The organism is Selenomonas sp. AE3005 (genome assembly GCF_000686945.1).
Lineage (GTDB): Bacteria > Bacillota > Negativicutes > Selenomonadales > Selenomonadaceae > Selenomonas_A.
The window spans coordinates 1-57,671 of the sequence record NZ_JMME01000007.1; the positions used below are offsets into that span (position 1 = coordinate 1).

Below are 57,671 nucleotides of genomic sequence, written 5' to 3' on the forward strand. Positions count from 1 at the left end.
TGGCGTTTCAACGAGGCGGGAGATATGCTCGCCGCCTGTTTTGGTATTCGTGCCCCCACCTGCTGAGGTGGGGGACATTTTCTTGCCTCGTTATATTCTATGACTTTACCCTCGAAAAGGCAAGTTTTTCCCCGTCCAAGACCGTCTGGCCACTTCGTCCTTGGTGAACACAAATACTTTGACATCCATCATATATTAGGTTATAATTTAATCAAGAAGAGCCCTGTCGCTTTGAGGACAGACCTTTACTTTAAGTGCTTCACTACTTTGAGTGTGAACCTTTACTTTAAGTGCTTCGCCGCTTTGAGTGCGAACCTTTAATTGGGGGGATGAGGTCAACTCATCTCCCCAATTTCATTTCTAGGGAGTCGATTATGGATTTTTATATCGTAGATGAAACATATATTTCCTATTTGCAGGATTATGAAAGAAAGCATCGTAATGGAATAACCAGAGTTCCTAATGTAAGATATGCAGACCGCAACAAATTTTCTTTTGGAGCGGTACTTATCATAAATGATATTTCTTATTATGTTGCCGTGTCATCATTTAAGACAAAACAGGAAGCAAACATTCTGATATACATTCCAGAGGATAAGGAGAAAATCAAAGGTTCTTTGCGGTTTAACTTTATGATTCCTATTCCTCAAAAGTGTTTGAAAAGACTGGTTATCAAGGATATAAAAGATGCCAAGTATCGTTTGTTGGTAAATAAGGAATATAATTTCTGCATGGATAATAAAGAACGTATAGAAAAGAAAGCAAGAAAAATATACGATATGGTTATTGCGAATAAAAAGCAAAAATTAACAGATAACAGCTGTAATTTCAAGCTATTAGAAAAAGCATATATGGATTATTTACGGGATAATTAACACAATGCCCGTGGGGGCTGGTGATATTAAAAACATTACCAGCCCCCACGGGCTTTTTAATACTATGCTGTTAACCTTAACTTAGAACATAAACTTCACCGAAACACCGCCCTGCAGGCCTTGTTTCTTGCCGGCGTAGCCGGTCAGGTTCAGGTCGAGAGTCCAGGGGGATTTTTCGTTGGCCAAAAGTTTTGCGCCCAGTTCGAGGCGGACGCTGCCGCCGCTGGTGTCAGCACCGCGAATGGCCATGCCGTTAGCGCGGCCTGCGGCCTGACCGTCCAGCTCGTGTTCATAGGACAGGTCGCCGTAGTAGTTCCAGCGTTCGCGTTTCATGGTGTAACGGGCACCGACGCGGAGAATCTGGCTGGTTACGGCATCGAGGTTGTATTCGTCAAGTCCGGCGTTAAAGTTCATACCGTCCTTGCGATTGTAGAAATATTTGCCGTAAACTTCCACGGTGTTGCCATCGTTGATGGCAAATTCCTTGCCTACGCCGAGGTGGAAACCTTTGTAGGTGGTGCGTTCGTCATAGCCGTAGCCTCTTACCGTATCGCGGAGGAGGTTGTTGGCCTTTTCATGCATGCTGCCGATACGCAGGCTGCCTTCGACGTACAGGCCGTCGGCTTTCATCCATTTGCCCAAAAGGCCGCCGCCGGTATAATCCACGGAGCCGTCGCCGCGCTGGGCGTTATCGCTATGGGTGGAGAAATTGCCCCAGCCATGTTCGATGAATACGCCGTATTCCGTGGTGGATTCTTTTTGGACGTTCTTGCGGCCCACGGCCACAATGCCATTCCACATGTTGACGTTGACATGGCTGCCGGTTTCCTGACGCATAGCGCCGCCGCCAATCTTGGCAAATACAGCTACGCCGTCCTTGCCGATGTTTTCTTTGCGGGCCAGGCCTTCTCTTGCCGACAGGATAAAGTCATTGCCAGCGTTCAGGGCTACTGCTGCAGCCTCTGCGGCCATTACGGTGTTATGCGTCTGGCGGCTTGCGCCTGCGCTTTCCACCTGATAGACCACATTGCCATTAGCGTCAAGGACGAGCTTGCCCGTACCTTCCGTGGCCGTGCCGACGGTAAATTCAGAACCGGCATTCACATTAGTAGCTCTCTTATCTGCTGCGACATTGCTCTGGTCCAAAAGCGTCATGGTGGAGCCGGTGTTCAAGGTTTTGATGCCCGTAAAGGCTACCTGTTTTGCCGCAATGGTTGTACCGGACAAATCAGAGGAAGTACCATCGCTGATGGTAAGGGCCGGTGTGCCGGAGTTCCACGCAAAATTCGTGTAGTTCAGCGTTTCAATGCCGGAGATATTCTTGACGGACTGGCTGCCACCGGTCCAGGGTTCGTTACTGTTGCCGATGTTCAGCGTATTGCCGGCTGTGCCGTTATTGCCGCCGATGATGTTGCTATTCGATACATCTGCGCCGCCGTGGAGGGTAATGGTGTTGTTAATCGTGCTGCCACTGCCGCCGCTAAAGCCGCCGTAGATGTCACCATTTACCTTGCCATTGCCGATGTCGATGCCATTGCCGGAGGCGTCGCCAGTTGCGCTGTAGCCGCCGTAGACCTTGCCGTTGACGTTGACGCCGCCGGCAAGGTTGACTTTGTTGGTATTGGCATTGCCATTACCATCACTCTGGCCGCCGTAGACACTGCCGCCTACACTGCCGCCAGATACGGAAGTTTCATTCGCAGACGCATCGCCCGACTTGCTGTAGCCGCCGATTACATTACCGCTGACATTGCTGCCATCGACGTTAGTCTTGTTTTCGTTGGCGTTGCCCGTGCCGGTGGTCTTGCCGCCGAGGACGTCACCTGTTACGGTGCTGCCGCCGGTTACGCTAGTTTCATTCTTGTTGGCGTCGCCGTTTTCACTCTGGCCGCCAATGACACTACCGCCGACATTACTGCCGTCTACATTGGTCTTGTTTTCACTGGACGTACCATTGCCGGAAGTCTTACCACCGGTAACATCACCATTTACAGTGCTGCCGCCGCTGACCGTAGTTTCATTCTTGTTGGTGTTGCCGCCATTGCTCTGGCCACCGGTTACGTTACCGCCTACGGTGCTGCCATTCTTGACGTCAGTTTTGTTCTCGCTGGCATCGCCATTCTGGCTCTGGCCGCCAATGACACTACCGCCGACATTGCTGCCATCTACATTGGTCTTGTTTTCATTGGACGTGCCATCGCCGTTGGTCTTGCCGCCGATAACGTCCTTATTTACGGTGCTGCCGGAAACCGTAGTTTCATTCTTGTTGGTGTTGCCGCCATTGCTCTGGCCGCCAGTGACGCTGCCACCTACCTTGCTGCCGTTCTTCACGTCAGTCTTGTTTTCGTTGGCATCACCGTTGCCGTCGCTCTTGCCGCCGTTGACATCACCATCTACGGTACTGCCGTCTACATTGGCGTTGTTGCCGTTGGTATGACCGTTGCCACCGGAGTGGCCGCCGTTGACATCGCCGCCGACTTTACTGCCGTTCTTGACGTCGGCATTGTTGCCGTCAGCGTTGCCGTCACCATCGCTGTTACCACCGTTGACATCGCCGTCCACTGTGGTGTGGTCAACATCGACATCATTTTTGTTGGAATTGCCGTTGCCGCCGGAATGGCCGCCGTTGACGTCACCGCCTACCTTGCTGTCCTTGACTTCCGTCTTGTTTTCCTCGGTGTCACCGCCGCCGTTGGTATCGCCGCCGCTAACATCGCCGCCAATCGTACTGCCTCTGACAATGGCCTGATTCCTTCTGGACGGGCCGCTGTCACTTTCGCCGCCGATAACGTCACCTTCTACCTTGCTGTCCTTTACATCGGCTTTATTTTCCTGGGAAGGTCCGTCCTCGCTGGTGCCGCCTTTGACATCGCCGCCCGTGCCGTCGTCCTTCTTCTCAATTTCGGAGTTCTTGACATCCACTTCATTATTCGTGGATTCACCATCACCCTTCGCCTGACCGCCGATAACATCGCCCTGATGGCCGGGGTTGTCATCTACAGTTTCCGTAATGCCAATGGCATTCACCGTGGGCACTTCTGTGCCTGCGGCTCTGGTAATCTTATAGTAGAGCGAACCATTATCATAATAGGCATGGCCTTTACCGGTCTGTCCGTTCAGCGTGAAGATGCCACTGCGAATCTTATTGACAGCGCCGCCGTAGTTGGATACCAGTACCATCGTGTCGCCAACATTCAGCGCGGTATCGCTCGTAAAGGTAATATTATCCGCATTGACGAGTGCGCCCGTGTAGGCAATTTCACTGTCAGTACGAGCGTATGTGCTGTTCCAGCCCACTGTGCCAAAGGTCAAAGTCGTCGCATTGTTGCCGGTAACGGTATAAACTACGTTGTTATTCGTAGCTGCTACTGCGCCCGTTAACGCACCTTTGACGGCAAGGCCGGACGTAGCGTCATAGGTGTAGGTGCTCTTGCCGGTTTCCTTGGCTGCGATATCGCTTAAGGTAGTATTGGCCTTGACCAAGGTCATGGAATCACTAGCGGCGGCCACTTTCTTCTGGTCGTCGCTCATGATCATCCCCAAACCGCTGATATCGAGGCCGTTGCTGTTGACGCCGGAATAATCGTAGAGGAGGTCACTCCTATCTAAAACCGTGCCACCTTTATTATAGTTAACATTGCCGATTTTAATGGTATTTACCTTGACATTGCCTAAGGAATACTGGAGGGCCGTGCCGTTATCATTTACCTTTACACCTTTGGACTGTGTTCCTGAGAGGGTGATATCACTGTCGGTTTCGCTGTATTCGCCGCTCGCTATATAGGCAATGCTGTCCGCAATCTGTGCCCCCGTGAAATAGCCTGTTGGTGTCGCAGTCAGAATATTATAATCACCAACCGTCGTGGGCGCCGTAAAGCCACTGCCGGTTACAGCTATGCCGCTGGCGGCTTTGCTCCAAGTGTCATTTACTGCACCTGTGGTACTGCCATCCCAACCAGAAATATCCACGCTGTCCAAAGTCTTGCCTGTTACGGCATAATTGACCGTATTGGCATACGTTTTAACCTTACCTGTCAAAGTACCGCCAAGCGTTGCCCCATTGGCCAGACTGTAGCTTATATTCTGACTGACCGGTGTACCTTTGACTACGAGGTCTGCCGCAAGGCCATTAGCATTGGTAAGCAGATTCCAGTCATTACCGTTTGCAATAGTATTTGCGTCAGTTCCTGTAAAACTAAATTTCAGATTCGTGGCGTCTACGCCGTTAGCTGCTACTGAGAAAGTATAGCCGGTAGCAGGCATAGCCCGGCCAGTCCCCCACGTCATATTGCCCAGGGTGATATTGTTTACAGTCCTGACCTCGGCAATGAAGTTCAAATTCTTGCCGTCATCGCTTTTCTTCACGCCGCCGGATTTGGTGCCACTCAGGGTAACGCCATTTCCTTCATCGCCGCTATAGGCCGCGCCGGAGGTATAGGCCATAGCACCCGTTACGTCACCGAAAAAGTTTGTTATATCGGTGGTAAAGATGGTTTTATCCGTAGTGGGTGCGGTAAACGTTCCCGTGCTTACGGCAACATTGCTGCCCGTCCAATTATTCGGCAGGCCATTAACCGTAGTAGTCGTATCCCAGCCAGACAAATCCATAGAAGAAACTGTCTTGTCAGTTACCGTATATTTGACGGCATTTGTATCTGCCGCTACCGTACCATGCAGTGTACCCGACGCGGTGATACCGCCACCCATAGCCGCATTGGTAATGGCCTGACTATGGCTTGCCCCCGTCACGGGATTGCCCGTGGTGATTCCTGTGGCGTTAGCAAACAAGGTGCTGTCTGCTACATCCGCCGGCTTGTCAAAGGTCAAATTAGTGGCGTCAATACTGGTACTGCCATTAAAGGTATAGTTGCTTGTTGCCGTCCGCGGCGTTCCAAAGGTCATATTGCCCAGAGCAATATTGTTTACAGTCCTGACCTCAGCAATATATTCCAAGTCACTGCCGTCATTACTTTTCTTCACGCCACCGGATCTGGTGCCGGAAAGGGTAACGCCATTTACCTCGTCGCCGCTAAAAGCCGCACCTGGCGTATAGGCCATAGCTCCGGTTACGTCACCGAAAAAGTTTGCTATATCGGTGGTAAAGACGGTTTTATCCGCAGTGGGTGCGGTAAAAGTTCCCGTGCTTACGGCAACATTATTGCCCGTCCAATTATTATTTGGCAAGGTTCCCTCTGTGGTGGCATCCCAGCCTGACAAATCCATGGAGGAAATGGTCTTTTTGTTTACAGTATATTTTACTTCTCCAGTATCAGCAGAAACCGTGCCGGTGAGAGTACCGGACACCTTGATACCGCCACCTATAGCTGCATCGCTAATGGCCTGACTGTGGTCTGCCCCCGTCACGGAGTTGCTGGAGGTAATGCCCGTGGCATTGCTGACCAAGGTGCTGTTTTCTACCTCCGCCGGCTTGTCAAAGGTCAAGTTTGTGGCGTTAATCGTGGGACTGCCATCAAAGGTATAGTTGGCATCTACAGTACGCTGATTTACTAAACCGCCAGCCCCAACGGTCATATTACCAAGGGCAATATTCGATACCGCCATTTTGCCGACGGCATACACAAGATTCTGTCCATTATCCGAGGGCTTGACGCCCTTATCCTGAGTGACAGTGAAGGTAACACCTTTATCCGTATCCGAGGACGGAGTTGTGGACGCACCATATTTCTGTGCGCCGGTGATATATGCGTCACTAAAATAACTTGGCGTGCTGGTGGTGATAATATCCTGGGAACTCCCTGCCGTCAGCGTAGTTGGTGCTGTAAAGCCTGCCGCATTGATGGAGCCAGCGGTAAGGCCCTTCGTCCAGCCTGTCAGGGAATAAGCAGCTTTCGTGCTGTCCCAGCCTGCGAGGTCAATGCCGGTAATGCTCTTACCACTTACGGTATAATTCACCTGTCCGAGAGTGGTGGAAACCGTACCGTTGATGGTACCGTTAAACTTCACCCCGTTGTCAGCAGCTGCATTCGTGAAATTCTGCGTATGGGATGCACCAGTTATATTGGCAGAGTCTGCCGGCAAACCATCAGCATTGGTCAGCAAAGCCGTGCTAGTGCCTACTGTGCCTACTGCCATAGGATTGGTAAAGGAAAGATTGGCGGCGTTAATAGCGGTCTGATTGCCAAAGCTATAAGCTGAGCCTGCGTCCCTGGGCGTGCCCCAGGCCATACTGCCAAGCGTGATATTTTGCCCATCAAAGGCCTCGGCATAGTAAGTCAGCTTAGCGTTCGCTATGGTGCCGTTATTCGTAACCTTGACGCCGCCGGCTTTATTGCCGGAGATGGTAACGCCTTTATCCTCATTGGAAAAAGCCTCACCTGCGGCAGTATAGACATGAGTGCCTGTAACGCTACCAAAGAAATTTTCTGTGGTCGTCGTGAAGATATCAAAATTCGTGGTCGGCGTGACGGAAAAGTTTCCCGTAACGACGGCAACATTAGAGCCTGTCCAGCCGCTATTGGGAAGTGTGGAGGCTACGCCAGTCCAATTTGACAAGTCAATGTTGTTCAGCGTTACGCCTGATACCGTGTAGTTAAGGGCATTGGCCGCCGCCGTCACATTGCCGGTCGCCGTGGCCTCGTAGTTAATGCCTTTGTCGTCGTCGGTGTAATCAATAGCCACCGTCTTTCCTGTACCGCCCGTAACTACATTTGCTGTTGTCAAGCCCGTGGCATTTGACAGCAACGTCATGGAGGCGTCGGTTGCCAGTGCGGTATTTACCGTGCCAAAGGTCAACCCCGACGCATTGATGCCAGTGCCGGAAGAACCACCGATGAACTTATAGCCAGTAGGTGAGGCAGTAGTACCCCAGGTCATGTTGCCAAGATTAACCGTTTTTACTTCCTTTGTTTCGCCGTAGTAAGTCAGCTTCGCATTTGCCTTGGTGCCGTCAGCCTCCACCTTTACACCACTCATATTATCGCCAACAAGAGTCACGCCAGTGGTTCCTATAGCATCAGAAAAATCACCTTTATCACCATATGCGATTGTGGAGGCAATATTTGCACCAGCGAAAACGCCAGCATCTGCAGTTAGAATATCCTTGGAATTGCCGGCACCTACAGCAGTTTTTGCTGCATCACTAATAGTGCCGCTTACTGTTACAGCTGACGTACCTTTCGTCCAGCCCGTGGGCACGGCGAAAGCAGCCTTCGTGCTGTCCCAGTTCGCGAGATTGACGCCCGTGACGCTGTTCGCGATGGTGTAGTCGATTTGGTGTTGGTTCGAGTCCGTGAATTTGACGGTGTGGGTGTTGGTATAGATTAGTTTCGCACCGTTACCACCGGACGGTGTGTATTCCTGCCCCGTGTTCGTTGCAAACGCGGTGCTGCCGGTCAGCACCCCTTCATTTGCGCCATATTTCCATTTCGAAATACCGATGCTTGCGTACTGATCTTTCACCAGCGTCATGGTGCCAACGGTCGTGGCCTCGCCGGTTTTGCCGGTATTGGTAAGGCCGGTGGCGTCGGTAAGGTCCAGATAAGTGACGTCTTGAATATCGCTCACGTTATGTAAATTGCCTGTCATCTCAAGCACCGTCTTGCTTGTATCAAAGCCTACGCCGCTTGTGATGCCAATCGTCTGGGTTCCTCGAATGCCTTCAATGCCGACTTTTATGCCCGTGGCGCCGAGGTTCAGGGTGTTGCGGGTACCGGTGGTGCCGCCGTCGCCGCCCTTAATGCCCTTAACGGTCACTCCCGCGTTGATGTTGATTTTGTTGTCAGAGGCAACACTAGCGGCCCTTCCGCCAACAATTACAGCACTGCTCAATTCCGGACTGCCTTCGATGGTGACGATGTTTTCTGTGGCTGAACTGTTTTCAGAATAGCCGCCATAAACAAAGCCGGTCACCTCACCGCCGCTGATGATGACCTTGCCGTCAGATGCCTGTCCACCAACTCCTCCGCCCGTCTGATACTTGCCATAAGCGTTTAATATTGTGCCATTTTGAAGCGTGAACTGGCCGCCGCCTTGCCCCTTGTAAGCACCATAAGCAGTGTAATTCGCCCATGCATTACCGCTAGAATCATAATTGAGCGTCCACGTATCGATGGTGTACTGCGGGTAGGCCCTATGATTAGTAGTGTCTGCAGATATTGTGCCAGGAACCCCAGTGGGGGCCCCAGTGACCTCGATATCGACCGCCTCCGCCGTCGGCGCAAAAAGCAGCCCATTCCCCAGTATCAGTGCGCATACAATATATCGAGTAAGCTGTAAATTCCTTTTCCTTTCCTTCCCAGTCATACTATCGTCCCCTTCCATGATATAATCTGCTTAAGCAAACACAAAAAACCCTCCCACAGGGCACAGGCAAGCATAAAAACTTGCCCATCCCCTGCAGGAAGGCTTGCTAATTTCATTATTCAGCTGTGTATAACCATCTACAAGATAAAGACAGTTGCCCCCCCCGAAAGGACAGTTTTAGGCACAAAAAAACCGCCTGCGTTGTTTTCTTTCCACAATCCCTGCGCTTTCATGCCGGCCCTCTCCTTCCGCGGTGACAACATTCTGTATCCTTATTTTATTGTTATTCTATCCTCTTGGGGCGTTTTCCTGCCACACAAGAGAATTTGTTAATAATATATCGACGAACACCTCCAAACACTTAAATTTTCAGCCAATTTTTTTCGTAATCCGTTACCCCTCTGGCCAGGGCCCGGGCCATATCGTCCTGATGTTCCTTTAGCAGCTGCACGTCCGCGCTGTCAATGAACCCCAGCTCCACGAGCACGGCCGGCATGCAGGTTTCCCGCAGGACGCACAGGCTTTTATTCTCCTTCACGCCCCTGTCAGCATAGCCTTTATCAAAGGGTTGTAGAGATTGTACCAGCTGCGCCTGTATGCACCCTGCCAGCCGTCCTGCTGCACCATAGCGCCAGTAGCAGAAAGTTTCGGCGCCGCGTCCGCCGCCCGCGTTGACATGAATGGACAGGAACACGTCAGCCAGGCTGATGTTGGCCGTATCCGTGACATTGGGATACGCCGGCGACTCTCCCGCCAGATTATGACTCTGCAGGAGTTTGACCTTACAGCCGGCGTCCTCTAAGTATTTGCCCGTCAGACTGCCCACCGTCATGGCAATATCGCACTCCCTGAGATTTGCCTCCATATTCACCGCACCGGGATCCGGCATGCCGCCCTGTGCGTGTCCGGGATTGATAAAAATCAGCATTGCGCCGCCTCCTATTCCACCGTTATTCCGCCCTCTTCATTATCCCTGATAGTATAGGTGTCCTCGCCGTCAAACTCCGGGGCATAAATCGTATACTCTGCCTCGTCCACCAGCGACTGGCTCACGTCCACACAGCCGCCCAATCTGTCATTTACCTCCATCAGCCAGCTGTCAAAATCCGCAAAATCCCCCGTCACCCGCGGCATTATCGCCTCCTGTACATTCTGCGGGCGGACGGGCGGCATAAACGCGGCCTTAGCCTTGGGCGGTGGCTGTATCTGACTTGTCATTTTCGGACTGGAATGCACTTGACCTGTCACTTCGGGACACTTAGGCTGACCTGTCAAATCGGTCAGATTGTAGTAACAAGGCTCTACGAAAATATCCGTAGAGCCTTGTCGTGTAAGGGTTTATGAAATTTGTGTTTTTGTTTAAAAGTAAAGATTAAATCTGCCCAATCATTTTATGAGTCTGGGGGATTACCCTTACATCTTGCAGTTTGGTCAGCGCGTAGTTCTGACAGATAAGGATTTTTTCCGGGCTGGCAGCCTGGCAGCCACCATAAGGCGTAACCGGCTGAATAATGAACAATGTTTCCGGGGCTGTTTCTGCCACCAGGTCAATGGCCTGACGGAATTCTTCCTCTGTGGTTTCAGCAGCCACCACCAGTTTGATATACAAATCCTTGGCCTTGGCTATCTCAATGAATTTCCGATGTGCCTCCCACTGCGGCTGGCTGATGATGCTCGGAAGTTTTATATCCATGCTGATAATATCGGCAATGTCGATAATACCTGCCAACTGCTCGTACAGCGTACCGTTGGTTTCGAGGAATATCGGCGCCTCAATGTCCTGTGCCAGCTCGCGGATAAAGTCTGCATGCAGCAACGGCTCGCCGCCGGTAAAGCTCACTGCCTGATGGGGAACTTCCTTTAACAGGCGGTTTATTTCTATCGCCACCTGCTCGGCCGAACGCGGATTAGGCAGTTTGGCAAACTCCCGGCTGCCGGCGTAGGTTTCCACTTCGCAAAAATCATGACTGCCCGGCGTATTTTCCGTGTCGCAGAAACTGCAATCAAGATTACAGCCTTCAAAGCGCACAAAGACCTGCCGGCAGCCCACATATTTGCCTTCCCCCTGTATGGAAGAAAAAATTTCAATAAGATTCTTTTTCATGGGCTCAGTCCTTCGTGTAGGTAACGCTGGATTTCGGTGATTCAAAAACGGTAACAGCCGCCAGAACACTATCACGTTTAAAAATCTCATTACCGGCCAGTTCTTCAAAGATAATCCGGGAGAGATTTTCGGCCGTAGGATTTACGCCGTCCTTAAACGGAGCCAGCTCATTCAGATAGCGATGGTCAAAGCGTTCCAACGTATCCTTCAAGGTCTGTTTAATCACCTTAAAGTCCACAAGCATGCCGAGCTCGTCCAGTTCTCTGCCCTTGACCACAGCCTCCACCACCCAGTTATGACCATGCAAACGGGCACACTTGCCGGGATAACCATTGACATGATGGGCCGCCTCAAAAGCGCCCTCAACTTTTAAAGTATACATATTTATACTTCCTTTCTAACGTAAAACCTCCCTCATTGAGGGAGGTATTTTTACTTCATAATGTCTTTCGTATTTTTTACGTTGCCGACAATATCATTCATGCTCATAGCACGGGTATGTTTGGTATGGCTCCATTCGTGTTCGTTGCGGTGAATGAACCCTAAGAAAATGATGGGTATCCAGGAATAGATAAACACGGGATAGAGCAGCATGTAGAGCCAGGATTTCCACTTAGCCCTGATTTTAATCAGGATAATCATCGGCAGAATGTACTGGCCGAGCATGATGGCTGTCATCAGCTGCGAAGGCATGAAGTTGTAGATATTCGTATAGAACGGCGGGAATGCCAGCTGAACATAGCTGATGATAATGAAGATGGTGGAAATCATCAGGAAATGCGGCTGCATGAGGTAAATGCATTCGTCCCACATACGGATATCCTTGTGTTTCCAGCCAGCTTTCAGCATTTTCGGAATAAAGCGGTTGCCCACATCGAACTGCCCCTGTGCCCAGCGGCGGCGCTGATTCCAGGACTGTTTGAACGTCAGCGGCTTTTCATCGTAAATGATGGCGTCATGAGCCCAGCTGGTCTTGATGCCTTCGGCCATACACTTCATGGTAAATTCCATGTCCTCGGTCAGGCAGGTTGCCTGCCAGCCGTGACGTTTGAGGATTTCCATATCAAAGCACATGCCCGTACCGCCCAAGCAGGCCGACAGGCCGATGTTGGACTTGGCCAGATGGGAGATATGGCAGATAACCCAGAAAGCGATGGCAAAGGTGCCAGCCACCCAGGTATCATACGGGTTCTTGGCGTCCATGTAGCACTGAATAACCTTATCCCCCTTGCAGAGGCGGTTATTCATTTCCATCAGGAACTGCGGATGTACGAGATTGTCCGCGTCGAACACGCAGACAGCGTCGTATTCCTTGTCCATTTTAAACAGGCGGTCAAACATCCAGTCGAGGGCATAGCCCTTGCTCTTTTTCGTCGGATGAATGCGCTCGTGGACAATAGCCCCAGCCTGAGCCGCTACCTCAGCGGTGTTGTCCTCACAGTTATCCGCTACCACATGAATATCATACATATTCTTGGGATAGTTGAGCTGTCCGAGGTTTTCCACCAACTGGCCAATAACGGCCGATTCGTTATGCGCTGCGACCACCAAGGCAAAAGTCTTTTTCGGAACCTTGACCTTATTTTCCTTCCGCCGCCACATACCGCAGAAACCAATAATGAAGAAATACAGGGTAAAGAGGAAAATTAAAATCTGCATCGGCACCATGATGATGTCAAATGGATGTGTCAAAAATCATCAGCCTTCCTTTGCAAATAAAGCAATTATAGTATTGAGGATACCAGCTGCGCCGTAAGTGCAGAACACGGCCACCGCCAGTGCGGGGAGCAGTGCCTCATGTCCCAGCCACAGGATACCGGCAAACATTACAAACGCAAAAATCTTCGTGGGCAGGTAAATGGGTTCGGCCCCATCGCCCTTGAAATTCGGATAATGCACATGGCTGACCATCAGATAGCCGACAATCGCCATGATGACGGGATATGCCATGCCAAAGCTCAACGGGTTAATATCCAGACTGACAAAGAGCAGCGTGGTCATGGCTACGATATTGCCGCCGGCCGGAATAGCCAGGCCCATAAAATAGCCATGCACTACATCGGCATTGACGTTGAAACGTGCCAGACGCCACATGCCGCAGACAGCGAAGATAATCACCACAGCCACGCCCAGAAGGCCGTGGTGCTGCAGGACAAATGCCCAGGCTAAAAAGGCCGGGGCAATACCGAAGGAACCCAAATCACAGAGGGAATCCATCTCCTTGCCCATTTCGCTGGACACGCCAAAGAAACGCGCCGTACGCCCGTCAAGGCCATCAGCTACCAGAGCCAGCAGTATGAAAATGGAACCCCAGATTAACTCCCCGTGAAACGTTGAAAGTATGGAGCACATACCAAAAACCAGATTCATCGAGGTACATAAATTAGGTATAAACCGCCTGTAATCCATCAGTCCTTAATCCTCCCCAAAATAGTCTGACCGCCGGCAACCTTCTGCCCTTTGGTTACAGCGATTTCCACGTTTTTCGGCATAACTACTTCCAGGCAGGAACCGAATTTTATCATACCGTAAAGTTCGCCCTGTTTGAGTTCATCATCGAGGGTTACATAAGACACGATACGGCGTGCCAGAATCCCGGCAATCTGCTTGACGCTGATACGGATACGTTCATTTTCAATCCCCAGTACATGGTGTTCGTTCTCAAAACCCACCGTATCCTTGTAGGCAGGACGGAAACGGCCGCAAAAATACTTTTGCAGCTTGATTTTTCCGTTGATGGGGCTGCGGTTCACATGGACGTTGAACACAGACATAAAGATAACGACCTTGTTGCAAGGCTCTTTCACAAACTCATCCGTTTCCATAGGCACGATATCCGTCACCGTACCATCAGCCGGCGAGAGGATTACGTCCTCATCAACAGCAATCTCACGCCGCGGATTGCGGAAGAAATAACAGAAATAAAACATCAGCACGAGGGGAATCACAGCCACATAGGGGCTGATGGAAAAGCCCACCAGCAGTGCCAGGAAAAAGCAGGCACCTATAAAGGGGTAACCCTCGGAAATAATAGGAGTCAAGCTCCCACCTCCTGATAAAATCGATAATTAACGTATTTACGCACGACGGGATTTAGAACCATGTACCTTCAGCACGAACTTCGGCAGAGCCAGCAAACGACCTGCCCGTTTCGGCTGCAAAAGGCCGCGGAACAACCATTCCAGTTTGGCTTTCTGCATCCAATAAGGCGCACGTTTCATCACCCCGGCCATAACGTCCAGCGTACCACCTACACCGATGGATACGGGAACACCCAGTTCCTGCAGATGGGCATTGAGCCACTTTTCCTGCTTGGGCACGCCCAAAGCTGCGAGCAGCAGGTCCGGCTGCGCTGCTTTTATTTCAGCAATGATAGCCGGTTCGTCCTCAGGCTTAAAATAGCCATCTCTGGTACCGACGATTTCAATGCCGGGATAGAGTTCTTCTGCTTTAGCCTTGGCCTTTTCCGCTACCCCGGGAGCCGAACCAAAGAAGAATACTTTCTGTTTCTTACTCGGGGCTATGCGCATAAGCTCCTGTGCCAGGTCGTAGCCTGCCACCCGTTCCGGCATTTCATAACCCAGGTGATGGGCTGCCCATACTGTACCGGCTCCATCGGGTACCACCAGAGCAGCTGCATTTAAAATTTCCTTCAGCTCACTATCATGCGTAGCACGCATAATCATTTCAGCATTGGCCGTGGCAATAAGGACGTTTTTCTTCTCATCCATATAGCTTTCCACCTGCGCCACAGCCTGTGCCATGGTCACAGAATCAACCTGCACACCCAGTATATCAACTTTGTCGGACACGCTGTTCCCCCCCGTAATTTCACAATAACTCATTGAACTAGTTTACTACAAAACCCTTGTAGCGTCAACTGCTCCCCGGGTTATAATAATAGCGGCAACGTCTAGTAAAATGCAGGATTATCGGGATTTTTCCGCAGCAAAAAAGAGCAGCCAGCGACTGCTCTTTTTTATCTGAAAATATAGCTTACTTGTTGTCAGCTACAACCTTGCGCGTTACTTCGGCAACGTTTTCTACGGTGAAACCGAATTTCTTGAAGAGAATGCCTGCCGGAGCAGAGGCACCGAATCCCTTCATGGAAACAACAGCACCGTCAAGGCCTACATATTTGCCCCAGCCAAAGTCGCTGAGAGCCTCAACTGCTACACGAGCGCGTACTTTCTTCGGCAGAACGCTTTCCTTGTATTCAGCACTCTGAGTTTCAAAGAGGTCCATGCAGGGCATGGAAACAACGCGTACGTCAACGCCTTCACCGGCCAGTTTAGCCTGAGCCTCAACAGCCAGGGAAACTTCGGAACCGGTAGCGATGATGATACCGTCCATGTTAGCAGCGTCCTTAGCCTCGGACACAACATAAGCGCCTTTGAGGGCGTCCTTGGAGGAACCAGCCAGCTGCGGCAGATTCTGACGAGTCAGAACCAGAGCCGTCGGCGTCTTTTCGCTGGTTACAGCCAGGTACCAGCCAGCAGCCGTTTCCGTAGCATCTGCCGGACGGAAAACGTTCACGTTGGGCTGGGAACGGAGCATAGCGAGCTGTTCAATAGGTTCATGCGTCGGGCCATCTTCACCAACACCGATGGAGTCATGCGTGAATACATAGGTCACAGGCAGGTTCATGAGAGCTGCCAGACGAATCATCGGTTTCGTGTAATCGCTGAATACGAAGAAGGTAGCAACGTAGTTGCGCAGACCGCCGTGGAGCGTGATACCATTGGCCATAGCAGCCATAGCCAGTTCACGTACACCGAAGTGCAGGTTGCGGCCAGCATAGTCGTCCTTGGAGAAGTCGCCAGCACCCTTCATGTCCGTCTTGTTGGACGGAGCCAGGTCAGCGCTGCCGCCGAACAGGTTCGGGAGCATATCCTTCAGGCGGTTAATCATCGTGCCGGAGAGAGCACGGGTAGCCTGCGGTTTATCTTCATAAGCCCAGAAGTTTTCATCATTCAGGAGAGCGTCTGCGTCAACCGGAGCATGGAATTTATCCCATTTAGCTTTGAGTTCCGGGAACTTAGCGCAGTAGTCAGCAAAGAGCTTGTTCCAAGCCTCTTCAGCCTGCGCACCCTTGCCAGCCAGTTCCTGATAGTGGTCATAAACTTCCTGCGGAATGTTGAAGGTCTTTTCCGGTTCCGGCCAGCCCAGATTTTCCTTAAGAGCCTTAACGTTGTCCTCACCCAGGGGTTCACCATGAGCGCTGGCCTTGCCCTGTTTTGCCGGGCAGCCGTAGCCAATCTGCGTCTTAACCGTGATGAATGACGGATGTTCCTTATCAGCCTTAGCAGCCTCAATGGCCTTGCCGATAGCAGCCAGGTCATTGCCATCTTCAACCGTCAGCGTCTGGAAACCGAAGGCCTGCATACGTTTTTCCACGTTTTCCGTGAAAGCTATATCCGTGCTGCCTTCGATGGAAATCTTATTGGAATCGTAGAGAACGATGAGTTTGGAGAGACCGAGCGTACCTGCCAGGGAGAAGGCCTCCGAGGAAATACCTTCCATCATGCAGCCGTCGCCGCCCAGGGCGAAGGTATAATGGTCAACCACATCATAGCCGGGTTTGTTGAACTCAGCAGCCAGATGTGCCTCTGCCATAGCCATACCTACAGCCATACCCATGCCGGCACCCAGCGGGCCGGTAGTAGCCTCGACACCTACAGTGTGGCCATACTCAGGATGGCCCGGAGTCAGCGAACCGTCCTGACGGAAGTTCTTCAGGTCATCCAAAGTAAGTCCATAGCCGAAATAATGGAGCAAAGAATACAGCAGGGTAGAACCATGACCGCCGGACAGAATGAAACGGTCGCGGTTAGCCCACTGAGGATTCTTCGGGTTGTGGTTCATGTGGTTGGCCCACAGCTCATAAGCCATGGCAGCACTGCCTAAGGGCAGACCGGGATGACCAGAATTTGCCTTCTGCACAGCGTCAGCTGCCAGAACGCGGATAGCGTTTACACAAGTAGTGTCGATGTTACTCAATGTGTATCTCTCCTTACCTGTTATAAAGATTGTTAATTCACAAACTATATTCTACCTAAATTATCGGAAAATGTATAGTACCTTTGACCTTTTCATTTATTATTTTTTATGATTTCCAATTCAAATGTCATTCTTGCGCCCTTGACATGTCAAAATAATAAACCTCCCATACAATTTTCATGTATGGGAGGTCAAAAAAGTCATTACCGTAATAACCTTAGAAATTCCGCAAATCCGGGCGCAGTTCCTGAGCCTTACCCATGTAGACATGCTGTATCTCAGCCTGCGACAGGTCTGTATCTACCAGCAGCAGGACGCGGATGCAGCGTTCCATTGACTCGTCAACATCAGGCACGCGCGTGTCAAACAGCGGCACTTTGTCAAACCCCTCCATCTGCCGGGCACCGGTAGCCGGGAAACCATCCGTCAAATCACTGGTCGAGCTGAAAATGCAGGCACCGATATCCTCCGGCTTAATCTTGTTGCGGCGCAGAATCTGGGACAAGAGCATTTTGGCTGCCTGCCAGATTTCTTCCTTTTTGTTTTCGCCTACTACAATTGCTCCACGTATACCTCTCATAAATAATTCCTCCTATGCGCCCTTATGAATATCCCAAATGATTCTCAGGCTAAGTATAAATGCAATCAGATAACCTAAAAAACCCAACAATGGTATTTCCATTATCTTAGGTGTCATTTGCGTGGTACAAATCGTACTGGAACCTAAAAGCAACGCCGCCACCAATAATGCCAGAATGAGTTTATTTATCATGCGGTCAAGGTGCCGCAATGGTTCCTCGGAACCTGTTACATCCAGATTTACCTTGGTCTGGCCGCTCATGGTCATTTTAAGAATATCCGAAATCTGTTCCGGCAGCTGGGCGGACTTGCGCAGCAGCATCATGCCCTCCTGCTTGGCCTTTTCGATTTCGTCTTTCCAGTCAAAATTCTTTTTGTAGTCGACTGCCAGACTGCGGGCAAATATCTCCACAAAGCTGACCTTGGGGCAGCACATACGCATAACACCTTCGACCGTCAGCACGCCCCGGGCAAACATGGAGAGCCCCTGCGGACAGACGATGTGATGGACGCGCATCAGGTTCATGATTTGTCTGGTCAGTACCCCCATCTGTAACTCACTGAAATCCAGCGAGCTGTACTGCGCCAGCATGGCGTCAATATCCTGATACAGGGCGGTATGATTGACTCGGCCCTTCACCATGCCCAAAGCCAGCACCGCAGCTTTCATCTCAAACGTATCATGATGGGCCAGCGAATAAACAGCCTTGCGGATAGCTGCCCGGTCACGGCCGGACAGGCGTCCCATCATGCCGAGATCGAGCCAGACAATCCGCCCATTGCGTATCCAGATATTGCCGGGATGGGGGTCCGCATGGAAGTAACCATCTTCGATAATCTGCCGCACATAGTTTTCACCCAGCCGGCGGCCTAAGGTATTGATATCATAGCCGCGTTCTTTGAGCTTGGCAAAATCATCTATGCGGATACCGTCAACATATTCCATAACCAGAATATGTTGCATGGACAGATTGCGAAATACCTTGGGGCAGGTCACATAGTCCACATCACGGTTTAAATGCGCAAATTCTTCAATGTGGTCAGCCTCCATCAGGAAATCCATTTCCTGTTTGGCGATGGTCCACATTTCATCCAATACCATATTGAAGTCCACCACGTCCTGCGAACGGCTCACGACCTTTATCAGGGTAGCCGCCCGTTTCAGCAGGACGATGTCCTTGCTCATTATCTCATAGATACCCGGGCGCTGTACCTTCACCACCACTTTTTCCCCGGTGGTGAGTACAGCCCGGTGTACCTGAGCAATGCTGGCCGAGCCGATGGCCTCCTCATCAATATAGGAAAACACCTGATTCCAGCGGCGGTTGTACTCCCGTTCTATGACCTCGACAATGGTCGCAAAGGGCATAGGCCGGGCCTCGGACTGAAGTTTCATCAGTTCATCGCAATACTCCGGCGGCAGAAAGTCCGGGCGCATACTCATTATCTGCCCCAGTTTCACAAAAGTAGGCCCCAGGTCCTCCAATATATGCCGGAGTTTTTCCGGGGTCATACCTTTGACTACTTCCTGCTTACGCAGAACCGCCACCATTTCTTTGAGGCGTTCCGTGGTACCTGCATCTTCACTTTTCGCTTTAAACAAATTTCCCAGCATAGCACTGGCTCCTTTGGTTTAAGTAAAATATCAGATTAACGGTCTTATTTCTTGCTGTATTTTTCCGCCAGCTGCTGCTTGACAGTTTCGTTAGCCAGGAAGTCATCGTAAGTCGTTACACGGTCCACGACACCGTCCGGCGTAATGTCGATAATGCGGTTGGCGATAGTCTGGACAAACTCATGGTCATGGGACACGAAAAGTGCCGTGCCGCCGAAGGCAATGAGGCCGTTATTGAGTGCCGTGATGGATTCCAGGTCCAGATGGTTGGTGGGTTCGTCCATCAGGAGGACGTTGGCCCCGGAGAGCATCATCTTGGACAACATGCAGCGCACGCGTTCACCACCGGAGAGCACGGAGGCCTTTTTAAGGCTTTCCTCGCCGGAGAACAGCATGCGGCCTAAGAAACCACGCACAAAGGTTTCGTCCGGGTCCTTGGAATACTGGCGGAGCCAGTCCACAAGCGACAGGGATACACCGTCAAAATAAGCGGAGTTATCGGCCGGCAGATAGGCCTGCGTAGTCGTTACGCCCCACTTGAAAGTACCTTCGTCCGGTTCTTCCTCGCCCATGAGAATCTTAAACAGCATGGTTTTACCAATGCTGTTGGGGCCGACAAAGGCCACCTTATCACCGCGTTTCAGCGTGAAACTAACATTCTTCAGCACCTGCTCGCCATCGACGGTCTTGGAAATGCCGTCCACCTGCAGGAGCTGGTCACCAGCCTCACGGTCCGGCGTAAAGGCAATGTAAGGATAACGGCGCGAAGACGGCTTGATATCCTCCACCTTGATTTTATCGAGCAGCTTTTTACGGCTGGTAGCCTGCTTGGATTTAGCGGCATTAGCGGCAAAACGCGCGATAAAGTTCTGCAGTTCCTTGATTTTTTCCTCGGCTTTCTTATTCTGCTCCTTCTGCAGCTGCAGAGCCAGCTGGCTGGACTGATACCAGAAGTCATAGTTGCCGGCATAGAGCTGAATGGCGCCGAAGTCCACATCACAGATATAAGTGCAGACCTGGTTGAGGAAATGACGGTCATGGGATACGACGATTACCGTGTTTTCAAAACCAGCCAGGAAGTCCTCGAGCCAGTTGATGGACTCCACGTCCAAATGGTTGGTCGGCTCGTCCAGCAGCAGAATGTCCGGGTTGCCAAAGAGAGCCTGTGCCAGCAGGACACGGACTTTTTCCTTGGCCGTAAGGTCTGCCATCTTCATGGTGTGCTCTTCTTCCGGAATGCCCAGGCCATTGAGCAGGCGGGCGGCCTCAGACTCAGCGTCCCAGCCGTTGAGTTCCGCAAATTCAGCCTCGAGCTCTGACGCCTTCATGCCATCTTCCTCGGAAAAATCCGGCTTGGCATAGAGAGCATCTTTTTCGTCCATAATCTCTACCAGGCGCTTATGTCCCATGATGACCGTACGCAGTACCTCATAATCATCATAGGCATAATGGTCCTGCTGCAGAACTGCCAGACGCTCGCCCGGGGTAATTTCAATATTGCCCCCGGTGGGTTCAATTTCCCCGGACAACAGTTTCAAAAAGGTCGACTTGCCGGCACCATTAGCGCCGATAATGCCATAACAGTTGCCCGGCGTAAACTTCAGGTTTACGTCCTTATACAGGACACGCTTACCAAACTGCAGACTTACATTGTTTGTAGTAATCATAGATTAAATAAAATCCTCTCTTTATATAAAATTACTTAGATAACATTTCCCGGAACATGCTCATAATGCTCTGGCCATACGTATAGCCTGGCACAGCCCAGCGGCCATTTAAATCCTGCCAGCTGGAAAGCGTCCGCGCCCCATAGGTGCTGCGCACCAGCGCATAACGGGGGTCAACCACCGGTTCCGACGGGCGGCGGGTAGATACATACGCCAGCAAATGCTGAATCTGCGCTCTTACGCCCATCTGCGGACTGGAAAAATACGCCCCTTTAACATCTGCACTGGTAGTCCCCAGGCCACAATAATTGTTCTGGTCAGGTGTCACCGTGCCGCCATAACGGAAAAAGCCCGTTTCCTTCAAAGCCTGCGCAAAAGCCACATCCGGACGAATCCCCTCACGGGCGCCCTCTTCGTAGTAATAGGCCACCAGTTCTTTCGGAGACACAGCGATATTCGGGCTGGGGTTGACGCTCAGCAGATATCTGACGCACTGCTCCTGACTGGCCAGTGCCGTCCCTATAATCGAATCATCAAAGGCTGACACCGTAGTCGGTACCTTGACATTCTCAATCTTTTTTTCCTCAACCGGCGGATGCAGAATAGCATCAATGCGAGACTCCAGACTCTTCTGCGCAGTACCGCGCTCCACCACCTTGGTGCTGCTGCCGATTTTCAGCCGCTGACTGTTATCCACTTTTGTTTCCAACTCAGGACTGGTTCCCAAATGACGGGCCTCTGCCCCGGGAACACCGGCAATACAGCTGACCAAAAGACCAGCCGCCATAACTTTCGCACAACACTTAAACAACACGAAATGAACACTCCTTGCACTTACACACCATTAACTTACAACTTTATCCCACACATTCAAATGAACATGCTATAAGCAAAATAAAAAGCAAATAAGGCTCCCCCTGCCACCATGCAACGGGAAATATCTCTTGCCCTGCCGGCAAAAACCATGAAGATAATATATCCCCAGGCTGCGGCACCTAAGGCCGTGGCAAAATTATGCGCCAGCGGCAGCAGCAAAGTCATGACCGTAATGCTCATCAGCTCCGCCCGGCGCGTATTCTCATCAGCCGCCAGGGGAATCTCCCTGCTCAGACGCAGAATGAGCAAAAAACCACTGCCCACCAAAACGGGCACCGTCATTGCCGGAAAATCAGCCCAGGCGGCCGCCAGCGGTTCCATAAACAAAGCCAATAGCAGAACGGCTGCTGCGCCGCCGGTAACATACCTGCCGGCTGCGCCATGTGAGGCTGCGCTTGTCGGGGCTACGGCCAGCGGCGTTGTTCCCAGCAACGCTCCGATAAGCCCCAAAGCACTTAACGTGCCTGCGCCCTGGCACTGCTGCTGCCGGCCGGCCGCCGGGGCAAATGCCATAATGCTGCTGGCATTGATAGTCCCCAGGCACACGGGCAGGCACAGGCTGGTCAGCCCAAACAGCCATAACTCTTTATCTGTACCGGCAGCTCCTGTAAGCTGCCCCACGGACGTATCAAGCCCCTCCGGCAGAAAAAACGGCGCTGCCGGTATCACCCAAAAACCTTCGAGCAAGGTGGCCGCCAACGTAAAGGCCATGCCGTAAAACAGCGCCAACCTGCACCGGCAGGCCGCCAGTGCCAGGGTGAGGATAATCCCCACCAGGCTCCAATAAGCCAAGGGGTCATAAAAGCCCCCAACCATGGTTACGCTCCAGGGCGAAGTGACGATAATCCGTCCCAGATTAAGCCCCTGCACAATCAGATACACGGCCACTGCCAGGCATATCCCCCAGCATAAAGCCGGCGGAAAAAAATTCTGCCGGTGCCTTGACGCCCACAGCCAAAATCCTGTTCCGAGCACGGAGCCGGCAGCACTTATGCCTAAAATCTGCTGCCACCCCAGACCGTTGCTGATAGCAATAATAAATACCAGATAAGCGGTAACCGCCACCGAAGGCATAACCACCAGGGACAAGCCCTGACGGCTGAGCAGCAAGGTTCCCAGCAGGGACATAATAGCACCTGCCGTATAGGCAGCGGCAAAATTTGCCCCGGCCCAGGAAAGCATCGTAGCTGTTACCACCAATGCCCCCACAGCAGTTAAGGCCATTGCCGCACCTGTGAAAATATCCTTTGCCACACCCATTAACGGTTCACCCTTCACATAGTATATCGATTCTATTTTACCACAGGAAATAAAAAATTGACAGTTTCTCACAGTCTTTTTCATAAATTATGCCATTTTACATGGTATAATAAAAATCATTAAAAACCATGTTCAAGGAGGAATTGCTTTGCCTGCTATCAAGTCTTTGCGGACGGTGAAACTCGGAGCCCTGGCGGCCATCGTCCTGCTCTTTGTCATAATACATCTGATAAATCCGGCCTTTCTGCCTCATATCTGTGGCCTGCTGGCCCGGGGGGATATTCAGGAAACAGCTGGTTATATTGCAAGTTTTGGTTCGGGGGCAATTATTTTCAGCTTTCTGCTGACACTCTTTGTCAACGCTTTAGGTTTCCCACCGGCAATTATCTTCTCTACTGCCAACACCTTGATATTCGGCATCTTCTGGGGGATTGTCCTCTCCGTCGTTGCAGAAACCATCGGTGTGGCCTTCAGCTTTATCCTGTTGCGTTTCTTTTTCCGCGACGCCGCAGAAAAAATCATCAGCCGCAACAAAACCTTATCCAATCTGGACAGGTACAGTGGCAGCCGCGGCTTTGTAGTTATGCTGATTGCCCGCATGGTGCCATACATTCCCTCCGTGCTGCTCAATGCTATCGGTGCCTTGTCCGCTATGAAATTCCGCGACTATGTCATCGCCTCCCTGGTGGGCAAATTCCCCTCTACGGGCATAGAGGCCATTATCGGCCACGACGCCATCACCCATCAGGAGGACCCGACACGCATGATTGTCGTTATTATTCTCGCTGTTATCCTCATTGCCGGTGCCTGGCTCTATGAACGCCACGAACAACGAAAACTGGCAGAAAAATAGGACGTGATTCGTTATGGTACTTTCCCGCCGCAAATTTCTTACACTTGTCAGCCAGACAGCAGTTATGCTGGGGCTCAGCAGTCTGTTCCCCAAACTGGCCGCAGCCGGCACGCCGCCCATCGAGGCCCTGCGCCAGCTGATAACCAGCGACCCCCGGACTTCCCGGACCATTATGTGGCAAAGCAGGGTGCCGCTGGAGGACTGCCAGCTGCAATATCGTGACAGTCAGGGCACACTGCAGCACAAGCCGGCTATCATCAACAGCCTGCAGGAGGACCGGGTAACTAATTACTACTACACCGTCTATCTGAAAGACCTCACTCCCGGCACCACCTACAGCTACCGTATCTGGCAGGGCAACGACGTGTCCGGCTGGCAGGAATTTACCACACCGCCGGCAGACATAAACGAATTCAGCGCCCTGATTTTCTGCGACTCCCAATGCGGGCGCACCTATGCAAGCTGGGGCGATAACTTCCGCACCGTTTGGCAGCGCCATCCGGAGGCACAGTTCTTTGCCATCAACGGCGATATAGTCGACAACGGTCAACAGGAATGGCACTGGCATAATTTCTTCGCCGCTGTCGAAGGCGACCTGCCGGCGCACCTCTTTGTGCCGGTGATGGGCAACCATGAGTGCTATAGCCTAATCTGGCGTCCCTGCCGCCCACGCCGCTATGAACTAAGCTACAATCTGCCGCCCAACGGCAATCCGGCGCTGCAGAATTATTACTACTCCTACGATTACGGCCCTGTCCACTTTATCGTTCTCAACACGCAAATGCTGGAACTGGCCGGCATTTTCCCTGACCTGCTCGTCCAGCAAAAGGCCTGGCTGCGTCAGGACGTAAAACAGCACCGTAATAAATGGCAGGTCGTCCTCATGCATAAAGATATCCTGGCCTATGACGAATTTCAGGTAAACAGCAAAACGCTGATGGGTATCAGTGATGTGGGCTATGCCTTTATGCCGCTCTTTGAAGAACTGGGCATTGACCTGGTGCTCACCGGCCACATGCACACCTATCGCAACCGCGGCCATATATTTAAATATGCGCCAGCCTCCCAGGGACCGGTATACCTGATGAGCGGCCCCATCGGCAACCAGCAGTACAAGGTTCCGGAAGATAAACGCTTTGACAAGTCAGCTATCTATCAGCCGACACCGCCTAATTACCTCCTGCTCGAGGCCAGTCAGGAGCGGCTCACCGTCACCTGTCTTACGGCAGCTGGCGACCTCGTAGAAAAAATTGAAATATAACGAGGCAAGAAAATGTCCCCCACCTCAGCAGGTGGGGGCACGAATACCAAAACAGGCGGCGAGCATATCTCCCCCCTCGTTGCGAAGCGAAGCTAGTCCTTTAGGGAAACGCCAAGAGGAAGTTTTGCCTATGGCAAAACTGGAACAACGGCGTTATAAGCAAAAAAATTTAGCGCATTACTATTGCAATATTACATAGTAATGCGCTATACTATATCCCAAAGTTATATTGAGAATTGTTCTACTGGAGGTATCAACATGGCCACAATCAATGACAATTATCTGAAACTCCCCGGCAGTTATCTGTTCGCGGAAATCGCGCGCCGGGTAGCAGCTTTTAAAGAGGCACATCCCGAGGCTGACATCATACGCCTGGGTATCGGTGACGTAACCCAGCCCCTGCCAGCCGCCTGTATTGAGGCCATGCACAAAGCCGTCGATGAACTGTCCCGGCAGGAAACCTTCCGCGGTTACGGTCCGGAGCAGGGCTACAGCTTTTTGATTGAGGCCATCATTGAACATAATTATCGTCAGCGCGGCATCGATATCGCCAGCGACGAAATCTTTGTCAGCGACGGCTCCAAGAGCGACTGCGGCAACATTCAGGAAATCTTCGGCACGGACAACCGGGTTGCCATCACTGACCCTGTTTATCCCGTGTACCTCGATACCAATGTTATGGCCGGCCGCACCGGCACTATCGGCGAGGACGGCCATTTCCAGGGAGTGACCTACCTGCCCTGCGACGCCAGCAATAATTTTGCCCCGGCCCTGCCGCAGGAAAAGGTCGATATGATTTATCTCTGCTGCCCCAACAATCCCACCGGCACCACCCTTTCCCGGGCTGAGCTGAAAAAATGGGTGGATTACGCACGTGAAAACGAGGCCGTTATCCTCTTTGACGCCGCCTATGCTGCCTACATCACCGAAGATGATGTTCCCCGTTCCATTTACGAAATCGAGGGTGCTAAGGACGTGGCCATTGAGTTCCGTTCCTTCTCCAAGACCGCCGGCTTTACCGGCACGCGCTGCGGCTACACCGTCATTCCGAAATCTGTCAAAGGCAAGGCTGCTGACGGCTCACTGGTCGAGTTTAATAAACTTTGGAACCGCCGCCACACTACCAAATTCAACGGCACGGCCTATATCGTACAGCGCGGTGCAGCTGCCATCTACACGGCAGAAGGCCAGCAGCAGGTCAAGGAAACCATCGCCTATTACATGGAAAATGCCCGCATCATCCGTGAAGGACTGCAGGCTGCCGGCATTACGGCTTACGGCGGTGTCAACGCGCCCTATATCTGGCTCCAAACGCCTGACAATATGCCGTCCTGGGATTTCTTCGACAAACTGCTGACAGAAGTCAACATTGTGGGCACTCCGGGTGCCGGCTTTGGCCCCTGCGGCGAAGGCTACTTCCGTCTCACTGCCTTTGGCGACCGGGAAAATACCCTCCGCGCTGTGGAGCGCATAAAAAACAAGCTGCACATTTAAGGCAGCCTGTATTTTGCTGACTAATAATCCGCCGTTATTACTTCAGCCCCAGAGGCAGCCAGTAAGCCTCTGTCCCGGCAATCTGGTCAGGAGAAAATCTGGCATACAAGGCACTGGGATTTTTGCCCAGCATAAAACAGCTCAAAGTCTTATAACCTGTCATCGTACCGCTGTCAGTTGCAGCGGTACATTTTTTTTGCTCCACAAACAACTGATACATGGAATCCCGGCTGTCGCGGCGCACAATGTCCTCGCTGTCCACATCTTTGGTCATTCTTACGCCCTGCTTATCTATAACCTCAATCCCGGCGCCTTCACGCCCCCATATCGGTTTCTTTATCCAACTCGAGCCCGTCTGCAAATACGCCGGGGAAAAATCACGGGCAAAGTAAGATGGCAGCATATAGCGCTTGATAATGGACGATTCCACATCAGTAAACACACGCTGTCCGCCCTGATTATTGTTATTAAGCGCCCATACCAGCGCCTGGAAGGCCTTGGACTGCATGATAATCGCCTCCGGCGGATTAAACATCATAAAGCGCCCGTTAAGATAGCCCTCCATAAAATCCTGCCCCAATGTATCACCATCGGGCGTCCGTTCCTCAATCAGTATTTCCAGCGGGTGCAGGCGGTAAATGGCATTGGCTGTGCGGCCATCCGGCAGGAGGATACTGCCGTCATTTCTCACCGCCAGGTCATAGAAGGACGTAAAACAGATAGCGTCATCGGCCTCAACCGCCAGCGTGTTCTTCTTCATGGCCCGCATTAAAAACTGCGTAGTGGCCATGTCTTCCTGGTAGTCATGGAAACAAGCAAATAAAAAGGGGTGCTTGCGGTGAAAGCGCCCTGTGCTGATACTTACCCCCGGCTCCGAGGCCAGGAAAATTTCATTGAGCCAGCTGCAAAGTTTATCATACTCCCCGTAGTTGGGGTCTTCCACGCCAAAATGCGTACAGGCCACCATATTGCCGTAATATGCCTCAACCACAGCACAAGGAGTATCGGCATTTATTTCCACCATGTGCAGCTCGCCGGCCTCATCCTGCACATAGTCAAACCGGGACAGCCAGCTGGCCAGCCGCATAACATTTTCCTGCTGCAGGTAGGGAATGAGCTGGGGAGGTATTTCCAAATCCACCAGAAACTGTTCGCCACAATGCTGGCAGACCTGCACCGCCCGTTGAAAAGCGCCAAACAATACACCGCTGACATAACGCAGCTCGTCAGCCTGTTCCTTGCTTATCAGGTCTATGTTCCTGGTTGGATATTTATCGTCATAACCTTCGTATTCGACAAACGGAAAAATTTCCCGATTAAGTAAATCGCGCCAATCATCACTCATATAACTCACCGCTTTCCCTTTATTAAGAGGCCGAACTGCGGGCGCCGGCGGAACCAAACCCGCTCTTGGCCCCCGTGGAAGATTTGGCCGTGGACTTGCCGGAGCTGTTGGAAACATGCGTACTGCTGCGATAATTCCCCGAGGAATGCGACAATTTATCCTTTTCCCGCTCCGGCAGCGGTTTTACCGGTGTTGACGAGGTATAACGCTGTGTCCGGGAATTGTAATAGCCGCCACCGCCGCTGAGACCATGAAAAGCATAGTAGCCAGCCGCCAGTCCGGCCAGCAGTCCGGCAGTGCCGGCAATATACTTCAGGCTGCCGTCCTCCTCACGCCGGAAGGTGACATAACTGCCATCCTCATAAGTTGCTGTTTCCGTCCCATCCTCATTTTCCGTCAGCGTGTATTCAGCGCCTTTTTCATCTTTAAACACATGATTCTGGCTGACTTCCTGCCCCTCGCCAATCTCCTCACCGAACATCCAGGCCGAAAAAGCCGCCGTTGTCGCTATGGCTGTAAATACTGCCAATATTTTGGTTGTTTGCGAACTTAACAAAAGCCATCCTCCCCCTTTTTACCTCTTATATTCACTATGATAGGTTATCCCCCATACCTTGTCAATTTTATGACGTATTTCTAATTATCCTTTAATTACAATGTAATACGGCTCTAATTGTATTTAATCTTTACTAATGTTATGATATTTTCTGTAAATACTTGAAGGAGATGATAATTCTTGGAAGAACAGACTGTAAATCGCATGAACAAAAAGCTGATTGCCTGCATTGTAGCTATTATCTTAATTATCTGCGGCGTTGGCGGCTACTTTTACTACAAACGCACGCCAACCTACTCCCTGCAGCTGATTCAGCAGTCAGTCAAAGACCACAACTGGGAAAAATTCAGCCAGCATGTTGATACCAAAGGCCTGGCCGATTCGGCTTTCGACGATATCATCGATATCGCTTTGGAAGAGGATAAAAACCACCGCTTTGCTAACGAGAAGAACAAGGCCTTTGTCACCGGAATGGCGCAGCTGATAAAACCGGTAGTAACCGGTGTTTTGGAAAATGCCATCAAGGAATATGTCGAAACCGGCACGGTCAAAAACAAATTCAGCAGTAAAAAAGATGATGACAATAAAAGCACTGGCAAAAGCAGCCAAAGCACCAGCAAAGCCAACGGCGACAACCCGGCCAACGAAATCATCGGCAAAACCCGTGTTGATGATTTGAAATTCACCGGCGTTAAGGATACCACCACCGACGGCTCTGTATCCACGGTGACTATCGGCCTGCATGACGAGGCTGAAAACACGGATTACGAGTTAAAACTGCGCATGGTACAGCGTGATGACGGCACCTGGAAACTCACCAAGGTGGATAACCTTAAGGAATTCTTCCAGGCCCTCAAGGAAATCGAAAAGAAAAAACTGGCTGAGCTGAACAGGGATTTACAGGCTCAGCTGGACGAAAGCCTGTCCTTGGGTGAATTAAAAGCCACTGTAGAACCTGCCTCCGGCAAAAGCACGCTCAACAAACTGACAGTAAGAGTGCCTGCTACTTTCAACAGCAGCAATGGCATTCAGTCCGCTCAGGTCAAATTGACCATCACCGCCCCTGACGGCGAAACCAAAGACTATACCTTCCGTCACAACCTGAGCAATCAAAAAACCGGCACCAGGGATTTACTGCTCAACAAAAAACTAACTTCTACTCCCTTTGAAAAGGCTTTAAGCCAAAGCCGGGGCAGTGGTTACACCTACAGCGTCAACGTTATAGCGATAAAGTACGCTGACGGCACAACGGTTGAACTGTTAAAAAAACTGCCTAAAAAATAATTGTCTTGCGAATATCAAACAAGCATATAAGATAACACTTACCAAATAGAGCCACGCATAAGCTGGATACCTGACCTGACTTATGCGTGGCTCTATATATTTCTATTGGTATCTAGGAATCAACAAGCCTCCAAAAAATTGAATATCGCCTGCCAATAATCCTTGGGGGCAGCTTTCATGGCATCACCATGACCTGCGCCCTCTACGATAAATTTGGCTTTGGGCGCACGGCAGGCATTGTATAACTCCTCCATCATTGCCGGCGGTATCAGCTTATCCGCCGTCCCATGGATAAACATTACAGGGGCTTTTATGTTGGGCATGACTTTAAGTGGCGCGGCCGCCGACACTCTGGCACCTGTTTTTATACCGCTGACCACATCTACACAGGGCATGATGGGATACTCCGGCAAGCCAAAGATAACGCCCAGCTGTCTGGTAAACATCTCATAGGCGCTGGTATAACCACAATCCTCTATGACCGCTTTCAGGCCCGGCACATCATAACAGCCTGCCGCCAGCATTACCGTGGCCGCTCCCATCGACACTCCGTGCAGCACGATTTCTGCCTCCGGGTCGCGTTCTTTGATTTTAGCAGCCCATAAAGCAACTTCCGCGCTTTCTTTTACCCCCATGGTAATGTACTGCCCTTCACTTTCCCCGGACGCACAAAGGTCCGGCGTCAGCACCTTATAACCTTTTTCCAGATAAGCCTCCGCATAATCTCCGGCATAATGCTGGTCCCGGCCATAACCATGCACGAGTATTGCCCATTGGTGACCACCAGTGGCCGGTATATAATATGTGGCTGCCAAATGTCTGCCATCAGGCGCGTCCGCACTCCATTTCTCTACTGGTGCCGCCGGCATTGCAGGTATTTTCCTGCTCTTATCCTGAATGTTGACACAGGCAGCAGGCGGTGCCAAAGGGTCAGTATCGTTACCACGTTTCAGCGCAAAATTTACAAAATAAGCACCTGCCGCATAGCCAGCCGCCAAAATGACCGCTATAAATATGACCAGAATTGTTCTGCAGTGTCTTTTCAAACCACTCCCCTGCCTCTCGTTTTATTTCCCGATAAATTTGCGCACGGCCTTGCCGTTTAAGTAGTCACACAACCGCCCCTGATAGCGTCCCTCCTGCGCCATAACATTGATGATATGGTCGCGGATTTTCCACCAGCCCGTCTGCCAGTTGGAAAAAAGCGTGTTTTCTGCCGGGGCCCGGCCGATAATCCGCTGCAAAACAATATCCGGCGAGAGATGTTCCAAAAATTTAATAACCCGGTCCTCGTATTCCGGCAGGGAAATCATTTTTATCCTGCCAGCCTCATAGTCACGGGCCATCGCCGTCCCCTTGACTATATACAGGGCATGCAGTTTAACCTGGTCTACCCCTAAGGCGGATAAAATCTTGGCGTCCTCAATAACATCCAGCTCGTCATCCCAGGGCAGGTTCAGAATAAGATGGACACAGGACTGCAGGCCGTATCTCTTGATACGCAGGATAGCGTCAATCAGTTCCGCCAGCGTATGGCCGCGATTGATAGCCGTCAGGGTATGGACATTGGTACTCTGCAGCCCCAGCTCCACGCATATATCAATACCGTATTTATCAGCTTGTGCCTTTATAGCCGCCAAATGCTCATCACTTACACAATCCGGCCGGGTAGCGATATACACCGCCACCACATCATCAGGAGCCCCGGCCTCTGCCACCCAGGCCGCCAGCTGTTCCGGCGTCGTATAGGTGTTGCTGAAATTTTGCAGGTAAGGAATAAATTTCTTCGCCTTGTACTTGGGCACGATATGCGCCTTATTGGCAGCCATCTGCTCGGTAATAGTCATCGACGCCGGCAGGTTCTCATACCCCGTGCCAATCTCCCCACAAAAAGTACAGCCAGCCCCGCCATTCCCACAGGTACCGTCCCGATTCGGGCAAGTCACAGGCAGTGCTATCGGCAGCTTATAAACCTTCTCGCCGTAACGGTCTTTCAGGTAATCAGAAAATGCTTTATATATTGTCTGTTCCATTTATAGCCTTTCAAATATCTTATATACTATCTTATATACTTTCTTATATATTTTCTTGTGCAGCAGCGCCAATCTCCAGCTCAATCCGCTGGCAAACCGGTGTTTCTGCGGTATAGTCAAACAGCAGTGCCGTCTGTTGACTGGTCAGGTGCTGACCTGTCAAGTTTTGACCTGTCAACAGCATGTTATAATCAAACACCTCTATATGGTATTTCTTATTCACATCACGCCAGTTGGTGAATTCGTAAGCTGGCAGGTAGGTGCGCACGCGGCTCGGAGCGCCTTTCCAAAAGTCAGCGGTAATATCTTGATACTGCAGGCGGTTCCAATTAAGGTTCTCGGGGCGGATTTTGCCGCCATCGGAGAGCAGGGCGTCATAGCGCAGCAGATTATCGAGCAGGTCAGCTGACAGGCCATACTTTCCTGCAGCAAAATCACGCAGATAGCCGTAAAGATTTTTCGTACTATGACCGATTTTGTGAAAGCCCTGTGCCTCCCACCAGTTAGTGAAGTTCTGCCAGAACGCAAAGGCATCGCCCTGCTCACATTCCTTGATGATATAGTTTGCAGTCTGCCGGCAGCGCCCGGCATTGTAATATAGTTCAAAGACCTGTTCAAAGCTGTGGAACCAGCGTATTTCCCCATAGCTTAAGGCATCATTTTGCAGTACTTCATAGGGCGCCATGGGCATATACTGATAGTGATAAGCAGCCACCATTTCCATCATCGCCGCCCCTTTAAGGAATTTCAAAAAGCCCAGCTGCAGCATATCCGTCTGCAAAGCATAGACATCATTAAAGGACTTATGGAAGGATTCCAGTCCCTCGCCCGGCAGGCCAATAATCAGATCCACATGCAGGTGCATATTTTGAAAGCCCATAATCTTTTGGATATGGTCGGCAATATCCTGCCAGTGGTTGACGCGGGACACGGCCTTCAGCGTCGCCGGATTAGTGGACTGAATGCCGATTTCCAGCTGAACACGCCCCTTGGGCAGCTGCGTGAGCACCTGCATGACTTCCTCGTCCAGATAGTCAATAGCCACTTCAAAATGAAAGTTGGTGCGGCAGGCAGCAGGCAATTTCAGCAGGTACTGCAAAATGGGCAGAAAATGCGACTTCTTGGCATTAAACGTGCGGTCAACGAATTTCACCTGCCGCACGTCATGGGTGACAAAGAAATCCAATTCCTTAAACACCCGCTCTAATGGCAAAAAGCGCACGCCGGCCGTGGCACACGACAGGCAATAAGCACAGGAGAAAGGACAGCCACGGCTGGTTTCGTAGTAGAGAATCCGTTCCTTAATATCCGCCATTTCCGCCGCCCGGTAGGCAAAGGGCACCTTGCCCGCAAAATCTGCTACCGTTACTGCCTGCCCTTCGCTGATTTGACCGGTCAGGCTGCGCCAGGCAATACCGGGAATAGCTGACATGTCAAGCTGACCGTTGACTTTTGACTTGTCAAAACCGGCCGCCTGCAACTTGTTTATCAGCTGCGGCAGCGCCTCCTCCCCTTCCCCCCGGCAGACATAGTCCACCATGGGAAATTCCTGCATGAATTCAGTCACGCCATAGGAAACCTCCGGCCCACCACAGATAATGATGGTATCCGGCAAGGCCGCCAGCAGAAGTTTCAGCAGGCTCTTAACGAGTTCGATATTCCAGATATAACAGGAAATCCCCAGCACCTTGGGCTTAGCACTGTAGATTTCCCCGAGCATAGCGAGCAGCTGATGATTGATGGTCAGCTCCATGATTTCCGAACCTGGCACCGCCTCGCGCAGATAACGGACCGACAGCGAGGTATGCGAGTATTTGGCATTAAGCGCCAGCCAAATAATTTTATTACAATCCATGTATTGACTCCTTAAAAAATAAGCCTTCCCCAAAAGGGGAAGACCTATTATTTTCTGTTACATTTTGGCAATCTCGTGCAAGGTTTCCACAATCAAATCCACCTGCGGTTTTACCGTTTCGAGCAGCAGGCGTTCCTTCGGGCTATGGATATCCATGGTCGTTACGCCGATGGACACCATATCAAGCTGCGGATTCTTGCGGAAATGCCAGCCGCATTCAAGGCCGGCATGGATGGTTTCGACCTTCATAGCCTTGCCGTTCTGTTTCTTGAAGGTATCCGCCATGATTTTGGCCAGCTTGCTGTCCTTGTTTTCCTTCCAGCCCGGGGACTGCGTGCCGATATGGGCCGTAAAGCCCGTGAGCGCGCCCCATTCTGCAGCCATAAAGCGGAATTCGTCGAGTTTCTGGTCGACAGCGGAACGCGGGAAGTACTGCACCTTTACTTCCGTATCCGTCGTTTCCACAACGCCGAGGTTGGCAGAAGTTTCCACAAGTCCCGGAATCACCGTGGACATAGCAAACACACCCGTATGCAGAATCGTCAGCAGGCGAATGAGTCTGGTCATATCCCCGGCATTCATAACCTGTTCCGGTGCGGCCACACTACTCAGGACAAACTGCGCCTGCGGGTCAACACTGCCATACATCTTATTAAAGCGGTCGAGCTGGTCATTCAGCACTTTTTCAATAGCAGCCTTATCCAAGTCCGTCACGATGGTCATACGCGCATCATCGGGAATGGCATTGCGGGCCTTGCCGCCGTTAAACGCAGCCAGCTCCACTGTCCCCTCTGCGGCAAGGGCCGCCAGCGTCATCGCCAAAGTGCGGATAGCATTGCCCCGGCCATCGCCAATGCGCTCGCCGGAATGGCCGCCCAGAAGGCCTTTTATCTCAATCTGCCAGGCCGCCGTCCTTTCCGGCTGCACCCATTTGATTTCGCGAGAGAAGTCGAGGTTGACACTGCCGGCACTGCCCACGGTGAGTTCATCGTAGTTTTCCGAGTCGCAGTTAATCAGGAACTTGGCGTCCTGCAAATGTTTGGCGTCGAGGTTAATGGCCCCGGTCATGCCCTGTTCTTCGTCTACAGTTACAATCATGCGCAGGGGGCCGTGGTCTTTGGCATTTTTCAAAATGTAGATGGCCTCAGCCACACCAATGCCATCGTCAGCCCCCAGGCTCGTACCGTCAGCGCGCAGGAATTTTTCATCGCGCACGAGTTTAATCGGGTCATGGAGCGGGTCAAACTTCACGCCATCTGCCGCCACACAAACCATGTCCATGTGTCCCTGCAGAATGGTCAGCGGTGCGTTTTCCAGCCCCGGGCAGGCCGGCTTATCAGCTACGATATTATAATGTTCGTCCTGCACTACCGCAAAACCTGAATCTGTCAGGTATTGTTTCAGAAAGTTGCTGACGGCCTCTTCATGACCGGACTTTCTGGGAATAGCTGCCAGCTTGGCAAACTCGTCTAAAACGCCATCCAGTATTTCCTGCTTGTTTTCCACGGTAACATCTCCATTTAATAACTACAAAAAATAAAGACCAGACAATCCCCCAAGAGACTGCCTGGTCTACGCTTAACAAAATAATCTACGGGCAGCAATCAATCCGTAAGAGCTAAGGTCATGGCCTCAGAAACATCCACGCCTGCCGGCACATAAAGCATAATCTTATTGGATACGCGCCGTGCTGAGCCATCTAACACATAGCAAACGCCATTGACGAAATCACAGATTCTTCTCTGCTCTGCAGATTCAATCTGTTCATAATTCACCACACAGGCCTTGCCAGCTTTCAAGTCATCAGCAATGGCAGTAACCTGTTCAAAATTACGCGGTGCAAAAATCTGCATTTTCAGCTGCGGCATTTTCGTAGTATGCACCTTCAGCTGGGGCTGCTGTTTCTTGGCGTGAGTTTTCTCACGACGGAAACCTTCGCTGCTGCCATAGCTGGGACGTGCCACATGTACCGACTCGCCATTGGAAACCTTGTACTCCGCAGTTGTGCTGGCAGCTGTACGTGTTCTGTTTACAGCCCGGCTCTGTTTCTTCGTTTCTGCTGCTTTTTCCTCAATTTCGTCTTCATACTCCATGAAATCATCGTTTATCGGCATGATAATGTCAGCCAATCCCATGAAGGAACCTTTAATTTTCGAAAATGCCCCCATCGTCAATCGTCCTTCCAGTAGTATACAATCCTATGACAAATGTTTCTTACGGTCAATATAAATCCCATTTAACTGAGTCTATGATATCATAGTTCAATACAAAATGCAAAACTCCTGCTTAAATTTTTTTCTTGTTCCAAAAAAAATAGCAACTATTTGGCCGGCAAGAAAACCAGCCAAATAGTTGCGGCAAATCAGGCGGCCTTAGCTGCCGTTTTATCCTGGGGCAGTTCGTCATAGGCCTTGATAGCCTTGGCAAACCGCGCCTGTAAATCTTCAAGCTTATAAAGACCATCTTTGTTGGCCTTAAGCCCCTTCAATTTTATGGGATAAACCACCGGAGGATTTTCCAAATCCAGCATTTCTCTGTCACGGAGCTGTTTGGTGCTCTGGTAGACGATATTCAGGCTCGCATATTGCTGGCCATCTTTACCTGCCCACTTTTCCACCACCAGTTTGGAACCAATCGGCGTTTTTTTCTCAATGCTCTGCGGCAGAGAATAGGGCTCATTTTCCAGCGCTGCCAGCACGCTGGCAATATTGGAGTCATGACCGCAGAGGAAGGTGAACTTGCGGCCCGGCTGGGAAAGTTCTTCATTCATAACCTTAAGAAGCGGATGGGCCACGTTCACAGCTACTGAGGGAGCAGTAAAGAGAACATCACCGTAGATATCCTTAACGCTGGCCAAAGTTTCCCATTCCGTCTGCGTGAGTTTGTGGCCAAAGCCGGCTTTCACCGGGTCCTTTTCCTCATAGTACTGCAGAATCAAGGCATCACTGGCAGAATTGGCCTGCTTTAAAGAGCCCTTCATAGCCGGTTCCTTATTTACTTCCAGTAAAATCTGCAAATCATCGGCCCTGAATTTGGTCATGCCTTCTTTAGCGGCCGGTGAGGCCTTTAAATCTAGCACCTTTTCGAGCAGGCGGTACTGTTTGTCCATATGCGCGCCAATGCCCTGCAAACCTTCCTTGCCGCCCATAGCTGCAATTTCCTGCATTGCCTGCGCCCGGAAGGCCTCACTGACCATCGTCAGCTGCGGATTAAACACGGGGTCCATCTTGCTGGGGGCAAAACGGTGTTCAATCCTCACATTGGCCACAGGCAGCATACCGCTGGAAAAATACTGGGCCGTGGCAATAGTTCTCTGCATAGAATTAGCATAGAACCTTACTGCTCCAGCCTCCGGCTGATAATTTTCCGGCATCAGACCATGTGCTACGGCGTACTTGCGGAAATACTGGCCCATCATGGTTTCCAGCTCCCCACCGCGCAACGATAGTTCGCTGGGTGCTGAGGTCCACCTGAACCAGACATGCGGTGTTAGCTTACCAAGCGCCGAACCATTCCCCGACAGCGGTGAGCGGATATTATGACGGCTGAGAATCACCATTTCCTGCAGCTGGTAATCACCGGATAAAGGCGCTGCACAGGCCAGAGACGCCAACATAACCAGCAAAGCACTGCAGAGCAGCAACATTCGCTTAAACATAAATCGTCCTCCTTATATAACAAACATTACATCATTAAGTACGATTTTATTCTAGCACCCTGTCCCTGCCAAAACAATCCAGAATAGTATACAATCATCCGCAATTTTGAACTAACTGATACTATCCTGCATAACAGCACGTGGTGTTTTCCCCAAGTAGCGTTTAAACAGCTGGCAGAAATTCTTGTAATCGCTAAACCCTGCCTGCTCTGCCACTTCATACATACGCCAAGTACCGGCCTGCAATAACCGCACGGCCTGCTGCAAACGATACATCGTAAGCAAAGTACCGAAAGTATTTCCGGTATCCTCTTTCAATTTACGGGATATGTAGCTCAGAGATACGCCCTGCTGCTCAGCCACCTGTTCCAGGCTCAGATGCTGCTGATAGTTATTCACAATAGCCTGCCAGGCCGCCAGTACATAGGGATTCTTACTCTGACTGGCCTTAGCTAATTCCTGCGCAAAAGGTCTGTCGTCCGCAGTGACTGCCGCACTGCCAATTTTTTGCAGGACTTTACTGATTTCTTCTTCCTCCACAGGCTTTAGCAAATAATCAACAGCTTGCAGCCGCAAGGCCTCACGTACATAACTGAAATCGGCGTAACTGGTCAGTAAGACCACCGGAGTCATATTGCCCTCCTGCCGCAAGGTACGCAGCATAGTCAGGCCGTCCATACGCTGCATCTTTATATCCGTCAACACCACATCCGGGGCCATTTCCCTGATTAACGGCAGTGCCTCATCCCCATCAGCCGCATCACCTATCACCTCCGCCCCCATATCCTCCCAGTTCAGCGTTTCAACCAGGCCTCGGCGAATAATTTCTTCATCTTCAACGATAAATACCCGTAACATTTCACTACTCCTCTTCCATACCATGCGCAGGCAGACGCAGGCGGACACAAGTTCCCTGCAGCCGTGGAATAATCTGCACACCACTGCCCGCACCATATAGCAATTGTATCCGCCGATGAATATTAAATAGTCCCGTATGCTCTGTCAGATTTTCTGCCGTTTGCAGCATTTGCTGCCAACGTGTCAGGGCCTCTGGCGTAAAACCAGCACCACTATCAATTATATCAACCTGCAAAACTTCTGCCGCCCTGCTTATCAACAGACTGATATTTATCTTTCCTTGTTTATCTGCACCATATTTAATCGCGTTTTCCAGCACCGGCTGCATGAGCAGTTTCGGAATCTCACAGTCCAGGGCCGCCTCTGCCACCTGTTCCTCATAGAGCAGGCGCTGGCCAAAGCGGTACTGCTGAATCTCCATATACCGATGAACGTATTCCAAATCATCACCCAGCCGCACCTTCACCAACGAGTTATTGATACTGTAACGCAGCAATGCTGACAAGTCCTTAATCATGCGCACGGCCGCCTGGGGATTAAGTTTTACCATAAACTTGATGTTTTCCAAGGTATTAAAGAGAAAATGCGGATTAAACTGCGACTCCAGCTGCCGTACCTCCGCAGCCGCCGTCAGTTTTTCCACCGTCTGTGCCCGCAGGCGGCTTTCCCGCTGCACACTCCCCAAAATCACCAGCACCAGCACGGCAAAGAGCAAAACAATCAGCAGACTGCCCAGGAGATAACGTATCAACAGACTGCGCACCGGATTTATGGCCAGTATCCGCACCCCCTGTGGCAAAACGCTCTGCGTTACATAGTAAATCTCGGGCTGAACTTCCACGAGGTTCCCGTTAGTCGCCGCCAGCTGCGCTGCCAGCTTGCCTTGGCCATCAAGAGGCACATTGCCAATAGCCGCCACCTTGTTATAGCGTTCATCAGTAACTACCAGCTCTATATCCAAGTTTTGACCTTTCTCCCAAAGTGCGTCGCCAGGCAGTGTCAACAACACATAGCCCTGTAAAACGCCCTGTTGCCATACGGCCTGACCAAAGACGAAATCCTGCCGGTCAGCGCTCTGCCGTAAGAATTCGCCCCGCACCTGCGTGTCCTCCTGCAAACGGCGCATAATCCCCCACTCTGGGTCATCAAGGCCTGCCGGCAGCTGACTTTTGCTGCCCAATACCAAATGACCGGCCTTATCAATAATATAAAAATTCCAAAGGTATTTTCCTTTATTCACCGTACGGTACAAAAAATCATATAGCGCCGCTTTCTCTCCCCCGGCTGACAGTTCATCACTATGCCAGTCACCCTGCTGTTGCAGCCGGCCGTTCAGCAACACCAGCAGCTGTTGATTTTCTGTATGCAGCGCCGTCATCTTTTCCGTCAGCTGCTGGCGGGCCGTCGCATTGCGCTCCACCACATAGTGATTCCAGCTGTAACCAATAAGCAGCAGGCTGAGCACGGAGATTAACAGCGCAGGCAGCAAGGCGTACTTTAGCAAGGCCTGCCGCAATTCATATTGAAAATTATACATCAATTACCGCCCTCACTTAACGCATAGCAGCGCCGAAATCTTTGCAGCAGTTCTTCACGCGATTCAGTGTGCCGCGCCCCCCAGTCCTGCTGTGGTACAGCAAACATAAATCCCCGTTCATCCAGTGGCAGCACATCAAGGCGCACACTGCGGCGGTGCAGATGGCTGGCAATATACTTCTGTGCCTCCCGGCTGACTGCAAACTCCACAAAAGTCTGCGCCGCCGTTAAGTTCTTCGTTTGCCTGACAATATACACCCCATCCGGCTCGCTCATAACACCATCAGTCATGTAAACAATTTTCACAGGCCCGCCTTTGGCGGCTTCCTGCATAGCAGCCTCTTCAAAAGTGCAGCCGACAACAAACTGCCCTTTAGTCACACCTTCATAAACAGCTGCCGAACTGTCCAGCAATTTACCATCCAGATTTTGACAAAACGACTGCACATACTGCCAGCCCTGTTCCCGGTCAGCCTGCCCCATAACAGCCAGCATATTCAGCAAGTGTTCATAGGCAGAGGAAGAACCGGCCGGGTCCGCAAAAGCAATTTTTCCCTGCAAGCGTGGACTAAGCAAATCCGCATAACCGTGAATTTCCATATCTCCCAGGAGATTCGTATTCACCAGCAATACGCTGGGAACATTAGTAAATCTGGTCATAAAGCCCTCGTTATTGCGAAACCAGGGCTGCAGCATTTCCTCCTGCGTTGAGGTATACGGAACAAACAACTCGCTTTTTTCCGCCACCGTGGAAATTGCACCGCCCCATAAAATATCAGCCTTGCTAGGTTCTTCCTTGGCCAACCGTGCCAGCAACTCTCCTGTACTGCCATGCACCACCTGCACCGCAATGCCCGTCTGCCGTTCAAATTCATCCACCAACGGCTGTACAAAACTTTGCGGATGCGAACTGTATATCACTAATGCTGTCTGCTCATTCTCCGCACGCTGTCCGCTGCAGCCCGCAAACAACAAGGCACAAATAAAAAAATATATAAGTCCCCTTATCTTCATCAGCAATCACCCACACCTATCCTATCACAAAAAAACTGCCAACGGCTATACTTGTTGCCCTCGAGTTCAAAATTCAGGATAATTTGCCGATTTTCCTACCTGCGCAGGCCCCACAACTCATTTTCGCTGCCAGTAAAATAACACAAAACAGCCGGATTGACCTGTCAAAAAATGACCAGTCAATCCGGCTCGTATTATACAATTCTCTTAGAACCCTGCTGTCTTATTCTCTACCATGCGGAAGAGTTCGGATTCTTCGGGGATTTGGGTGTAGCTTAATATTGCCTTATGCAGGCCTTTTTCCTGTATTGCGCCCTGTACTTCCTGGGCCTCTTTATCGCCATCGTAGTCGAAGTGGAAAGCCGCGCCGATTACGGTCGCGAGCGCCGAGGGTTTCTGGCCCTGGGCCAAAAGCTGGGTAGCGGGGCTTACGAGGCGGTCTTTGGCACCGAGTTTGCGTTTGGGACCGCGAGCTACTCTTGTCACTTCGTCGCTAAGGTGCGGATTTCTAAAGCGTTTTTCGGTGGTCTTAACGTACTCTTCATGCTTTTGGGGGTCAAAACCAAACTTGCGCACGAGCAAGTCACCGGTTTCCTGCCAGACTTTGCGCGCCATATCCACAATGCTCTTATCCTGCATGGCGCTGTAGATATCCTTTATGCCTTTGCGGTAAGCCAGGTAAGCAATGGAGGCATGGCCGGTGTTTACGGTAAAGAGTTTGCGCTCGATATAGGCCTCGAGATTTTCCACCCAGGTCAAGCCTGCAATCTGCGGCGGTTCACCTTTGGCCTGCGTCACATTGGCGTCCCATTCGGCGTATGGTTCGACCTGCACGAGCAGGGGGTCATCATTTTTCTGCAGGGGGACGATTCTATCCACAGCGGCGTCGGGGAAACCGACATACTTAGCTACGTCTGCTTTGGCCTCTTCCGGCAGGTTTTCTTCGACAAAACCTTTGAGCACCGTCGAGCCGCCCACCATATTTTCACAGGCGATGACATTTAAAGGCTGCTGATTCGTCTTTACACGTTCCGCCAGACCTGCCGCCAGATTCGGCGCAATGAATTTCAGGATATTGGGGCCGATAGCCGTCGTGATGATATCAGCCTCACAGATGGCCTTCGTGAGTTCTTCGGGATGGGCGGCGCTGTTGATGGCGCGCACATGTTCCACATGAATGATTTCGGGCTTATCCCCGACAATTTTGATATCATAAGCACGGCGCTCATTGATTAAATCCACGAGTTCCGCATTGACGTCCACGAACGTCACTTCATAGCCGGAACGCACGAGCAGCTCCCCGATAAAACCTCTGCCGATATTACCTGCACCGAAATGGATTGCTTTTTTCATTTTCATTACCTCCAACATTTATCAATAAAAATAGTCCCTTTTCCGCAGGGTATACGCCTGCGCGGAAAAGGGACATGTAATATTCAGATTTGATTAGTTTGCCAGTGCAAAACGTTCATAGAGCACGTTGGCATCTTTGGTGTTGTAGAGTTTTTCAAGTTCTTCATCACTGCATTCGTCCATCGTAGCGGCGATGTTGGCGAGAATGGACAGATGGTCATTGTCCTTGCCGGCAATGCCCACGAGGATATGGGCGGTATCGTTGCCGAACTTAATGCCCTCCGGATACTGGAGCACCACGATACCGGACTGACGGATGGTATCCTTGACAGCAGCCTCACCATGCGGAATGGCAATGCCTTTGCCCACATAAGTGCTGATATCTTCTTCGCGTTTGAGCATGCCTTCGATATAACCTTCGTCCACAAAGCCTGCTTTAACCAGAGCCTTGCCGGCGGCGGTGATGGCCTCTTCCTTGCTTACGCTTTTAAGCCCCAGCTGGATATTATTGAGGTCCAAAACGTGTTTTTCCTTGGAACCGGTCTGGCCGGCAGCCATAACGCCGTCCATTTTATTTTCGGAAAGACGGGCGATAATCTGCTCATACACATCGTTCTGCGTGAAGTTGCGGACAAGGATATGTTCAGCCTGCGGCGAATCTTCAATAGCACGCTGTGCCAGTTTTTCATGGGTGACAACAATCTGTGCCTCTTTGGGGATATTGCCGATAGCGGCGTTGGTTACGGAAATATTTGTGTAACCGGCGCTGCGCAGTTTCTTGCGCAGGCTGGCGGCACCGAGGGCACTGGAGCCCATGCCGGCATCGCAGGCATAAACGATGTTCTTAAGTTCGCTGCCGCTGATACGTACAGCACTTACAGCCAGCTGGCCGCGCTGTTTGCGTTCCTGCATGGCAGCTTTGGCCTCTTCCAGGGATTCGCCGCTTTCTTCATTAGCGGAAACCTTAATGAATACCGAGGCTACAGCACAGGAAACTACTGTAGCGACAAGGAAATCTGCCATGTTGGCGATAAAGGCACCTTTCGGTGTCATGGCCAGAACGGCGATAATGGAACCCGGAGAGGACGGAGCGATAAGGCCGCCACCCAGGAGCTGCAGCGTTGCTACGCCAGCCATACCGCCAGCGATTACAGCGATAAGCAGTACAGGTTTCATGAGGACATAGGGGAAGTAAATTTCATGGATACCACCGAGCAGGTGAATAATCATGGCACCGGGAGTGGAATCTTTAGCCATGCCTTTGCCGAAGAACCAGTAAGCCAGGAGCACGCCCAGGCCGGGGCCGGGATTTGCCTCGAGCAGGAAGAACATGGACTTGCCAAATTCTTCAGCCTGCTGAATGCCCAGCGGCGACAGTACGCCGTGATTGATGGCATTATTGAGGAAGAGTATCTTAGCCGGTTCAATGATAATGGACGCCAGCGGCAGGAGGCCTGCGGCCACAATGCCTTCCACGCCGGAGCGCAGCACGCCATTAGCAGCCAGCACCACAGGGCCGACACCGACAAAGGCAAGCACAGCCAGGACACCGCCCAAGATACCGGCGGAGAAGTTATTGACGAGCATTTCAAAGCCCGTGGGAATCTTGTCCTCGATGGCTGTATCAAATTTCTTCATCAGATAACCAGCCAGCGGGCCCATAATCATGGCGCCCAGGAACATGGGAATGTCGGCACCAGCGATAACACCGGCCGTGGCAATCGTACCAACCACACCGCCGCGGTGGCTGTAAACAGCCGCACCGCCGCTATAACCGAGGAGCAGGGGAATGAGCCATTTGCTCATCGGCCCGCCCACCTGAGCTAAGTATTCATTAGGCAGCCAGCCCGTGGGAATAAAGAGTGCCGTCAAAAAGCCCCAGGCGATAAAAGCACCGATATTCGGCAAAACCATACCGGATAAGAACCGGCCAAATTTCTGCATGGCCTCTTGAAAGTTGAAGCCTCTTGCAGAAGCTGTCGCTGTACTCATGGATTACCCCTCCATCAATTCCTTGTATTTCTTGGCATGAAATTCCTGGAATATGCGCACCAACTCCTCATGGATAAGGCGCTTATCCCCTTCATGCAACACTTCGATAAAGCCCCACCGTTCGAGCAGAACGGCGGATATATAACCTATGGTTTCCAGTTCATACTGGCTGCAGTCCTGCGGTGCGACCATCACTGCCGCCGTACGGATTTTTTCCGTAGGCTCGGCAGGATAGAAGAAAAAGTCACCTACATGGACAATGCCAAAATGAATTTCTTTTACATGACGGCTGCGGCAGTGCAGCAGAATCATGTGATTACCGCTGACAGCGGTACTGCCCTTGTCTTCCCGGGCCAAAAGCTCCCGGGCAACAGACTCTGCAGTCTGCTTGTCAGCACTTATCAGCCGGCCGGCCAGCCGGGATATTTCCTGCACAGTCATGGACTTATCATCTTCTGCGAAGAAAAAACCCTCGATAAGTGTCAGGATAGCCTGTTCATAAGCACCCATGATTTTGAGCGCATTCACAAAGTCAGGCTTGTTGACCGTGGCCGGAGGTTCCTCCCTCATTTCCGGCTGCTGTGCGTCCAGCACACCGTCAATTTTTTCCTGGTCAGCAGGCGTGAGCAGGGCACTGACCACCACCACCGGCAGCGGTACATGCTGTATCGGCACCGTCGCGATGATAAAATCGGCCTCGTGCTCACGAAAGTAAGCCGGTGTAAGCTGCATAGTTGAAACCATATCGTGAACGATTAAATTGTCATACTGCTGACGCAGCCGGCTGGCAAGCAAACGGCTGGTGCCCATCCCCGTGGGACACGCTACAATCACACGCCGCTCGAGCTTTTTGAGCGTCTGATTATCGTTGAGCGCCGCGCCGAGGTGCATAGCAATATACGCAATTTCCTCCTCGGGAAATACGATATCAAGTTCCCCTTCAATATCCTTGACGCTGGCTGCTGCCAGCTGCATCAATTCCGGATAATTGCTGTTCATTTCCCCTAACAGTGGATTCCTGATTGGCATCCCCATTTTCAGCCGGCTGATGGACGGCCCCAAATGATTGACAAGTCCCGTCAGCAAAGCTGAATTGCGATATAAATTCTGACCGCTGATTTTTTCCGCCGCCCCCATCACGGCTTTGGCCATGCGCACCAGATGAAAATTATCCAATGAGGCCGGCATGCCCTGTGGCTGATAGCGGCTGCGAGCGCCTAAGATATGCATGGCGATATAACCTGTCTCCGCCTCGTTTATGGTGATGGCAAATTCTTGGGCGATTTTCGCGCCCAAATCCACCGCCAGTTTAAACTCAGCCTTCGACTTTAAATCCGCCAGCACCTCCGGTGCCAGTTTGATGGGTTCATGGCGCCGAATCCTCTGCACCGCCAGTGCCAAATGCACCAGCAGCCCCACAAAGGCCTGGTCGGACAGCCGCCCATCCAAAGATTTTTCTGTTTGTCTTATCAAGCGTTCCAGACGCTGGATAATTTCTTTATCAACCAAATCCAACAGGTGGGAGGAGGCCATGCTCACCGCCTGCCCGTCCTCGGCCAGATTGGCCTGTACAAGCGACAGCAGCTCCTGCTCACCTACGTTTTCATAAATATAAGCTACAATTGCCTGCCGGATACTTGATTCTTTACCTTCAATGTAGACACCCAGCCCCGGTTTGCGGACAAGCCTCAGCCCATGTCCCTTAAACCAGCTTTCCAGCTTGTCCAGGTCGTTGCTGATGGTGCCATCGGTTACGCCTAAGAGCGATGCGAGGGTAAAGAGTTTTACCGGCTCATTGTGAGGCAGCAGCCGGCTGACGATAATCGACCGCCGCTCCTCAGGAGAAAAAGTCTTGTCATTCACCTGCCCCAGGAATTTCCTGAGCGATTCCATGGCCTCTTCGCCGCCGTCAATGGTGAACCCGGCTCCCTTTTTCCGGGAAAGGTCCAGTCCATACGGCTTTAGCGCCTCTGCCACTGCTGGCAGCTCCCTTGATACAGTTTTCGTGCTGACGCCCAATTTGTCCGCCAGCTCTGTGGCACTCTGGAAAGGATTTTCCCCTTCCGTCAGGATTTTTAAAATTGCCGTGGTTCGCTCACGCAGATTCATTTTCACTTTGCCTCCTATGATCACTCAGAAGCGTACCGAAACCGATTTAAGTAATTCGTGTTTCGATGGTTTTATTATACGGGTTATTCCTATTTTATACAAGTTAAAGACATTCAATATTGTCCCGGACATAATTGGACAAAAATAAAGAACTGACTCGTACAACGCAATAAGCCCGTGGGGACTGGCGGTGTTTTTTGCAACGTTTGCCAGCCCCCACGGGCGTCCTATATAGAAATATATTAACTTTTACGCCTTCCCTCCGGCCGCACGGATAATACTCTGGGCCACGTCCTTAAGCGGCACCCGTTTCTGCATGGCATACTGCTGCATGCGGCGGTACGCCTCCTGTTCCCCCAGCTTATGCGCCGCCATGATTATCCCCTTGGCCCGGTCGATAAGTTTGCGCGTTTCCAAAGAGTCCTTCAGTTTTTCCAGTTCATCTTCCAGCCCCTGCATTTCCTGCCAACGGGACAGCGCGATTTCTATTGCCGGAAACAACTGGCTTTCCTGTACCGGCTTTACCAGATAACCCAGCACTCCGGAGTCCTTGGCCTTATCCACAATATCGGGCTGGCTGAAAGCTGTCAGCAAAATAACAGGGGCAATTTTATCCGCATATATTTTCCCGGCCGCCGTAATGCCGTCCATTTCCGGCATTTTTATGTCCATCAGCACCAAATCGGGACGGTGCTGCCGTGTAAGTTCCACCGCCCGGCGGCCGTTTACCGCCTCACCCACGACTTCGTGCCCCGCGTCTTCGAGCATTTCCCGGATATCCAGGCGGATAAGGGATTCGTTATCGGCAATGACAATCCGCAATGATTTCTTATGTCCCTGCATATTCATTCCTCCAAACTAGCCACAACCTGCCCCTGTGCCTGCGGCTTGGGCAGTACAATATAAGCATGAGTGCCAGGGCCGCTGGTATCATTTTCCAGCCGGAAACTGCCCTCTAAATCGCCCTCAATCAACGTGCGAATAATGGATAAGCCCAGTGAACGTGATTTTGCCGGTTGAAAGTCTGCCGGCAGACCACAGCCATCATCGTAAAAATCAAGTTTCAGTTCACCGTCCATTTCCACCTGCAAACCTACCAGCCCGGATGAACGGCCGGCAAAGGCATGTTCCACGGCATTGATAATCAGCTCATTGAGTACCAAGGCCAGCGAACTGGCGTATTTAGGCGGCAGACTCACCGATTCACCCCTGAATTCCTGCTGCAGGTCAAAATCCGCTGCCACCATACTGGCCTTGACCTGTGCAAAAATCTCGGCCATTATCTGCCCGATATCCATACTTTCCTCCCCCCGGCGGGAAAGGAAATCATGCACAGCCGCAATAGAAAGCACACGGTTGACACTTTCCGACAGCGCCGACTTGACCTCATCAGAGCCGCTGCGCCGTGCCTGCAGGCGCAAAAGACTGGCCACTGTCTGCAGATTATTCTTCACCCGGTGATGAATTTCCTGTATCACCGCTGACTTAATGCGGATTTCCTGCTCTTTGGCGCGGATTTCCGTCACATCAGAGAGCACCACCAGCCGCCGGATAAGCGTACCGCCGGCCTGCAAATCAATCTGCCGGCGGATAAGCGCCAGGTCGCCGGCCAGCAATTCCTTCTGCCACGGCCGTTCCCGTTCAAATGATTCCCGGCGTACATGACGGGTAAGCTGACGGTCAAACAGATGACAGCCCTTCAAACTCCCCACGCCAAGTACGCGGTATATGCGCTGGGCAGCGGCATTGGCAAACACAATCCGGCTGAACTGGTCCGTAATAATCAGCCCATCACTGGCCGAAAGCGGCGTAAACGGTGCTAAATCCACATCGCGGGCCGCAAAATTCAACACATCCTGCGTGGTCTTGATGAGATAGGAGAAATCATCAATATTTAAATGCTCCTTATCCACCTCAATGCTGATAACCGCAATCACATGCGCATTATCGACAATAGGGAACACATACATATCCACGAAATGCCCATAATCCTGCTCCCGCTTGCCATGCACGAACTGCGCAGATTGAAAAACCTCCGTGACAAGCGGTTCGGATAACGTATCGACCAAGCCTGCCGCCGTTTCCGCAGCGTCCTGCATATAGACCGTATGCGGCATGGCCGTAGCCGTTATACGCAACTTCCCCGCTGTTTCCGCTTGAACGTAGATAGCAGCATGGCCATGGGCGAGGTCGGCCACGAAGGGGAGAATCTGCTTTAGGCGGTCCAAGATATTTAATTGTTTGGTTGTCAAGTTATTGTTGGTATTGCGCATTTTTCCACACCTCATCCGCCCCTTGCGGGGCACCTTCCCCTCAAGAGGAAGGCTTTATAACGTAACTTGGCGGAACAGATATGGTTTTCTAAGCGAAGCGTTTGGCGCAGGGCGTTAAGAAACTATTTTTTGCCTACCGCTGTTTTATCGTGAAGCGTCTACTGTCTGAGCGAAGCGAGTTTTGACGCTTTGCGATACTTAATTGAAAGGCAAAAAATAGTTTTAGCCCTGCGACATAGCGCAGCGTGAAAACCATATCTGTTCCGCCATTGGAACGTATCTTATAAACTTATTTGTCTGTGAGGCTAAGCCCCGGCACCGCATTAAGGTACAAATCACTATACCCGCCATCAAGCGCCTGATAGTACCCACGGCACCCAATCATCGCCGCATTATCGGTACACAAAATCTTATCCGGATACAGGAACCTTACGCCCTGTTTCTCCGCCTCTTCGCGCAGGCGGGCCTCCAGACCGCTGTTGGCTGCCACACCGCCGGCCAGTACCAAGGTATCGCGTCCGGCCTCTTTAACCGCCTGGAACGCCTTGCCAACCAGCACCTCGATAACCGAACGCTGAAACGATGCGGCAATATCAGCCTTATTGAGCTCGTGCCCCTTCATCTTCTCACTGTTGATGTAATTGAGCACTGCCGATTTCAGGCCGCTGAAACTGAACTCATAATTTCCCTTTTCCGTAAGCGCCTGCGGAAAATCAATCGCCAGCGGATTTCCCTCCTTGGCCAGCGCATCAATGCGCGGACCGCCGGGATACGGCAGCCCCATCACCCGGGCAATCTTATCAAAAGCCTCACCGGCCGCATCATCACGCGTCTGTCCCATCATGCGGAAACGATTATACCCCTGCACATCGACAAGTGCCGTATGACCGCCGGATACTACAAGAGCCATAAACGGCGGTTCCAAATCCGGTGCCGCCAGGAAATTAGCAAAGATATGCCCTTCCAGATGATTGACGCCGATAAGCGGCTTGCCCAGCGAAAACGCCAAAGACTTAGCCGCCGACACACCGACCAGCAAAGCTCCAACGAGTCCTGGGCCATACGTTACGGCCACCTGGTCGATATCTTTTAGTTCCACGCCGGCCGTACGCAGGCACTCATCAATTACCGGCATGATATTTACAATATGTTTGCGTGAGGCGATTTCCGGCACTACTCCGCCGAATTTCTGATGAATGGGAATCTGCGTGGAGATAATATTTGCCAGTATCTCCCGGCCGCCCCGTAAAACTGCCGCCGAAGTTTCATCACAGCTGGACTCAATTGCCAGTGTCAGCAGTTCTTCCTTTTTCTTTTCCATAAAAACTTCCGTCACCTTATCTACACAATCAGAGTTTCGTATTCCACATGATAATGGCATCTTCACCGTTATCCTGATAGTATTTCGGACGGCGGCCGGCCTCCTTGAAACCATAGCCCTTGTAGAGTGCCAGTGCCGGCGCATTTGACGGTCTGACTTCGAGTGTCATGGCCGTTACGCCTTTTTCCTTCACCCGGTCGATAATCTCGCCAAACATCCGCGTACCAATGCGTTTCCCCCGGTATTCCGGCAGAATAGCCACATTGGTAATCTGGGCCTCCTCATAGGAAATCCAGCAGCCAACATAGCCAATCACCCGCTCGCCATCCAGGGCCAGCAGATACAAGGTATTTTCGTTCTGCGCTTCCTTCCAAAAAGACTCACGCGACCAGGGAATGGCAAAACAGGCCTTTTCCACGATTTCTACAGCGTCCGCGTCCTCGGGAGCCATCTCCCGAAATTCCATATGATTTACATCTATACTATCTAAAGGAACAGTGTCCATTACATCTCCTCTTTCTTGCATTTAAATTACATTTCCTCGGTGGGTTTCGTGACCATAGTGTACCGCCTCGTCCATAGCTGCAATAATCGTCAGATATGCAGCCATCTGCGTTGTCATCGTCAGTTGGCATAGCCACCGCTATGCCGCCTTCCTCTTCCTAGCATCTGACTACATCTCTGACAATTATTTATGCTGTTATGGACGAGGTGGTACACTAGCCTCTTCCGGATGGCGTTTTTCCCAAAGCACTTCCGCTTCACTGCGGCGGATATACACCGGTTCCAAATCCATCACGTTGTCTGCGTCACCAGCCAAAAGCCGCTGCTGCCCCAGCATGGCCACACAAGCTGCCCGGGGCATAACGAGATGGGGCATGGCTGTGCTGACATTGGCCGGCAGTTCGATTTTACCGGCAATCTTCTTCTGCACCGCATCCCCCAAAAGGATTACCTGCTCAGCAAGCTGGCCGCATCCAGCCACAATGTCACTGATTTTGGCCACTTTAACGGCCTCAGCCACCTGCAGGGTGTTATTCTCCCACCTATAACTTTCCACATAGGCATTGCCCTTCTGCGCGTCAAGCAGGCACATAAGGCGCACACCCGGCACAGGCAGCTGATACGCCATAGCCTGCAAGGTAGAAACGCCCACCAGGGGAATACCCAGCACATAACTCATGGCCTTGGCGGCTGCCAGACCAATCCTTAGGCCCGTAAAAGAACCCGGGCCATTGCTCACCACAATGCCCGTCAGCTGGCTCTTATCCACGGCAGCCATTTTCAGTACCTGCTCAATATGAGGCAGCAACGTTTCCGAATGGGTAAGTTTCCCCTGCATGGTCAGCTCGGAAAGCAGCCGCCCCTCACTTGCCACCGCTACGCTGGAAACCTGCGTAGCGGTATCAATGGCCAGCACCAACAAATAACTCCAACTCCTTTATGAATTCCTGATTCTTTTCTCCCACACTGGCAAAGTCAAACTGCCGTACATCAGAATCCTCGCCTATTTTGCGAATACGTACTTCTATATAATCTTCCGGCATTGACTCCGGGAATTTATCCGGCCATTCAATGACCACAATTCCCTCCGGCTCCTCCGTGTACTCATAAAAGCCGATATCATCAAGTTCCTCTTCTGTTTCCAGCCGGTATAGGTCAAAATGGTAAATGCGGCAAATCCCCTCATATACATTCATGAGATTGAACGTGGGGCTCGTCACATCTCCCTCGACGCCCAGTGTCCTGGCCAGACTTTGTACAAACAGCGTCTTGCCAGCCCCCAGGTCGCCCTCCAGGCAAAGCACGGTTCCCTCCCGAATCTTTTGACCAACCAGCTCGGCTAGGTGGCCGGTTTCCTCGGGAGAATTTGTTATACAGGTAAACATAGTTTCCTTTCTCCTCTTAACGATAAAACATTATCTTTTTTATTTTAACACCATTGTTCTCATTTTGCCACTTAAATTTGGCCGCACTAATCAATAATCATTATCCGTTAACAATAATATTTAAAAAATACGTAAATCGTCGTATTTTAAAGAATAATGACCTTACAATGAGTTATTTTGTTTAAATTGCCATTTTTAGCTATTTATCTTTTATTTTCTGTCCCCTATAATTAAGGCATGGCAATGAGCAAGCCATATAATTGATTTTTACTAAATGTATATATTTTGGGAGGTTTTAAGTTATGAAGAAATTTGTTTGCACTGTTTGCGGTTACGTTCATGAAGGCGATAGCGCGCCAGATGTATGTCCGATTTGTAAAGCACCAGCCTCCAAATTCACCGAACAGACGGGTGAAATGAACTACGCTGATGAACATCACGTAGGCACCGCTAAGGATGTTGACCCGCGTATTATCGAAGGTCTGCGTCAGAATTTCACCGGTGAATGTTCCGAAGTTGGTATGTACCTGGCCATGAGCCGTCAGGCAGATAGAGAAGGTTATCCGGAAATCGCTGAGGCATTCAAACGTTATGCTTGGGAAGAGGCAGAACATGCTGCTAAATTTGCCGAGCTCTTAGGTGAAGTCCTCACCAACAGCACTAAGAAAAACCTGACCATGCGTGTAGACGCTGAACACGGTGCCTGCGCCGGCAAGAAGGAACTGGCTGTCCTTGCTAAACAGCTGAATCTGGACGCTGTTCATGATACCGTACATGAAATGTGCAAAGACGAGGCCCGTCATGGCCGTGGTTTCAAAGGTCTGCTCGACCGTTATTTCAAATAATATTCCTTTTTCCAAAAGCCTTCCCCATCAGGGGAAGGCTTTTTACTATGTATATTTCTTCAACTTGACAATCAGCTTGTGGAAATCGATAGGCTTACTGAGGTAATCATTCATACCGCAGGCCATGACGCGGGCCACATCATCAGTAAATACATCTGCGGTTACTGCGATGATGGGAATGGTCGCTGCCTCGGGATGGGAACTGCGCCGAATGGCCTGGGTGGCACCATAGCCATCCAAAACCGGCATCTGCACGTCCATAAGAATGGCCTTATATGTACCAGCCGGAGCAGCGGTAAATTTATCCACTGCCACCTGTCCATCTTCAGCCGTATCGATGATAAATCCCTGCTGGGACAAAATCGTTTCCGAAATTTCCCGGTTCATTTCATTATCTTCTACCAACAGGAGGCGTACGCCGTCAAAGGAACGCTCCTCGCCGATAGCTGCGTCTCCTTCGGCCACAGGTGCCGCAGCGCCCTTTAAGGGCAATGATACGTAAAAGCTGGAGCCTTCTCCCTGCACACTGCGCACCTCAATAGAGCCCTGCATCATTTTCACCAGATTATGGGTAATGGCCATGCCCAGACCGCTGCCGCCATATTTTTTGGCAACCTGGGCATTTTCCTGCACAAAAGGTTTAAAGATTTTTTCCAGATACTCACTGCTCATACCCACACCGGTATCGGTGATTTCAAAATTAGTGAAGAAGATATTGTTCGGCCGCAGGACCTGCTTAATCACAATCTCGATACGGCCGCCCTCGGGCGTGAATTTTACCGCATTGGACACGATGTTCATCAGTACCTGCTTAATACGCAGGGCATCGCCTATCAGACTGTCATGTTTGACCTGTTCCGTATCTACAACCATGGTAATATTCTTCTTCTCCACCTGACCGTTGAAAATCGTCTTGATTTCCGTCAGCATTTCATCAAGGGAGAATTCTTCATCAGCCAGTTGCAGTTTTCCCTGCTCAATTGACGACAAATCAAGCACATCATTGATAAGGGACAGCAGGTGCTGGGCTGCTATTTCACTTTTATCAATGGCATAGCGCAGCTTTTCCTCCGTATTGCCGGCCTGTCCGCCTATGGTCAGGTAGCCGATAATCGCATTGAGCGGCGTGCGGATTTCATGGCTCATACGGGACAGGAAATCACCTTTGGCCGCACTGGCATGCCGGGCATTTTCCAGAGCATCAAACAGATTTTTCCGCTGTTCTAGTTCCTTGCGGCGTTTATCATCAATATCCTGCCGGTAGAAGTAGAACCCTTCCAGCCGGTTATTTACCAATATGGGCTGGAATTGGCAGGAATAGTAACAATAGCCATCTACCTTGCTCTCATCGCGTTTCCGGACTTCACAATAATAGCTTTGCTGCTTGGCAAACGCCGCCTGTATCTCCTGATCATACTCACCGCCCGCCTGAAATCTTCTATAATCATCAGGATGCAGGTAATGAATATAACGCTCCACGTTATGTGGTATAACATCCACGGATAAATGACCGTCCGTATCGATATGATATTCTGTCGCCGTACGCGTGTCCAGGTTCACCTTGACCACAATTTCATTAAGGCGGCAGACGTAGCTCATAACCGCATCAATATCACGGCGCCGCTGTTCGTCCTGATTGGCAGCCCGGTTGCGGATAGAGGTAATGACTATCATGGCAATCAGCCCTAATATCAACACCGCCATAATGAGGAACTGAATGGGATGAGCATAGAAAAGTCCCTCCAGTGTCATTGGGCGCGGCTGCAAATCGGCATAACGGTTAAGGATTTCCTGAACTTCATAATCGCCAGGATTCGGTGCCGCTGCCGAAATAACCTCAAAGAACAACGGGTCCAGCCTGCCGTTTATCCCCAGACGCAAATCCACCGCCATGCCTGGCACAATGGTCATGTGCAGCCGGTTACTGTCATCTTTATTCACGCAGTTCTGACCGATAAGGCTCAACATATAGACGCTGCCACAATGTCCGGCCTTCAGCGACGTTATAGCCTGCTCCGGCGAATCAAACTCTTGCTGGGATATATTTTGCGGCAGGTTGCCGGTCATACCTAGTTTGCGCTTTACGTTGCTGGTCACACCAATCAGCCCATTATTACGGTCCTGCTCATTGATGAACAGCTGCACCAGGGTGGCGCGCAGAATCGGGTGTGTCAGTTCATAATCAATTTTTTCGACCTCATAATAGTTAGAGCTCATTCCCAGAACAATATCCGCATCACCATACTCCAGCAGCTGCTGGTACTCTTTCTGCGTCTTTACAGATATAATCTTGTATTTTATCCCCATATTCTTGGCAATGAGTTTAAAAATATCCGGCAATATACCTTGGGGCTGACCGTCAGCATCAAACCAGGAATAGGGCTCGGCATTGGGCATAAGCGCTACCTTATACACCCTGTCCGAGCTGCGCAATTCGCGCAGGAAACGCAGCCCTTCCGGCGATATGGACATCATGCGTCCCATGACATCGGAATAGTAAAGATTAGTCAGGGAGTACACCCAGCCAGGTTCCGAAAAATTCATTTTGGCCTGGGCCTTGTTTATCCTGTCAATAATCCAGGCCTTATCCGGCCGTGTCAAACAATAAAGGGGCTGGGGATTACGCATCTCCAGAATTTTTTCCCCGTTGACAATGCGTTTACTGCTGGTGACAATCCCATCGACTTCACCACTTTTCAGCGCCGCCACCTCCAGCGCCACGGAGGGAAAATATACCGGCGTGTACTTAAAGCCATGTTCGGCAGCAAAGGCGGCAAATTCGTCAGTCCGCTTATTCCCAATCAGCACGCCCACACGCATACCATTATAAGTGGAAACATCGCCGGAAACATATTTGTCATTATCCTGCAAGGTGGTGAATAACAGCGAGCTGCTGCTCATGGGTTCTGTCGAAAACACATATTTTTTCTCCCGGTCAGGAGTTTTCTGCACGCCTGTAATTAAATCAATTTCCCCGGCGTCGAGCAGGTCAAACATTTCCTGCCAGCCTTTGTCATAGCCGATGTAATCATACGACCAAGCTGTGTAACTTTCAATCATCTGCAGATAATCATAGCCATAACCGGACAGCCGGCCATTATCACCTTTCATGTGATAACCGTCCATCTGGTAGAATCCCACACGTACTATCGGCCGGTCATAATAGGACGTGGTATCCTCCTCCGCCTGTACCGGCAGGGCCAGCCACCACAGACACACCGCCAGCAGCCATAAGCACAGCAGGCCCCCTCTATATCTTTTTTTTGCCTTATATAACATCATTATCTGCACCATCCCTGCGTTTTTTTGCTGTACAAGCCTTGCAAACAACGAAAAAAAAACAGACCGTCAAAAAAGAATTTATTACAGTTAAATTCTCTTTCGACGGCCTGTTTCCCTGCCAAAATTATGCAAGGTATTAAATGATTTTTGTCGTCCAGCGTTCGATATTCCAAACAGAATCTACGAAGTCCTCATAGAACTCTGGTTCATGGGAAACCAAAAGGACAGTCCCCTTGTATTCCTTGATAGCGCGTTTCAGTTCTTTCTTGGCCTCCACGTCCAAGTGATTGGTAGGCTCGTCCAGCACCAGCAGGTTTACCGGCTTTTGCATGATTTTGCACAGGCGGACTTTGGCCGCCTCACCGCCGGACAGGGCCAGCATTTTCGTCGTGATATGGTCATTCGTAAGACCACAGGAGGCCAGAGCCGCTCGCACTTCGAAGTTGGTCATGCCGGGATACTCCTGCCAGAGTTCCTCGAGCGCCGTATTATTGTTGCCGGCGGCACTTTCCTGTTCAAAGTAGCCCACACTGACGAACTCGCCCTGTTCAATATGGCCGCTGATGGGGCGAATCATGCCCAGCAAGGTTTTGAGCAGAGTGGACTTACCCAGGCCGTTAGTACCGCGAATGGCAATTTTCTTGCCGCGTTCCACCTGAATGTCCACGGGGCTGGTCAGCGCCGTGTCATAACCGAGCACCAGCCGTTTGGCCTCGATGACAAAACGGGACGGCGTGCGGTCAGACTGGAAATTAAAATGCGGTTTTGGTTTTTCCTGCCGCTTGGTCAGAACTTCCATCTTATCGAGTTTCTTCTGGCGGCTGTTAGCCATGCCCCGGGTGGCCACCCGGGCCTTGTTACGCTGAATAAAGTCCTGTTCCTTTTTAATCTCAGCCTGCTGCCGCTCGTAAGCCGCCTCTTCCTGCTTGCGCTTTAAGGCCGCCATTTCCTCAAATTTTTCATAACTGCCCGTATAGCGGTCGAGATGGAGATTATCCACATGATAAATCACATTAGTCACGGCATTGAGGAACGGCACATCATGGGACACGAGGATAAAAGCGTTCTCGTAGTTCGTCAGATAGTTTTTGAGCCAGGTGATATGTTCCACATCGAGGTAGTTGGTCGGCTCGTCCAAAATCAAAATTTCCGGATTCTGCAGGAGCAGCTTGGTCAGGAGCACCTTGGTACGCTGACCGCCGGAAAGTTCATCGACCTTCTTGTCAAGGCCGATATCACGCAGTCCCAAACCGCCGGCCACTTCTTCAATGCGGGCATCAATGGTATAGTAACTGCCGGCCTCGAGCATATCCTGAATATCGCCCACATCACGCATGAGTATATCCATTTCCTCCGGCGTGGCGTCGCCCATCTTGTCATAGGCGGCCAGCATTTCCTGCTCGGCCTTAACCATATCATCAAAGGCGGTGCGCAGCGTGTCGCGGATGGTCATACCCGGCTGCAGGACAGCGTGCTGGTCAAGGTAACCAACCTTTACGCGCCGTGCCCATTCCACCGTACCGGCGTCCGGCGTAAGCTGGCCCGTAATGATAGCCAGGAACGTGGACTTGCCTTCACCATTGGCCCCCACGAGGGCCACATGTTCACCTTTCAGCAGACGG

43 protein-coding genes (1 of these 43 running past the window's edge) are annotated in these 57,671 nt (G+C 51.1%); 6 read left to right on the plus strand and 37 right to left on the minus strand.

All coding sequences use genetic code 11. The annotated features are described in order from the left end of the window. The first annotated feature begins 374 nt into the window (after positions 1-374). Positions 375-875, plus strand: coding sequence for a type III toxin-antitoxin system ToxN/AbiQ family toxin (locus DL94_RS0106175; protein WP_028129416.1), 501 nt, complete (start codon positions 375-377; stop codon positions 873-875). Between the two features lie 81 nt (positions 876-956). Here the strand turns inward: DL94_RS0106175 and DL94_RS14375 are convergent, their stop codons facing one another. From DL94_RS14375 to DL94_RS0106255, 15 genes are all read right to left on the minus strand, one after another. Next, positions 957-9,137: a hypothetical protein gene (locus DL94_RS14375; RefSeq protein WP_156031704.1), complete on the minus strand. Its 8,181-nt coding sequence runs from the start codon at positions 9,135-9,137 to the stop codon at positions 957-959. A gap of 361 nt (positions 9,138-9,498) precedes the next feature. Then, positions 9,499-10,065 (minus strand): N-acetylmuramoyl-L-alanine amidase family protein, encoded by a 567-nt coding sequence (locus tag DL94_RS0106190; RefSeq protein ID WP_028129417.1) that lies wholly within the window; start codon positions 10,063-10,065, stop codon positions 9,499-9,501. Between the two features lie 11 nt (positions 10,066-10,076). Then, a complete protein-coding gene (locus DL94_RS16015; RefSeq protein ID WP_156031706.1) occupies positions 10,077-10,385 on the minus strand; it encodes a hypothetical protein in 309 nt (102 codons plus the stop codon). A 124-nt stretch (positions 10,386-10,509) separates the two neighbouring features. Next, positions 10,510-11,241 (minus strand): 7-carboxy-7-deazaguanine synthase QueE, encoded by a 732-nt coding sequence (locus tag DL94_RS0106200; RefSeq protein WP_028129419.1) that lies wholly within the window; start codon positions 11,239-11,241, stop codon positions 10,510-10,512. 4 nt (positions 11,242-11,245) lie between these two features. After that, the gene (gene queD / locus DL94_RS0106205) at positions 11,246-11,623 is read right to left on the minus strand and encodes a 6-carboxytetrahydropterin synthase QueD (protein WP_028129420.1); all 378 of its coding nucleotides are present in this window, start codon (positions 11,621-11,623) and stop codon (positions 11,246-11,248) included. Between the two features lie 50 nt (positions 11,624-11,673). Then, positions 11,674-12,909: a glycosyltransferase family 2 protein gene (locus DL94_RS0106210; protein WP_051586355.1), complete on the minus strand. Its 1,236-nt coding sequence runs from the start codon at positions 12,907-12,909 to the stop codon at positions 11,674-11,676. A gap of 30 nt (positions 12,910-12,939) precedes the next feature. Further along, positions 12,940-13,650, minus strand: coding sequence for a CDP-diacylglycerol--serine O-phosphatidyltransferase (pssA, locus tag DL94_RS0106215; protein WP_028129422.1), 711 nt, complete (start codon positions 13,648-13,650; stop codon positions 12,940-12,942). Continuing rightward, complete coding sequence (locus DL94_RS0106220; protein WP_028129423.1) at positions 13,650-14,282, minus strand: phosphatidylserine decarboxylase family protein; 633 nt, start codon at positions 14,280-14,282, stop codon at positions 13,650-13,652. The genes pssA and DL94_RS0106220 overlap by 1 nt, the downstream gene beginning before the upstream one ends. Positions 14,283-14,318: 36 nt before the next feature. Continuing rightward, complete coding sequence (locus DL94_RS0106225; RefSeq protein ID WP_028129424.1) at positions 14,319-15,053, minus strand: WecB/TagA/CpsF family glycosyltransferase; 735 nt, start codon at positions 15,051-15,053, stop codon at positions 14,319-14,321. A 184-nt stretch (positions 15,054-15,237) separates the two neighbouring features. Then, positions 15,238-17,241 carry a transketolase gene (gene tkt / locus DL94_RS0106230; protein ID WP_028129425.1) on the minus strand — a complete coding sequence of 668 codons (2,004 nt, stop codon included), beginning with the start codon at positions 17,239-17,241 and terminating at the stop codon, positions 15,238-15,240. A gap of 217 nt (positions 17,242-17,458) precedes the next feature. After that, complete coding sequence (gene aroH / locus DL94_RS0106235) at positions 17,459-17,821, minus strand: chorismate mutase (protein WP_028129426.1); 363 nt, start codon at positions 17,819-17,821, stop codon at positions 17,459-17,461. Positions 17,822-17,833: 12 nt separating this feature from the next. Next, entirely contained in the window at positions 17,834-19,435 is a 1,602-nt protein-coding gene (locus tag DL94_RS0106240; RefSeq protein ID WP_028129427.1) for an ABC1 kinase family protein, read from the minus strand. 44 nt (positions 19,436-19,479) lie between these two features. Further along, entirely contained in the window at positions 19,480-21,102 is a 1,623-nt protein-coding gene (locus DL94_RS0106245; RefSeq protein WP_028129428.1) for an ABC-F family ATP-binding cassette domain-containing protein, read from the minus strand. A gap of 31 nt (positions 21,103-21,133) precedes the next feature. Continuing rightward, positions 21,134-21,916, minus strand: a complete 783-nt coding sequence (locus DL94_RS0106250) for a glucosaminidase domain-containing protein (RefSeq protein WP_231464583.1) — start codon at positions 21,914-21,916, stop codon at positions 21,134-21,136. Between the two features lie 56 nt (positions 21,917-21,972). After that, positions 21,973-23,238 (minus strand): hypothetical protein, encoded by a 1,266-nt coding sequence (locus DL94_RS0106255; protein WP_028129430.1) that lies wholly within the window; start codon positions 23,236-23,238, stop codon positions 21,973-21,975. 148 nt (positions 23,239-23,386) lie between these two features. Here DL94_RS0106255 and DL94_RS0106260 point away from each other — a divergent pair, with 148 nt between their 5' ends. From DL94_RS0106260 to DL94_RS0106270, 3 genes are all read left to right on the plus strand, one after another. Next, entirely contained in the window at positions 23,387-24,091 is a 705-nt protein-coding gene (locus tag DL94_RS0106260) for a TVP38/TMEM64 family protein (RefSeq protein WP_037371450.1), read from the plus strand. Between the two features lie 13 nt (positions 24,092-24,104). Next, complete coding sequence (locus DL94_RS14380; protein WP_037371452.1) at positions 24,105-25,352, plus strand: purple acid phosphatase family protein; 1,248 nt, start codon at positions 24,105-24,107, stop codon at positions 25,350-25,352. A 258-nt stretch (positions 25,353-25,610) separates the two neighbouring features. Next, entirely contained in the window at positions 25,611-26,846 is a 1,236-nt protein-coding gene (locus DL94_RS0106270) for an LL-diaminopimelate aminotransferase (protein ID WP_028129432.1), read from the plus strand. Positions 26,847-26,883: 37 nt separating this feature from the next. On the opposite strand, the gene DL94_RS0106275 is transcribed toward DL94_RS0106270, so the two are convergent. Both DL94_RS0106275 and DL94_RS14385 read right to left on the minus strand, forming a co-directional pair. Further along, positions 26,884-28,191 (minus strand): glutathionylspermidine synthase family protein, encoded by a 1,308-nt coding sequence (locus DL94_RS0106275; protein ID WP_028129433.1) that lies wholly within the window; start codon positions 28,189-28,191, stop codon positions 26,884-26,886. Between the two features lie 22 nt (positions 28,192-28,213). Beyond that, complete coding sequence (locus DL94_RS14385) at positions 28,214-28,747, minus strand: hypothetical protein (RefSeq protein WP_051586347.1); 534 nt, start codon at positions 28,745-28,747, stop codon at positions 28,214-28,216. Positions 28,748-28,927: 180 nt separating this feature from the next. Between DL94_RS14385 and DL94_RS0106285 the strand changes: the two genes are divergently transcribed. Continuing rightward, positions 28,928-30,031 (plus strand): hypothetical protein, encoded by a 1,104-nt coding sequence (locus DL94_RS0106285; RefSeq protein WP_028129434.1) that lies wholly within the window; start codon positions 28,928-28,930, stop codon positions 30,029-30,031. A gap of 119 nt (positions 30,032-30,150) precedes the next feature. Here the strand turns inward: DL94_RS0106285 and DL94_RS0106290 are convergent, their stop codons facing one another. The 18 genes from DL94_RS0106290 to tsaE all read right to left on the minus strand — a co-directional run bounded on the left by DL94_RS0106290 (position 30,151) and on the right by tsaE (position 51,922). Continuing rightward, on the minus strand, positions 30,151-31,077 hold the full coding sequence (locus tag DL94_RS0106290; RefSeq protein ID WP_051586348.1) for an alpha/beta hydrolase: 927 nt from the start codon (positions 31,075-31,077) through the stop codon (positions 30,151-30,153). A gap of 21 nt (positions 31,078-31,098) precedes the next feature. Continuing rightward, positions 31,099-32,064 carry a tRNA modification radical SAM protein MnmL/YtqA gene (locus DL94_RS0106295; RefSeq protein ID WP_028129436.1) on the minus strand — a complete coding sequence of 322 codons (966 nt, stop codon included), beginning with the start codon at positions 32,062-32,064 and terminating at the stop codon, positions 31,099-31,101. 43 nt (positions 32,065-32,107) lie between these two features. Then, positions 32,108-33,919, minus strand: a complete 1,812-nt coding sequence (locus DL94_RS0106300; protein WP_028129437.1) for a B12-binding domain-containing radical SAM protein — start codon at positions 33,917-33,919, stop codon at positions 32,108-32,110. A 57-nt stretch (positions 33,920-33,976) separates the two neighbouring features. Then, positions 33,977-35,425, minus strand: coding sequence for a beta-Ala-His dipeptidase (gene pepD, locus DL94_RS0106305; RefSeq protein ID WP_028129438.1), 1,449 nt, complete (start codon positions 35,423-35,425; stop codon positions 33,977-33,979). A 98-nt stretch (positions 35,426-35,523) separates the two neighbouring features. Next, positions 35,524-36,087, minus strand: a complete 564-nt coding sequence (locus tag DL94_RS0106310) for a cell division protein SepF (RefSeq protein ID WP_028129439.1) — start codon at positions 36,085-36,087, stop codon at positions 35,524-35,526. 194 nt (positions 36,088-36,281) lie between these two features. Then, positions 36,282-37,577, minus strand: coding sequence for a histidine-type phosphatase (locus DL94_RS0106315; RefSeq protein WP_028129440.1), 1,296 nt, complete (start codon positions 37,575-37,577; stop codon positions 36,282-36,284). Positions 37,578-37,688: 111 nt separating this feature from the next. Next, the gene (locus DL94_RS0106320; protein WP_028129441.1) at positions 37,689-38,435 is read right to left on the minus strand and encodes a response regulator transcription factor; all 747 of its coding nucleotides are present in this window, start codon (positions 38,433-38,435) and stop codon (positions 37,689-37,691) included. Positions 38,436-38,439: 4 nt separating this feature from the next. Next, positions 38,440-39,972 (minus strand): sensor histidine kinase, encoded by a 1,533-nt coding sequence (locus tag DL94_RS0106325; protein WP_028129442.1) that lies wholly within the window; start codon positions 39,970-39,972, stop codon positions 38,440-38,442. Next, positions 39,972-40,892: an extracellular solute-binding protein gene (locus tag DL94_RS0106330; protein ID WP_197020718.1), complete on the minus strand. Its 921-nt coding sequence runs from the start codon at positions 40,890-40,892 to the stop codon at positions 39,972-39,974. Before DL94_RS0106330 ends, DL94_RS0106325 begins: the two co-directional genes overlap by 1 nt. 300 nt (positions 40,893-41,192) lie before the next feature. Further along, a complete protein-coding gene (locus DL94_RS0106335; protein ID WP_028129444.1) occupies positions 41,193-42,338 on the minus strand; it encodes a mannitol-1-phosphate 5-dehydrogenase in 1,146 nt (381 codons plus the stop codon). Positions 42,339-42,431: 93 nt separating this feature from the next. Further along, positions 42,432-44,330, minus strand: a complete 1,899-nt coding sequence (locus tag DL94_RS0106340; RefSeq protein ID WP_028129445.1) for a PTS mannitol transporter subunit IICBA — start codon at positions 44,328-44,330, stop codon at positions 42,432-42,434. 3 nt (positions 44,331-44,333) lie between these two features. Continuing rightward, positions 44,334-46,439 carry a BglG family transcription antiterminator gene (locus DL94_RS0106345; RefSeq protein WP_028129446.1) on the minus strand — a complete coding sequence of 702 codons (2,106 nt, stop codon included), beginning with the start codon at positions 46,437-46,439 and terminating at the stop codon, positions 44,334-44,336. A gap of 249 nt (positions 46,440-46,688) precedes the next feature. Further along, on the minus strand, positions 46,689-47,282 hold the full coding sequence (locus DL94_RS0106350) for an ANTAR domain-containing response regulator (protein WP_028129447.1): 594 nt from the start codon (positions 47,280-47,282) through the stop codon (positions 46,689-46,691). Between the two features lie 2 nt (positions 47,283-47,284). Then, positions 47,285-48,712, minus strand: a complete 1,428-nt coding sequence (locus DL94_RS0106355) for a sensor histidine kinase (protein ID WP_028129448.1) — start codon at positions 48,710-48,712, stop codon at positions 47,285-47,287. A gap of 289 nt (positions 48,713-49,001) precedes the next feature. Further along, positions 49,002-50,033, minus strand: a complete 1,032-nt coding sequence (gene tsaD / locus DL94_RS0106360) for a tRNA (adenosine(37)-N6)-threonylcarbamoyltransferase complex transferase subunit TsaD (protein ID WP_028129449.1) — start codon at positions 50,031-50,033, stop codon at positions 49,002-49,004. Positions 50,034-50,061: 28 nt separating this feature from the next. Beyond that, the gene (rimI, locus tag DL94_RS0106365; protein WP_081798775.1) at positions 50,062-50,538 is read right to left on the minus strand and encodes a ribosomal protein S18-alanine N-acetyltransferase; all 477 of its coding nucleotides are present in this window, start codon (positions 50,536-50,538) and stop codon (positions 50,062-50,064) included. Between the two features lie 195 nt (positions 50,539-50,733). Then, positions 50,734-51,459 carry a tRNA (adenosine(37)-N6)-threonylcarbamoyltransferase complex dimerization subunit type 1 TsaB gene (gene tsaB, locus DL94_RS0106370; RefSeq protein ID WP_028129451.1) on the minus strand — a complete coding sequence of 242 codons (726 nt, stop codon included), beginning with the start codon at positions 51,457-51,459 and terminating at the stop codon, positions 50,734-50,736. After that, positions 51,440-51,922 carry a tRNA (adenosine(37)-N6)-threonylcarbamoyltransferase complex ATPase subunit type 1 TsaE gene (gene tsaE, locus DL94_RS0106375; RefSeq protein ID WP_028129452.1) on the minus strand — a complete coding sequence of 161 codons (483 nt, stop codon included), beginning with the start codon at positions 51,920-51,922 and terminating at the stop codon, positions 51,440-51,442. Before tsaE ends, tsaB begins: the two co-directional genes overlap by 20 nt. Before the next feature lie 302 nt (positions 51,923-52,224). On the opposite strand from tsaE, the gene DL94_RS0106380 reads away from it, so the two are divergent. Next, positions 52,225-52,767, plus strand: coding sequence for an NADH peroxidase (locus DL94_RS0106380; protein ID WP_028129453.1), 543 nt, complete (start codon positions 52,225-52,227; stop codon positions 52,765-52,767). A gap of 45 nt (positions 52,768-52,812) precedes the next feature. On the opposite strand, the gene DL94_RS15250 is transcribed toward DL94_RS0106380, so the two are convergent. Continuing rightward, positions 52,813-56,049 (minus strand): ATP-binding protein, encoded by a 3,237-nt coding sequence (locus tag DL94_RS15250; protein WP_051586350.1) that lies wholly within the window; start codon positions 56,047-56,049, stop codon positions 52,813-52,815. Positions 56,050-56,185: 136 nt separating this feature from the next. Beyond that, a protein-coding gene (gene abc-f, locus DL94_RS0106390; RefSeq protein WP_028129454.1) for a ribosomal protection-like ABC-F family protein crosses the window boundary here: on the minus strand, positions 56,186-57,671 show its 3' portion. 71 nt of this gene lie beyond the right edge of the window; 1,486 of the gene's 1,557 nt are visible here — the last part of the coding sequence; the start codon falls outside the window, past its right edge; it ends in the stop codon at positions 56,186-56,188.

What these genes read in the sequence shown, in the direction of transcription:
- DL94_RS0106190 (WP_028129417.1), bottom strand. Translation starts at nt 10,065, where the DNA reads ATGCTGATTTTTATCAATCCCGGACACGCACAGGGCGGCATGCCGGAT.
- DL94_RS0106355 (WP_028129448.1), bottom strand. Translation starts at nt 48,712, where the DNA reads ATGCGCAATACCAACAATAACTTGACAACCAAACAATTAAATATCTTG.
- DL94_RS0106315 (WP_028129440.1), bottom strand. Translation starts at nt 37,577, where the DNA reads ATGTTTAAGCGAATGTTGCTGCTCTGCAGTGCTTTGCTGGTTATGTTG.
- DL94_RS0106275 (WP_028129433.1), bottom strand. Translation starts at nt 28,191, where the DNA reads ATGAGTGATGATTGGCGCGATTTACTTAATCGGGAAATTTTTCCGTTT.
- DL94_RS0106270 (WP_028129432.1), top strand. Translation starts at nt 25,611, where the DNA reads ATGGCCACAATCAATGACAATTATCTGAAACTCCCCGGCAGTTATCTG.
- DL94_RS0106340 (WP_028129445.1), bottom strand. Translation starts at nt 44,330, where the DNA reads ATGAGTACAGCGACAGCTTCTGCAAGAGGCTTCAACTTTCAAGAGGCC.
- queD (WP_028129420.1), bottom strand. Translation starts at nt 11,623, where the DNA reads ATGTATACTTTAAAAGTTGAGGGCGCTTTTGAGGCGGCCCATCATGTC.
- tsaD (WP_028129449.1), bottom strand. Translation starts at nt 50,033, where the DNA reads ATGGAAAAGAAAAAGGAAGAACTGCTGACACTGGCAATTGAGTCCAGC.
- DL94_RS14375 (WP_156031704.1), bottom strand. Translation starts at nt 9,137, where the DNA reads ATGACTGGGAAGGAAAGGAAAAGGAATTTACAGCTTACTCGATATATT.
- tsaE (WP_028129452.1), bottom strand. Translation starts at nt 51,922, where the DNA reads ATGTTTACCTGTATAACAAATTCTCCCGAGGAAACCGGCCACCTAGCC.
- DL94_RS0106240 (WP_028129427.1), bottom strand. Translation starts at nt 19,435, where the DNA reads ATGCTGGGAAATTTGTTTAAAGCGAAAAGTGAAGATGCAGGTACCACG.
- rimI (WP_081798775.1), bottom strand. Translation starts at nt 50,538, where the DNA reads ATGGACACTGTTCCTTTAGATAGTATAGATGTAAATCATATGGAATTT.
- DL94_RS0106210 (WP_051586355.1), bottom strand. Translation starts at nt 12,909, where the DNA reads ATGGTGCCGATGCAGATTTTAATTTTCCTCTTTACCCTGTATTTCTTC.
- DL94_RS0106345 (WP_028129446.1), bottom strand. Translation starts at nt 46,439, where the DNA reads ATGAATCTGCGTGAGCGAACCACGGCAATTTTAAAAATCCTGACGGAA.
- DL94_RS0106325 (WP_028129442.1), bottom strand. Translation starts at nt 39,972, where the DNA reads ATGTATAATTTTCAATATGAATTGCGGCAGGCCTTGCTAAAGTACGCC.
- DL94_RS0106310 (WP_028129439.1), bottom strand. Translation starts at nt 36,087, where the DNA reads ATGGGGGCATTTTCGAAAATTAAAGGTTCCTTCATGGGATTGGCTGAC.
- DL94_RS0106300 (WP_028129437.1), bottom strand. Translation starts at nt 33,919, where the DNA reads ATGGATTGTAATAAAATTATTTGGCTGGCGCTTAATGCCAAATACTCG.
- DL94_RS0106320 (WP_028129441.1), bottom strand. Translation starts at nt 38,435, where the DNA reads ATGTTACGGGTATTTATCGTTGAAGATGAAGAAATTATTCGCCGAGGC.
- DL94_RS0106335 (WP_028129444.1), bottom strand. Translation starts at nt 42,338, where the DNA reads ATGAAAAAAGCAATCCATTTCGGTGCAGGTAATATCGGCAGAGGTTTT.
- DL94_RS0106295 (WP_028129436.1), bottom strand. Translation starts at nt 32,064, where the DNA reads ATGGAACAGACAATATATAAAGCATTTTCTGATTACCTGAAAGACCGT.
- pssA (WP_028129422.1), bottom strand. Translation starts at nt 13,650, where the DNA reads ATGGATTACAGGCGGTTTATACCTAATTTATGTACCTCGATGAATCTG.
- aroH (WP_028129426.1), bottom strand. Translation starts at nt 17,821, where the DNA reads ATGAGAGGTATACGTGGAGCAATTGTAGTAGGCGAAAACAAAAAGGAA.
- DL94_RS14380 (WP_037371452.1), top strand. Translation starts at nt 24,105, where the DNA reads ATGGTACTTTCCCGCCGCAAATTTCTTACACTTGTCAGCCAGACAGCA.
- DL94_RS0106255 (WP_028129430.1), bottom strand. Translation starts at nt 23,238, where the DNA reads ATGGGTGTGGCAAAGGATATTTTCACAGGTGCGGCAATGGCCTTAACT.
- DL94_RS0106245 (WP_028129428.1), bottom strand. Translation starts at nt 21,102, where the DNA reads ATGATTACTACAAACAATGTAAGTCTGCAGTTTGGTAAGCGTGTCCTG.
- DL94_RS15250 (WP_051586350.1), bottom strand. Translation starts at nt 56,049, where the DNA reads ATGATGTTATATAAGGCAAAAAAAAGATATAGAGGGGGCCTGCTGTGC.
- DL94_RS0106350 (WP_028129447.1), bottom strand. Translation starts at nt 47,282, where the DNA reads ATGCAGGGACATAAGAAATCATTGCGGATTGTCATTGCCGATAACGAA.
- DL94_RS0106380 (WP_028129453.1), top strand. Translation starts at nt 52,225, where the DNA reads ATGAAGAAATTTGTTTGCACTGTTTGCGGTTACGTTCATGAAGGCGAT.
- DL94_RS0106200 (WP_028129419.1), bottom strand. Translation starts at nt 11,241, where the DNA reads ATGAAAAAGAATCTTATTGAAATTTTTTCTTCCATACAGGGGGAAGGC.
- DL94_RS0106175 (WP_028129416.1), top strand. Translation starts at nt 375, where the DNA reads ATGGATTTTTATATCGTAGATGAAACATATATTTCCTATTTGCAGGAT.